At 54.1% G+C, this 57,671-nt stretch carries 55 protein-coding genes (2 of these 55 running past the window's edge); 17 read left to right on the forward strand and 38 right to left on the reverse strand.

The genetic code is table 11. The annotated features are described in order from the left end of the window. From ACHZBS_RS00570 to ACHZBS_RS00595, 6 genes are all read right to left on the reverse strand, one after another. On the reverse strand, positions 1–2,694 hold the 5' portion of the coding sequence (locus ACHZBS_RS00570; protein ID WP_319404593.1) for an Hpt domain-containing protein. Its footprint begins 879 nt before the window's first position; 2,694 of the gene's 3,573 nt are visible here — the first part of the coding sequence; its start codon is at positions 2,692–2,694; the stop codon falls past the left edge of the window. Between the two features lie 65 nt (positions 2,695–2,759). Further along, a complete protein-coding gene (locus tag ACHZBS_RS00575) occupies positions 2,760–3,113 on the reverse strand; it encodes a response regulator (protein WP_319404594.1) in 354 nt (117 codons plus the stop codon). A gap of 58 nt (positions 3,114–3,171) precedes the next feature. Further along, positions 3,172–3,699, reverse strand: coding sequence for a chemotaxis protein CheW (locus tag ACHZBS_RS00580; RefSeq protein WP_319404595.1), 528 nt, complete (start codon positions 3,697–3,699; stop codon positions 3,172–3,174). A gap of 15 nt (positions 3,700–3,714) precedes the next feature. After that, positions 3,715–4,956, reverse strand: coding sequence for a chemotaxis protein CheB (locus tag ACHZBS_RS00585; protein ID WP_319404596.1), 1,242 nt, complete (start codon positions 4,954–4,956; stop codon positions 3,715–3,717). A 176-nt stretch (positions 4,957–5,132) separates the two neighbouring features. Continuing rightward, on the reverse strand, positions 5,133–7,595 hold the full coding sequence (locus ACHZBS_RS00590) for a methyl-accepting chemotaxis protein (RefSeq protein ID WP_319404597.1): 2,463 nt from the start codon (positions 7,593–7,595) through the stop codon (positions 5,133–5,135). Between the two features lie 120 nt (positions 7,596–7,715). Further along, complete coding sequence (locus ACHZBS_RS00595) at positions 7,716–8,603, reverse strand: phosphate/phosphite/phosphonate ABC transporter substrate-binding protein (protein WP_319404598.1); 888 nt, start codon at positions 8,601–8,603, stop codon at positions 7,716–7,718. 817 nt (positions 8,604–9,420) lie between these two features. Between ACHZBS_RS00595 and ACHZBS_RS00600 the strand changes: the two genes are divergently transcribed. Together ACHZBS_RS00600 and ACHZBS_RS00605 are read left to right on the forward strand one after the other, a co-directional pair. Continuing rightward, entirely contained in the window at positions 9,421–10,182 is a 762-nt protein-coding gene (locus ACHZBS_RS00600; RefSeq protein ID WP_319404599.1) for a N(G),N(G)-dimethylarginine dimethylaminohydrolase, read from the forward strand. Between the two features lie 4 nt (positions 10,183–10,186). Next, positions 10,187–10,480, forward strand: coding sequence for a hypothetical protein (locus ACHZBS_RS00605; protein ID WP_319404600.1), 294 nt, complete (start codon positions 10,187–10,189; stop codon positions 10,478–10,480). A gap of 156 nt (positions 10,481–10,636) precedes the next feature. Here ACHZBS_RS00605 and ACHZBS_RS00610 read toward each other — a convergent pair whose 3' ends face one another. Both ACHZBS_RS00610 and crcB read right to left on the reverse strand, forming a co-directional pair. After that, on the reverse strand, positions 10,637–10,987 hold the full coding sequence (locus ACHZBS_RS00610) for a DUF190 domain-containing protein (RefSeq protein WP_319404601.1): 351 nt from the start codon (positions 10,985–10,987) through the stop codon (positions 10,637–10,639). Positions 10,988–11,033: 46 nt separating this feature from the next. Further along, a complete protein-coding gene (gene crcB, locus ACHZBS_RS00615; protein ID WP_319404602.1) occupies positions 11,034–11,411 on the reverse strand; it encodes a fluoride efflux transporter CrcB in 378 nt (125 codons plus the stop codon). 228 nt (positions 11,412–11,639) lie between these two features. Between crcB and ACHZBS_RS00620 the strand changes: the two genes are divergently transcribed. The 4 genes from ACHZBS_RS00620 (at position 11,640) to ACHZBS_RS00635 (ending at position 15,682) form a co-directional block, all read left to right on the forward strand. Beyond that, positions 11,640–12,110, forward strand: coding sequence for an Lrp/AsnC family transcriptional regulator (locus ACHZBS_RS00620; RefSeq protein WP_319404603.1), 471 nt, complete (start codon positions 11,640–11,642; stop codon positions 12,108–12,110). A gap of 39 nt (positions 12,111–12,149) precedes the next feature. Continuing rightward, positions 12,150–13,376 carry an LL-diaminopimelate aminotransferase gene (locus ACHZBS_RS00625; RefSeq protein ID WP_319404604.1) on the forward strand — a complete coding sequence of 409 codons (1,227 nt, stop codon included), beginning with the start codon at positions 12,150–12,152 and terminating at the stop codon, positions 13,374–13,376. An 11-nt stretch (positions 13,377–13,387) separates the two neighbouring features. Beyond that, the gene (locus ACHZBS_RS00630) at positions 13,388–14,677 is read left to right on the forward strand and encodes a diaminopimelate decarboxylase (RefSeq protein WP_319404605.1); all 1,290 of its coding nucleotides are present in this window, start codon (positions 13,388–13,390) and stop codon (positions 14,675–14,677) included. Between the two features lie 396 nt (positions 14,678–15,073). After that, positions 15,074–15,682, forward strand: coding sequence for a hypothetical protein (locus tag ACHZBS_RS00635; RefSeq protein WP_319404606.1), 609 nt, complete (start codon positions 15,074–15,076; stop codon positions 15,680–15,682). 104 nt (positions 15,683–15,786) lie between these two features. Here the strand turns inward: ACHZBS_RS00635 and ACHZBS_RS00640 are convergent, their stop codons facing one another. Beyond that, complete coding sequence (locus tag ACHZBS_RS00640) at positions 15,787–16,731, reverse strand: SDR family oxidoreductase (protein WP_319404607.1); 945 nt, start codon at positions 16,729–16,731, stop codon at positions 15,787–15,789. A 104-nt stretch (positions 16,732–16,835) separates the two neighbouring features. Here ACHZBS_RS00640 and ACHZBS_RS00645 point away from each other — a divergent pair, with 104 nt between their 5' ends. Continuing rightward, positions 16,836–17,030 (forward strand): uracil-DNA glycosylase, encoded by a 195-nt coding sequence (locus ACHZBS_RS00645; RefSeq protein ID WP_319404608.1) that lies wholly within the window; start codon positions 16,836–16,838, stop codon positions 17,028–17,030. Positions 17,031–17,036: 6 nt separating this feature from the next. Here ACHZBS_RS00645 and ACHZBS_RS00650 read toward each other — a convergent pair whose 3' ends face one another. Beyond that, the gene (locus tag ACHZBS_RS00650) at positions 17,037–17,957 is read right to left on the reverse strand and encodes an AEC family transporter (protein ID WP_319404609.1); all 921 of its coding nucleotides are present in this window, start codon (positions 17,955–17,957) and stop codon (positions 17,037–17,039) included. Positions 17,958–18,175: 218 nt separating this feature from the next. Between ACHZBS_RS00650 and ACHZBS_RS00655 the strand changes: the two genes are divergently transcribed. From ACHZBS_RS00655 to ACHZBS_RS00665, 3 genes are all read left to right on the forward strand, one after another. After that, a complete protein-coding gene (locus ACHZBS_RS00655; RefSeq protein WP_319404610.1) occupies positions 18,176–18,412 on the forward strand; it encodes a MoaD/ThiS family protein in 237 nt (78 codons plus the stop codon). Between the two features lie 3 nt (positions 18,413–18,415). Next, the gene (locus ACHZBS_RS00660) at positions 18,416–19,276 is read left to right on the forward strand and encodes a HesA/MoeB/ThiF family protein (protein ID WP_319404611.1); all 861 of its coding nucleotides are present in this window, start codon (positions 18,416–18,418) and stop codon (positions 19,274–19,276) included. Positions 19,277–19,638: 362 nt separating this feature from the next. Beyond that, positions 19,639–21,792: a methyl-accepting chemotaxis protein gene (locus ACHZBS_RS00665; RefSeq protein WP_319404612.1), complete on the forward strand. Its 2,154-nt coding sequence runs from the start codon at positions 19,639–19,641 to the stop codon at positions 21,790–21,792. A gap of 308 nt (positions 21,793–22,100) precedes the next feature. On the opposite strand, the gene ACHZBS_RS00670 is transcribed toward ACHZBS_RS00665, so the two are convergent. The 3 genes from ACHZBS_RS00670 to ACHZBS_RS00680 all read right to left on the reverse strand — a co-directional run bounded on the left by ACHZBS_RS00670 (position 22,101) and on the right by ACHZBS_RS00680 (position 25,919). Beyond that, a complete protein-coding gene (locus tag ACHZBS_RS00670) occupies positions 22,101–22,421 on the reverse strand; it encodes a HigA family addiction module antitoxin (protein ID WP_319404613.1) in 321 nt (106 codons plus the stop codon). Positions 22,422–22,440: 19 nt separating this feature from the next. Beyond that, positions 22,441–22,734: a type II toxin-antitoxin system RelE/ParE family toxin gene (locus ACHZBS_RS00675; protein ID WP_319404614.1), complete on the reverse strand. Its 294-nt coding sequence runs from the start codon at positions 22,732–22,734 to the stop codon at positions 22,441–22,443. Positions 22,735–23,105: 371 nt separating this feature from the next. Continuing rightward, positions 23,106–25,919, reverse strand: coding sequence for a bacteriohemerythrin (locus ACHZBS_RS00680; protein WP_319404615.1), 2,814 nt, complete (start codon positions 25,917–25,919; stop codon positions 23,106–23,108). Positions 25,920–26,291: 372 nt separating this feature from the next. Here ACHZBS_RS00680 and ACHZBS_RS00685 point away from each other — a divergent pair, with 372 nt between their 5' ends. Continuing rightward, entirely contained in the window at positions 26,292–26,477 is a 186-nt protein-coding gene (locus tag ACHZBS_RS00685) for a DUF2080 family transposase-associated protein (protein ID WP_319404616.1), read from the forward strand. Between the two features lie 35 nt (positions 26,478–26,512). Then, positions 26,513–26,947 carry a GNAT family N-acetyltransferase gene (locus tag ACHZBS_RS00690; protein ID WP_319404617.1) on the forward strand — a complete coding sequence of 145 codons (435 nt, stop codon included), beginning with the start codon at positions 26,513–26,515 and terminating at the stop codon, positions 26,945–26,947. A 66-nt stretch (positions 26,948–27,013) separates the two neighbouring features. On the opposite strand, the gene ACHZBS_RS00695 is transcribed toward ACHZBS_RS00690, so the two are convergent. The 7 genes from ACHZBS_RS00695 to ACHZBS_RS00725 form a co-directional block, all read right to left on the reverse strand. Further along, positions 27,014–27,466 carry a GNAT family N-acetyltransferase gene (locus ACHZBS_RS00695; RefSeq protein WP_319404618.1) on the reverse strand — a complete coding sequence of 151 codons (453 nt, stop codon included), beginning with the start codon at positions 27,464–27,466 and terminating at the stop codon, positions 27,014–27,016. Between the two features lie 102 nt (positions 27,467–27,568). Next, the gene (locus ACHZBS_RS00700; RefSeq protein ID WP_319404619.1) at positions 27,569–28,369 is read right to left on the reverse strand and encodes a hydrogenase iron-sulfur subunit; all 801 of its coding nucleotides are present in this window, start codon (positions 28,367–28,369) and stop codon (positions 27,569–27,571) included. Between the two features lie 39 nt (positions 28,370–28,408). Beyond that, a complete protein-coding gene (locus ACHZBS_RS00705; protein WP_394707957.1) occupies positions 28,409–31,504 on the reverse strand; it encodes an FAD-dependent oxidoreductase in 3,096 nt (1,031 codons plus the stop codon). A gap of 33 nt (positions 31,505–31,537) precedes the next feature. Then, positions 31,538–32,689: a (Fe-S)-binding protein gene (locus ACHZBS_RS00710; RefSeq protein ID WP_319404620.1), complete on the reverse strand. Its 1,152-nt coding sequence runs from the start codon at positions 32,687–32,689 to the stop codon at positions 31,538–31,540. 19 nt (positions 32,690–32,708) lie between these two features. Continuing rightward, a complete protein-coding gene (locus ACHZBS_RS00715; RefSeq protein WP_319404621.1) occupies positions 32,709–33,251 on the reverse strand; it encodes a (4Fe-4S)-binding protein in 543 nt (180 codons plus the stop codon). Then, complete coding sequence (locus ACHZBS_RS00720; RefSeq protein WP_319404622.1) at positions 33,248–35,263, reverse strand: aldehyde ferredoxin oxidoreductase N-terminal domain-containing protein; 2,016 nt, start codon at positions 35,261–35,263, stop codon at positions 33,248–33,250. Before ACHZBS_RS00720 ends, ACHZBS_RS00715 begins: the two co-directional genes overlap by 4 nt. A gap of 100 nt (positions 35,264–35,363) precedes the next feature. Continuing rightward, complete coding sequence (locus tag ACHZBS_RS00725) at positions 35,364–35,609, reverse strand: DUF2080 family transposase-associated protein (protein WP_319404623.1); 246 nt, start codon at positions 35,607–35,609, stop codon at positions 35,364–35,366. Positions 35,610–36,268: 659 nt separating this feature from the next. Here ACHZBS_RS00725 and ACHZBS_RS00730 point away from each other — a divergent pair. Next, entirely contained in the window at positions 36,269–38,107 is a 1,839-nt protein-coding gene (locus ACHZBS_RS00730) for a L,D-transpeptidase family protein (RefSeq protein ID WP_319404624.1), read from the forward strand. Here the strand turns inward: ACHZBS_RS00730 and ACHZBS_RS00735 are convergent. From ACHZBS_RS00735 to ACHZBS_RS00755, 5 genes are all read right to left on the reverse strand, one after another. Then, positions 38,021–39,010, reverse strand: coding sequence for an ABC transporter ATP-binding protein (locus ACHZBS_RS00735; RefSeq protein WP_394708028.1), 990 nt, complete (start codon positions 39,008–39,010; stop codon positions 38,021–38,023). The genes ACHZBS_RS00730 and ACHZBS_RS00735 overlap by 87 nt on opposite strands. 65 nt (positions 39,011–39,075) lie before the next feature. Further along, on the reverse strand, positions 39,076–40,059 hold the full coding sequence (locus tag ACHZBS_RS00740) for an ABC transporter ATP-binding protein (protein ID WP_319404626.1): 984 nt from the start codon (positions 40,057–40,059) through the stop codon (positions 39,076–39,078). An 18-nt stretch (positions 40,060–40,077) separates the two neighbouring features. Beyond that, entirely contained in the window at positions 40,078–42,024 is a 1,947-nt protein-coding gene (locus ACHZBS_RS00745; RefSeq protein WP_319404627.1) for an extracellular solute-binding protein, read from the reverse strand. Then, the gene (locus ACHZBS_RS00750; RefSeq protein ID WP_319404628.1) at positions 42,024–43,067 is read right to left on the reverse strand and encodes an ABC transporter permease subunit; all 1,044 of its coding nucleotides are present in this window, start codon (positions 43,065–43,067) and stop codon (positions 42,024–42,026) included. Before ACHZBS_RS00750 ends, ACHZBS_RS00745 begins: the two co-directional genes overlap by 1 nt. A 10-nt stretch (positions 43,068–43,077) precedes the next feature. Then, positions 43,078–44,103, reverse strand: coding sequence for an ABC transporter permease subunit (locus ACHZBS_RS00755; protein WP_319404629.1), 1,026 nt, complete (start codon positions 44,101–44,103; stop codon positions 43,078–43,080). 290 nt (positions 44,104–44,393) lie between these two features. On the opposite strand from ACHZBS_RS00755, the gene ACHZBS_RS00760 reads away from it, so the two are divergent. Beyond that, entirely contained in the window at positions 44,394–45,593 is a 1,200-nt protein-coding gene (locus tag ACHZBS_RS00760; RefSeq protein WP_319404630.1) for a Xaa-Pro peptidase family protein, read from the forward strand. Positions 45,594–45,709: 116 nt separating this feature from the next. Here the strand turns inward: ACHZBS_RS00760 and rpsI are convergent, their stop codons facing one another. Both rpsI and rplM read right to left on the reverse strand, forming a co-directional pair. Further along, a complete protein-coding gene (gene rpsI, locus ACHZBS_RS00765) occupies positions 45,710–46,105 on the reverse strand; it encodes a 30S ribosomal protein S9 (protein WP_319404631.1) in 396 nt (131 codons plus the stop codon). 47 nt (positions 46,106–46,152) lie between these two features. Further along, positions 46,153–46,587 (reverse strand): 50S ribosomal protein L13, encoded by a 435-nt coding sequence (gene rplM, locus ACHZBS_RS00770; RefSeq protein ID WP_319404632.1) that lies wholly within the window; start codon positions 46,585–46,587, stop codon positions 46,153–46,155. 165 nt (positions 46,588–46,752) lie between these two features. Here rplM and ACHZBS_RS00775 point away from each other — a divergent pair, with 165 nt between their 5' ends. Further along, positions 46,753–47,376 (forward strand): class IV adenylate cyclase, encoded by a 624-nt coding sequence (locus tag ACHZBS_RS00775; RefSeq protein ID WP_319404633.1) that lies wholly within the window; start codon positions 46,753–46,755, stop codon positions 47,374–47,376. Between the two features lie 18 nt (positions 47,377–47,394). Here the strand turns inward: ACHZBS_RS00775 and ACHZBS_RS00780 are convergent, their stop codons facing one another. From ACHZBS_RS00780 to tolQ, 11 genes are all read right to left on the reverse strand, one after another. Beyond that, positions 47,395–47,739, reverse strand: coding sequence for a polymer-forming cytoskeletal protein (locus tag ACHZBS_RS00780; protein WP_319404634.1), 345 nt, complete (start codon positions 47,737–47,739; stop codon positions 47,395–47,397). 66 nt (positions 47,740–47,805) lie between these two features. Then, positions 47,806–48,996, reverse strand: coding sequence for a hypothetical protein (locus ACHZBS_RS00785; RefSeq protein ID WP_319404635.1), 1,191 nt, complete (start codon positions 48,994–48,996; stop codon positions 47,806–47,808). Between the two features lie 113 nt (positions 48,997–49,109). Beyond that, positions 49,110–50,150, reverse strand: a complete 1,041-nt coding sequence (gene ruvB, locus ACHZBS_RS00790; protein ID WP_319404636.1) for a Holliday junction branch migration DNA helicase RuvB — start codon at positions 50,148–50,150, stop codon at positions 49,110–49,112. A 66-nt stretch (positions 50,151–50,216) separates the two neighbouring features. Continuing rightward, on the reverse strand, positions 50,217–50,834 hold the full coding sequence (gene ruvA, locus ACHZBS_RS00795; RefSeq protein WP_319404637.1) for a Holliday junction branch migration protein RuvA: 618 nt from the start codon (positions 50,832–50,834) through the stop codon (positions 50,217–50,219). Between the two features lie 81 nt (positions 50,835–50,915). Beyond that, on the reverse strand, positions 50,916–51,398 hold the full coding sequence (locus ACHZBS_RS00800) for a crossover junction endodeoxyribonuclease RuvC (protein WP_319404638.1): 483 nt from the start codon (positions 51,396–51,398) through the stop codon (positions 50,916–50,918). A gap of 93 nt (positions 51,399–51,491) precedes the next feature. Then, positions 51,492–52,388, reverse strand: coding sequence for a tol-pal system protein YbgF (gene ybgF, locus ACHZBS_RS00805; RefSeq protein WP_319404639.1), 897 nt, complete (start codon positions 52,386–52,388; stop codon positions 51,492–51,494). Between the two features lie 252 nt (positions 52,389–52,640). Beyond that, on the reverse strand, positions 52,641–53,240 hold the full coding sequence (gene pal / locus ACHZBS_RS00810; RefSeq protein WP_319404640.1) for a peptidoglycan-associated lipoprotein Pal: 600 nt from the start codon (positions 53,238–53,240) through the stop codon (positions 52,641–52,643). A gap of 31 nt (positions 53,241–53,271) precedes the next feature. Then, positions 53,272–54,594, reverse strand: coding sequence for a Tol-Pal system beta propeller repeat protein TolB (gene tolB, locus ACHZBS_RS00815; RefSeq protein ID WP_319404641.1), 1,323 nt, complete (start codon positions 54,592–54,594; stop codon positions 53,272–53,274). A 74-nt stretch (positions 54,595–54,668) separates the two neighbouring features. Then, a complete protein-coding gene (locus tag ACHZBS_RS00820) occupies positions 54,669–55,574 on the reverse strand; it encodes a TonB C-terminal domain-containing protein (RefSeq protein WP_319404642.1) in 906 nt (301 codons plus the stop codon). Then, positions 55,574–56,014, reverse strand: a complete 441-nt coding sequence (gene tolR / locus ACHZBS_RS00825) for a protein TolR (RefSeq protein WP_319404643.1) — start codon at positions 56,012–56,014, stop codon at positions 55,574–55,576. Before tolR ends, ACHZBS_RS00820 begins: the two co-directional genes overlap by 1 nt. A gap of 11 nt (positions 56,015–56,025) precedes the next feature. After that, positions 56,026–56,739 carry a protein TolQ gene (gene tolQ, locus ACHZBS_RS00830; RefSeq protein WP_319404644.1) on the reverse strand — a complete coding sequence of 238 codons (714 nt, stop codon included), beginning with the start codon at positions 56,737–56,739 and terminating at the stop codon, positions 56,026–56,028. Between the two features lie 294 nt (positions 56,740–57,033). On the opposite strand from tolQ, the gene ACHZBS_RS00835 reads away from it, so the two are divergent. Further along, the gene (locus ACHZBS_RS00835; protein WP_319404645.1) at positions 57,034–57,603 is read left to right on the forward strand and encodes an HD domain-containing protein; all 570 of its coding nucleotides are present in this window, start codon (positions 57,034–57,036) and stop codon (positions 57,601–57,603) included. A 52-nt stretch (positions 57,604–57,655) separates the two neighbouring features. Further along, positions 57,656–57,671, forward strand: partial view of a succinate dehydrogenase cytochrome b subunit gene (locus tag ACHZBS_RS00840; RefSeq protein ID WP_319404646.1) — the start only. The gene runs 626 nt beyond the window's last position; 16 of the gene's 642 nt are visible here — the first part of the coding sequence; the start codon lies at positions 57,656–57,658; the stop codon falls past the right edge of the window.

Genomic DNA, 57,671 nt, shown 5'->3' on the forward strand with positions numbered 1-57,671 from the left:
CAGCTGTTCGATAACCATCCGATCCAGCTCGGTTTCCTCACCACGAAATTGAAGCTGGATCTTTTTGTCCGACTCCCTGAGCAGGTCATGGACTAGTCGCGGATAACGGTTGAAGAGCCTCGATATCGGCAACATCCGAACCTTCATGACCTGTTCCTGGAGCTCACTGGATACTCGCCCCAACACCGCCGTGGCATCGTTGAGCCGTGCGCTGAAGCCGGAAACCAACCGCTGATCGGCTTTGTCCATGGGAAATCGATGGTTGAGGTAGTGGGTCAATTCGCGCATTTCAGAAAACAGTTGAGCAAATGAAGAGCGGTTGACCACCAGTTCTCCCACCTGGTTCATCAAGTCGTCAACCTTGTCCGCATCCACGCGGATACTCTTCCTGATGGTGCTCCGAGCGCTGAAGACTTCGGGTTCCGGCTCGTCAGCAGTTGTCGGCTGAGGTGCGGTCGGGGTCGAAAAATCAATGACCCGTGCTGGTGTTTCGGGATCTATTACCGGCATTTGGGGTTCCGGCATGGATATTGTTGTGGCCTCGGGCCACAAATCACCATCACCCTCACCTTCACTACCGGCAGGCAACCAGACCGGGGATTCGCCGGCATCGTTTCGATCTACACCAAAGTCGTCAAGGATGGCCAACGCCTCGTCCCGGTCGCCTTTCATCTCAGAGGACGATAGCTTGAAATCAGCTCCATCCGCTTCCGATGAAAACTGCATGGCAATGGGATCCCCGTCGGTCTGTGCATCACCTGAGTCATCGGCATCGCAGTTTCGCATGGATGAGAAGGTTTCATCAAGTGTTTTTGAAAGCAGGGATTCCCGCTCATCCTCGGCGATCGCAGGCAGGCCAGCCAGGAGGTCGGCAATATCCGAAGAAGGGGACGAGCCCGGTTCTGACATTTGATCTGCTGGAACGCAGCCAGCAGGGGCGGCCGCCAAAACAGTCAGGTCAATAGCTGCAATCGATTCGGCATGAGGGAAAAGGTCCTGAATCCGGTTGACGCCGGAGACGACAGCCGATTGCAGCAAGGCATCAATGTCGTCCGCCTCGGCGGTTTCCGTTCGGGAAGCAAACGCCTCCAGTACGGCCAGCATGTCGTCATATACCGCCGACAGAGCATCGTAGCCCATATAATTGGCCGTTGCCGCCAGTCGGTCCACCTGATCGGTCAACTCCCCGACAGCTTCAACGACAGCCTCTCCCCGGGCCATCCGCACGGCGGTTTCCATCAACTGGCCGATCCCCGCGGCCAGCTGTTCCATGAAAATGTCGAACAATTCCGTATCCGCCTCGCCGTCATAAACCGTTGCCGATGCCGCTTCCCCGCCGGCCGGTGCCGGACCCGAGGCAACGGCATCCACCCGCTCCAGCAGATCGTCGATTTCCGCGGACTCCTGGCCCGAATCCTCGACCTGTGCTATCAGATCGCCGATCCGATCCCTGGCGTCGATCAGCAGGTCCACCGCCACCTTGTCAGCCCGCAGGCTGCCGTCACGAAAAAGATCCAGAAGATTCTCCAGACGATGGGTCAATCGGGCAATCCGCTCGAAACCCAAGTACTCCGACGCCCCCTTGATCGTATGCATCGACCGAAAGATGGTATTCAACAGCTCCCGGTCTGCCGGATCAGTCTCCAGGCGCAGCAGGCTGCTCTCCAACTCCTCCAAATGTTCCCGGGTCTCATCCGCAAAATCCTCAAGCAGAGAATTGTCTGCCTCCTGCAGGATTGGTCTTCCCGGTAATGCCTCTTCCGGTTCCAGATCCAGGTCATTTTCCATTTCCAGCGAAAGATGCGCGTCCGCTTCCATGGCTTCGGTCAACGCTCCATCCGGATGGTTTTCTTCATCGAGCCTCAGGTCATTATTTTCGTGTGACGCCGGTTCACCATCCGGTATTTCAACGGCAATCCGGGTGTCGATCGTTTTTAGCGATCGGGCATGAGGGAAAAGGTCCTGAATCCGGTTGACGCCGGAGACGACAGCCGATTGCAGCAAGGCATCAATGTCGTCCGCCCCGGCGGTTTCCGTTCGGGAAGCAAACGCCTCCAGTACGGCCAGCATGTCGTCATATACCGCCGACAAAGCATCGTAGCCCATATAATTGGCCGTTGCCGCCAGTCGGTCCACCTGATCGGTCAACTCCCCGACAGCTTCAACGACAGCCTCTCCCCGGGCCATCCGCACGGCGGTTTCCATCAACTGGCCGATCCCCGCGGCCAGCTGTTCCATGAAAATGTCGAACAATTCCGTATCCGCCTCGCCGTCATAAACCGTTGCCGATGCCGCTTCCCCGCCGGCCGGTGCCGGACCCGAGGCAACGGCATCCACCCGCTCCAGCAGATCGTCGATTTCCGCGGACTCCTGGCCCGAATCCTCGACCTGTGCTATCAGATCGCCGATCCGATCCCTGGCGTCGATCAGCAGGTCCACCGCCACCTTGTCAGCCCGCAGGCTGCCGTCACGAAAAAGATCCAGAAGATTCTCCAGACGATGGGTCAATCGGGCAATCCGCTCGAAACCCAAGTACTCCGACGCCCCCTTGATCGTATGCATCGACCGAAAGATGGTATTCAACAGCTCCCGGTCTGCCGGATCAGTCTCCAGGCGCAGCAGGCTGCTCTCCAACTCCTCCAAATGTTCCCGGGTCTCATCCGCAAAATCCTCAAGCAGAGAATTGTCTGTCATGAAATGCTCCTTCTCTCCATCGGTGGATCATCGTGCATTATTCACATATTCCAGCACAGAGAGGCTTACAGCCGATCGATCAACTCCAGAATCTCGGCGGTTTTATGCTTATTGACGTACCCTTTTGCCCCTATTTGAACGGCCTCTTTACTGAACTTGTCTTCATCCAGGTTGGACAGCATGATGATTCTGGCACCGGCGTCAAATTCCAGGATCGCTTTGGCAGCCGCGATTCCATCCATGCCGCGCATGGTGATATCCATGGTGACCAGTTCCGGATTCAATTTCTGGTACAGAACGACTGCATCATCGCCGCTCTTGGCTTCACCGACGACGGTGTGGCCGGCTCCGATCAGGGTCTGTTTGATCATTTTTCGCATAATGGACGAATCGTCCACCACCAGAATCGTCTTTCCCATCCACCATTTTCCTTTTCACATGATACGGAATGAAACGCGTTCATGCCGCCGGACCGGATTAAATGCTTGCCGGCACTTTTGATCGTTTCATGGATTTTAATTTCTTGATTTCGTCAACCATAAGAATTCGGCTGAATTCGAGAAGAATTAAAAGCCGCTGATCCAACTTGCAAACGCCCTGGATGTACTGACTTTTCAAACCGGCCACCACGATGTCGGGCGGCGGTTTGATGCTGTTTTCGGGGACATTCAACACCTTGGTGACCCGATCCACGACAAACCCGGTAACACGACCTTCAACAGTGAGAATAATTATCCAAACGTCCGGGTCGAGATGGACCGGCTGGACAAGCTTCAATCGTTTTCGAAGATCAATCACCGGAATGATACTGCCCCTTAGGTTGATCACCCCTTCAAGAAAGTCGGGGGCATCCGGAATCGGAGTAATGGGCGTATCCCTGATAATCTCCTGAACGGTGAGAATATCCACGCCGAACAGCTCTTCCCCAATGAAAAAGCCCACAAGCTGCTTGGTTGCTATTGTTTCTGTTGACTCTAGATTGGTTTGCGCAAACGGTTCATTCATCAGCGCTCTCTCCTTTTAGTAGCTGGTGTCCAGACAGTGCGTCTGGATTGCTTCGGCCATGGTGACCCCGGGAAGCACCACAGACAGATCATACTGCTTAGCGGTCATGGCAGTGGTGTCATTGCACAGACAGGTTCTCGGGTCCTGAATGATGGCGTGTCCGCCCCCTTTGAGAATTGCGCCAATACCCGCGACGCCATCTTCGCCGATGCCGGAAAGAAGGATTCCCGACGCACGCGCTTTCAGGGTGTCCGACAGGGACGTCATTAGCGTGTCGCAAGCGTGCCCTGGGGTGTCACCATTTTTTTTCGGTTGCAATTGTATCGACAGCTTCCCCGATTCATTTTTAACCGTTACCTGCTCTAAAGCCGACGCCAGGTAGCAGGTGCCGGATTGCAGCGGGTCTCCATCGACAGCGCGACGCACGGCTATCCGACTGTGTCGGTCCAGGTAGCTGGCAAAAGCGTCGACATGAGGTGCCGACGCATAGAGTACGGATAAGAAAGCTGCCGGCAGTTGCGGCTTGATTTCAGGTATCAATCCAAGCAGCGATCCATATCCTCCGTATGAGCTTCCAATGGCAAAAACCCGCTGGCATTCCTGCATGCCGATGTCTTTTTTATCTTGAGCTACTTGGGCCGGACGCAGGTAGCGGATGGTGTCGATTCCAGCCCGGGCGGCATTTTTCACCCGGCTGATAATCAGTTCGTGCTGGCTTTTCAGGTCTTCTTTTAGCAGGCTGGACGGTTTCTGCAGAAAGTCAACGGCCCCGTAACGCAACGATTCAAAGGTTTCCAATGAACCCTGGCCGGTGAGTGTGCTGAACATGACCACCGGTGTGGGGCATTTAATCATGATATGCTTGATGGTGGTCAGGCCATCCATTACCGGCATGTTCACATCAAGCGTCACCACATCGGGTTTGAGTTCGGGGATCAGTTCCAGCGCCTTCAGACCGTGTTCCGCTTCTCCCACCACCTGCAATTGGTCGTCAGTGGAAAACATCTCCTTGATAATCTTGCGAAGCAGGGTCGAGTCGTCCACGATCATGACAGAAATCGGTTTTCCCGACAGTTCCTGCGACCCGCATTCAAACGCCATTTTGGCAAACGCATTGAGCCCGCCTTCTCCCATGGACGGTTTTGAAACCATCAGCAGTTCGCAGCACTCGGTGCATTTAAATGTATGCAAATGTTCGCCAAGGTTTTCCGAACTCAGATCGTTCCTGGCGCCGCATTCTTCACAGAATATGATCATCTCTTCATTCTTCTCCAACATTGGCTCAAAAGGCCGCAGGGTGTTTTGCTTTTGTGTGCGTCAGCTCCCCGATCCGGCAGTTATAAGGGATACGGTTTGCGCGTCTCCGTATCGTTCTTGTCGATGGCCAACCGCATCCCTTTTGCATCGATACCGCACCGGAATCTGCCCAATAGTTATACCTTTTCCTCGTCGATCCGGAACATGGCAATCTGTCGGGTCAGGCTCGATGACAGCTGTCTTAATTCTTCGGTGATGCCCACAACTTCGGTGGCACCAGCCACCGTCTGGGTAGCTCGGGTCGCCGATGCCGTGGCGATTTCGATAAGGCTCTTGGACCGCTGGGACTGAAGATCGGTAAGGCCTCTCATTTCCTCGCTTCGTTCCACCACGCTGCGCATCTCCGTCCCCACATCTTCAGCGCTCTTTTCAGCCTTCTTCACCAGTTCCGAAATCGCCTTTGATTTGGTGGTCAGGGCTTCCAGAGCAGCCTGGGCGGCCTCACGGCGCTTACCCTGCCGGCCGGCCATACCACCGATTTCCACGGCAAGGGCATTGAGACCTTCCATCAGGGCAGTCACGTCCCGCGTCTGCTGGTTCAAGGTCTGGGTCATCTCGGAAATATTGTCGATTGCCTCCCGGTTGATCTCACCGCCTTTGGCGATTTTTTCCAGGGACTGTTCAGATCGTTCGGTCAGGCGGGTTCCTTCCTGAACGCGGTTGGTTGACTCTTTAATGAGTTGGCCGATCTCTTTGGCTGCTTCCGATGATCGTTGGGCCAGCTTACCGACTTCATCGGCAACCACGGCAAAACCCTTTCCATGAACACCGGCACGGGCGGCTTCGATGGCTGCATTGAGCGCCAGGAGGTTGGTCTGTTCGGCGATATCGGTGATCACCGAGATAATATCGGATATTTTCTCGGAGGACTCGGCAATGGCCTGCATACCCAAAACGGTCTCCTTAACGGATCGAGCACCTTCCTGGGCCGCAGTCAAAACCTCCTGTCCGTGTTCGGTGGCCCGACTGGAAGCACGCGTCATCTCTGTCACAATGCTATCAATCTGCTTAACGGAATCGGTGACCTTGCTCACCTGCTCGCCCTGCTTGCCGGCGATGGCCACAACCATCGAACCGGTTTCACCCATAACCGTCACACGTTCACTCGCAATATTGGCCTCTTGGATCTGCTCACCGGAAGCCTGCCCCATCTGGCGCATATTCTCAATAAGATTCTCCACCCGACGGTAGGACAGGTTGGCTGCGTCACGCTGAGAGTGGGAGAACTGAGCCACTTCACCGGCGGTGGCGCCCATCTGGTTCACCGTCTCTTGGATAACGCCCATCTGGCGCTCTTCCTCGGTGGCACGCTCCTTGTTTGCCGTTGCCCGTTTGGACACCTCGCCGGAGAATGAATCCACCTCCGTGGCCGCGATATCGGCGACCTTCAGTGACTCTCTCAGCGCCCCGGTCATGTTGTTGAACGCCTTGGCCATCAACCCGACCTCGTCACCTGTCTTGACCGGTGCTTGAAGCGTGAGGTCACGATCGGTGGCCACCTTGTTGACCACGCCGGCAATCTCGACGACCGGACGGGATATTCCGCCGGAAACCAGGTAGACGACCCCCAGCAGCAGCAGCATCGCCACATTTCCAATAATCAGTGTGGTATAGAACAACTTTTGAGGTTGCTCAAGCACCTTGTCGATCGGGATGTTGACGGCAAGGCTCCATTTCTTCTTCGCCGATCCAACGGCAATGGGGGCCAAAACATAGTAGGTTTTCTTGCCGGTGGTCTTGGACACCTTGTACTGGCTGGTTTCTCGACCGGCCTTTACGGCCTGGATGACGTTCGGATCAAACTCAAAAAACTCCATGTGCTTGCCCACATTGGCCTGCTTGGTGGGGTGGGCCGCAAAGATGCCGTTGTTGGCAATGAGAAATCCATAGCCGGTCTCAAAGAGCTTGATCTGCTTCACTACGGGTGTGAAAGCGGCTAACGGAATATCAATACCGACCACACCAACGGTTTTTTCTTTGAACCGGACCGGAACCGTAACGATCGTTTTAAGCTGTGTCGTTTCGCTCACCGTGTAGGGCATGGGGTCGAACACCACCTCCTGCCCGGAATTCAAGGATTCAAAATAGTAGGCCCCCTTTTCCGGATCCGTGTAATCAGCCAGCGGTTCAATATCGATCTCGCCGGGCAGCCGGTTCCAGTATGGAACATACCGGCCGGTTTCATCGTGGCCGAAAGCATCGATGAAGTCAGAGTCCTTTCCATCCAGGGCGTTGGGCTCCCAGCAGGTCCAGACGGCCAGAAAATCGGGGTTTTCCTCCAGAACCCGTTTGAGAATACCGTCCATCATGTCGCGTGGCGGCACGCCCTGCTGTTTCATGCCTTCAAAGGAGCGGGCAAGGGCTTTGGCAACATCCATGGGTCGCCCCAAGTCGGCCCTCACCTGGTTGGCGTAGCGATAGGCGATTTCACGGGCCTTGTCCAAAGCTTCTGTTTCGGCATTGTTCCTGGCATTGAATCCAATGTAGGTGATGGTCACCGTAAAGGCGAGCCAAGCCACCGAACAAATGGAAACCAGCAATTTTGTTCTCAGTTTAAGGTTACGGAATTTTTGCAACATGGTTTTGGCCTCCTCGAAGGATTAACAAAAATAATAAGCCGGTAACGGCGAAGTTCTATTGAATCACAACCCGATCTTTCGTAAAAGCGTGTTCATAGCGACAGAGTATACCAGTGAAACCTATTTTGCGTTTTCAATAATTCTCAGGCATTCGGTCACAGCTGCATAATTTCCCGGATAGGTCCATTTATAGACTTTGGCTGCATCCAACGCCTCGTGTTTATTTGGCAAAAGCATCAGCACTTTTGTCACCTTCCGGCGAAGATCTCGATCCGCCGGTTGGCAGGCGACAAAGGGCCACTCCGGGTAAAGCCTTGTGGAGTGCACAAAGGCAAAGGAGTCCTCTATCTTATTAATTATTTTGAAGTCGTCCATTTGGATTTTTCCCTCTGCCTGCATTCTCTCAAGTGTGTCGGATCGGACGGTACCCACATCGGCATCACCTTTTTTTACCGCCATCACCACATTGTCGTGAGTTCCCCCTTCCAGAAAAGCGGAACAGTCGGTCTTCGGGTTGATCCCTCTATCCAGCAGCAGGCGCCACGCCATCTGCCCGCCTCCAAAGGATGAATATTTCACGCACATCAATCGCTTCCCCCGGATATCTTTAATCGAATTTATCCGGCTGTCCCGACGAACGAAAAGCACACCCCCGAATTCTTGCAGCGCAACATCCTGCCTGCGGTTGACCATGGTCGTCAGAGCTTTTAGATTGTATTTTTCCTCCATCGAAGAAAAAAAACCTGAGTTGGCGATCAAGAAATGGATCTGATTGTTTTTCAGCGCCGGTTCGATATCAACAAATTTAAGGGGAACGATTATAAATTTTTCAGATAACTTCTCAGATAGAATAGCAGCCGTGGGATTCCATTGTTGATAAGCTTTTTCGGTTCCCCGTTTGGCGAGGACACCGATCTTTATTTCCGACTGGGCATAGGCCATGGCTGATCCGCACAGCCCGATAATTAGGGTCAACACGACAAGCAGCTTCCAATGCGCTATCTTCATGCTACCATCTCCTTCTTACTGACATGTTATAATTCCATATCGATACGGGATCATCAGCGAGTAAAACTCACTATCACCAATCAAAAAACCCGTTAAGCCGAATTGCATCAATGATCGCTCTTTAACCATTCCAATCTACCGACTCCTTTTTTCAATTCTGATGGGGTGTTCCCATCCAATAGCAACTCCTTTTAGTGTATCGACCGCTCGGCAATAAACTTTAGCAGGCATTATAATCCCCGGCGGTCGGTAGAACGTTTTTAAGAATTGGATCAGCGCATGTATGGACGCCACCTCCGTCTGCCTTCTTGCAAGTGTGATGCCATCGAACCTGCATCAAATGAGAAACAGTTTGCCCCCATAAATCACTTAATCGTAAATTTATTTGTCGTCGCAAGCGACGGGTTTTACCCGACGCTACGCAATAAATTGGCTTGCGCGGGACAAAAATTGTCATCCATTAATGTCCACCGGGATGGCATAACGCTTCACCACAGCCAATGGGGCCGAGGGACTCGAAAGTCAGTTCTGATTTTTTGTTGGATTGGACCGGAAGATTAATGAGGTCGTCATCAACAATGACGATAACGGTGGGATTCAAAATCACAGCGGCTGTTTTTAATTTTAAATATTTATTATTTTTTTAAAAATTACAGTTTTTTATGAATATTTTTATTTCTTTAATATTTTATTAGCGCGACCGAGCATGAAAGGCGGTTTATTTTGCCTCACAACCCTGCTATGAGTGTCCGGACAAAAACCTCACAGGCAACTTGCCTATCGGTCATTTGAAAAAAACATCGGTTAAGGAACACTCATGTCGTTTACGCATGCCATTACCAGGCGGCCTGGCAAAGAAATGGCCGCCGGCATTACCACATCCACCCTGGGTTCCCCGGACTACGCAAAAGCGCTGGACCAGTTTAATGCCTACGTCAAGGCATTGAACCAGTGCGGGCTTTCGGTAACCGTGCTCGATCCGCTGGACGGGTATCCCGATGCCCATTTTGTAGAAGATGCGGCCGTGGTGACTCCGGATTTAGCGGTGATCACCAATCCGGGCGCCGCATCGCGTAAGGGGGAAGTACCGTCAATCGCGGCCGCCCTGCAGCCTTTTCGCAAAATCGTGTGGGTCAAGCCGCCGGGAACCATTGATGGCGGTGATGTGCTGATGATCGGTCGCCATTTTTTTATCGGCCTTTCAGACCGGACCAACGAACAAGGTGCCCGACAATTGGGCGACGCCGTATCCGGATTTGGCTGCACCTGGACACCGGTACCCGTTGCCGCCGGGCTGCATTTTAAATCCAGTGTCAATGCGGTAAGCACTGACACCCTGCTGACCACCCAATCTTTTGTCGATCATCCTTCCCTGGCCGGCTTTCATCGGATCGTGGTTTCACCGCAGGAAGAATATGCAGGCAACACCCTGTTGGTTAACAGCCATCTGATCATGCCCGCGGGATTTCCCGACACTCGGAAAAAACTAGAGACGCTGGGCAGGCCGATCATCGAACTGGACACCAGCGAATTCAGAAAAATGGACGGGGGCCTGACCTGCCTGTCTTTGAGGTTCTGATCCGATGTCGGAAGACACCGGCCGATCCGACGATAGCCGTCAGACCGGGGGGCAACCCGGCCGTTGGTGGTGGCTCGGGCAATTGCTGCTCACCGGCATCGCCTGTTTTTTTGTTTTTTTCGGAATTTCCCTGCTGGCGGCATCCTACAGGCTCGGGGACCCGTTTTCCTTCATTATGACCTTTTTTGCGGCCAGCCTGATCATTCTGATCAGTGTGGCGATGGTCTTGGGGTTCGTAGTTCGGATGAGGCGGGTACTGCTGATCGACCGCCCCATGACCGATCATGAGGGGAAATAGACCGCATATCAAAGATAAGGATCCGGTTTCGGGGCGAGGATTGCGGCGGCGAAAAAGCGGTCCCGGTCGATGCTGAGCCGGATGGGTCGTTTTATAGCGGCGCCATGGGCACTTACACTATTATTTGATATATACGAATAATCAGCGGTCCGATCTTCAAGCGTCTTTTTTCCCCCCGGCCCGGTACAACCGCACGTGGGCTTTCTCCACCGTGACGATTCCTTCGGTAATGGTATGATCGATGGTCTGAAGAAAGGATTCGATCTTCTCTTTGGTGTCGATAATCTCCACCACCACCGGCAGGTCTTCGGACAACCGCAAAATTTTGGTGGTATGAATCAGGCTGTTGGCCCCAAAGCCCTGGATCCCCCGCAGCACCGTGGCTCCGGCCATGCCCTGGGAACGGGCCTGCTGAACGATCCATTCATAAAGGGGCATACGCTTATATTTATTTGTTTCCCCGATAAATATCCGCAGCAGCTGTCCTGCTTCTTTGAATACAGTCATCCCCTCCCCCTGTTCATGAATGGCTTCGACCTTTCCAGCAAAGCGTTTAAAGCAGCCTGGATAACATATGACCGGCCAGAACCGCCGCCAGTCCCAGGATCAGGCTGACTCCCACATTCCCGAAGGAAGCCAGCCATTGCCCCTCTTTGGCCAGGTTGAAGGTTTCCAGGCCAAATGTGGAAAAAGTAGTAAAACTTCCAAGGATGCCCACAAAAAAGAACGCCCGCCATTCCGGAGAAAAAAGCTGACGGTTCTCCATGAGGCCGCCGCCGATACCGATCATCAGACAACCGGCAACATTGACCGCCATGGTCCCCACGGGGAAAGAGGCAGTTTTGGCCAGCGTGTGTACTCCGCCGGCCACGAGGTATCGGAGGATGGCGCCGAGGCACCCGCCCAAGCCGATAATGGCAATTTTCAGCATCACAGACTCCTGCGGCAGACATGAAAGGGACGAATTTCACAGCCAGGGATTCGCTTGAACAGCCGGGTAAAAATCTTTTCCCTGAATAGATAAAAAGAGGGAAGACTTCAATCTTTTTCTCCGGCAACCGGAAATGATGGAATTATACTCTCCCAGGATTTTCAGAATTATATTCTTGACAACATTTAATTATAAGAATATTTTAACTAAAAAAAGGATTTTATACGAATGATTGACGATGTAAGTCTTAAAATACTTAAGATCCTTCAAAAAAAAGCACGAATTCCCAACGTGGAGGTGGCCCGCCAGGTGAGCATGGCACCTTCGGCAGTTCTGGAGCGCATCCGCAAACTGGAAAAAACGGGCCTCATCGATGGTTATGAAGTCCGCCTGAACCCCGAACGTTTTGGAAAAAGCCAGGTGGCCTTCATCAAGGTCCGCACCAGCGGGAAAGGAGATGAGCATGGTCTGGTGGAAACCCTGGCAGCCATTGCCCAGGTTCAGGAAATCCATTATGTGGCCGGCGCGGACAGTTATCTCCTAAAAGTCCGTGAAACCGACACAAAGGCGCTGGGACGTCTGGTGAGAGAGCGGATTGCACCATTGAAGGGAGTGGTCTCCACCAGCACCACCATTGTCATGAACACATTTAAAGAAACGGCCAGGATCCCCATCGACGATCAGGATTTGATTCGGTGATCCATCCACACGTATCGCAAAAACCCAACGAGGTCCTTCATGATTCGCATCAATGACAATTACCTGAAACTGAAGGCGTCCTATCTGTTTTCCGACATCGCCAAACGAGTAACCGCCCATCAGCAGCGTCAGCCTGAACCGGCCGTCATCCGACTGGGAATCGGCGATGTGACCCGCGCCTTGCCCGAAGCCTGTATCGCCGCCTTTCACAAGGCCGTTGATGAAATGGCCGCCGACGTCAGTTTCCGCGGATACGGCCCCGAACAGGGCTATGGTTTCTTGAGGGAAGCCATCGCCGCCAACGACTTTAAAGCCCGCGGGGCTGATATCCACGCCGATGAGATCTTCGTCAGCGACGGCGCCAAATGCGACACCGGCAACATCCAGGAAATCTTTGACAACGCTGCCCGAATCGCCATTCCCGACCCGGTCTACCCGGTTTATCTGGACACCAATGTGATGGCCGGCCGAACGGGGCCTTACCGCAACGGGCGCTACGACGGTATCGTCTATCTGGACGGCCACGCAGAAAATGGGTTCATCCCCGATCTGCCCCGTGAACCGGTGGACCTGATCTATCTGTGCTTTCCCAACAACCCCACCGGTGCCACCATTACGGCGGATCGACTCAAGACATGGGTGGACTACGCGGCAGCCAACAAAGCCATCATCCTCTACGATGCCGCTTACGAGGCCTTTATCCGGGACGACTCCCTGCCCCACTCCATCTACGAAATCGAGGGGGCTCGGGAGGTGGCCATCGAATTTAGAAGTTTTTCCAAGACGGCCGGTTTCACCGGCACCCGATGCGCCTATACGGTAGTACCCACCTCCCTGATGGCATTTACCGCCTCCGGCGACGTCCAATCGGTTCACAACCTGTGGAGCCGGCGCCACAGCACCAAATTCAACGGGGTTTCCTACCCGGTCCAGCGAGCCGCGGAAGCGGTTTACAGCGATGCCGGGAAAAGTCAGGTGGCCGACCTGGCAAGCTATTACATGGCCAATGCCGATCTGATCCGAAAAGAAATGCAAGCATTAGGCTACCCATGCATCGGCGGCGAAAATTCACCCTACATCTGGGTATCGACGGGAAAAGAGTCCTGGGCCTTTTTCGACATGCTGCTGGAAAAAGCGGGGGTGGTTTGTACGCCGGGTGCCGGTTTCGGCACCTGTGGTGAAGGCTACATCCGGATCAGTGCTTTCAACAGCCATGAAAATGTGACCACCGCTATGACCCGTATCCGTTGTGCCCTGAAATCCTAAGGAACTGTCCCATGCCCATGTCCAACGCATTCGAGAATCGACTGTATCCCCTGTTGGAAAGCATTGTCGCCCATTTCGGCACACCCTTTCACATCTACGATGAAGTCGGTATCCGGGAAACCGGCGACCGGCTTAAAAATTGTTTTTTCGGGATTCCCGGCTTCAGGGAGTACTATGCGGTAAAGGCCCTGCCCAACCCCGCCATACTTGCCATCATGAGTGACATGGGCTTCGGTTTCGACTGCAGTTCGATCGCCGAACTGGTTCTGAGCCGCCGGGTAGGCGGCAGCGGCGAAGACCTGATGTTCACCTCCAACAACACGACCCGTCAGGAGTTTGCCGCGGCCATGGCAGACGGCGGCAGCATTATCAATCTGGATGACATCTCGCTGGTCGACAAGCTTCCCGCCATACCGGATCTGATCTGTTTCCGCTATAACCCCGGCGAACGGCGGTCGGGAAATGCCATCATCGGCACACCGGTGGAAGCCAAATACGGGGTCAGCCACGAGCAGTTGATCCACGCATACCAAACCGCGCGGAACCTTGGAGTCAGGCGATTCGGGTTGCATACGATGCTGGCTTCGAACGAACGGGACTACACCTACATGGTGCAGACGACAGACATGCTCCTTGAGCAGGTTGAACGGATCAGCTCGGCGCTGGACATCCGGTTTGAGTTCATCAACATCGGTGGCGGCCTGGGAATCCCTTACCGGCCTGCCGATTCCCCCCTGGATTTGAATGCCATGGCAGGGGCCATCACCGCCGCGTTCAACGCCTTTTCCCGGCGAAACGGATACATGCCGAGGCTTTACATGGAAAGTGGCCGCTTTATGACCGGCCCCCACGGGGCACTGGTGGCCACCGCCATCAACCGCAAGGAAATCTACCGCACTTATGTGGGGGTGGACGCCAGCATGTCAGCCCTCATGCGTCCGGGCATGTACAATGCCTATCACCACATTACCGTACCCGGCAAGATTGCCGAACCAACGCAGATTGTCGATGTGGTGGGATCCCTTTGCGAAAATAACGACAAATTTGCCATCCAACGGCCGTTGCCGCCGATCGCTGAAGGGGACCGCGTGGTGATTCACGATACCGGGGCCCATGGCCACGCCATGGGTTTTAACTACAACGGAAAGCTGCGGCCCAAAGAATTGTTGCTGAAATTGGACGGCACCATTGAGCTGATCCGGCGGGAAGAACGCTTGGAAGATTATTTTGCCTCCCTTTCGTTCACTCCGGAGACCCTGTCCGCCGCCCCGTTAAAGATAACCAGTCACCTGGCCAATTGACGGCGATCTTTTTATGAACCAGGAATTGAGGTTGCCACACGGCACCCGGTTTTTTCTTTTTTTCCGTTCCACGTGCATATGTGAAACCCGTCTCACCCTATAACCGGCAGTCATCGGAAATTTCAGGATCAGGCTAAAGTCGCTCACCGGGCCGGCCGATAAGTCTGGATAGAAACACGCCCGATCTTTACTTAACCGTGTTTTCCATATACTGTCCTGCAATGGTAAGGCCTGTGTCGCCCCGCTTTCGGTAAAATGAGTGGGGGCAATTCCAATTTGCATTCAATATGATATTTATATGCGGGCGCAATCGTGTTTTTAACCGTTCCGCTAAAACTTCGTTGACTAATTTTAACAGGGCTGGTTTATATCTGACAGCATAACAAAGGAGAACCCATGGATGACTTTTTGCACAATCTGAGAAGTGGGAAGCTGAAGCAGCCGGACCGGGGCAGGCGTGATTACACGGACTACAAAGGTCCCCAGCGTCGCGCGGGAAACGAGCGCCGGAAACCGGATTACTACGCCAAAGTGACCAGTGAGAATTTTGCTTTGGTCAAGGACAGCCTGGACGTTCTGGCAGACCAGCAGAAGCGCATTGCCGAAGCGATGGCGGCCAGGAAGAAGACAGATGCCCGCATCGCCGATGCGCTGGAAACCATCGCCGCCATGATGGGGCGCCACTTAGGATACGAAAACGATCTGCCCCGCCACAGTGAAGCGATGGAGGGGGAACCGTATGGGGATGCAGGGGACATCCTCGTCCCGGATCAGGTCGTAGACCAATTTGCGGACATCGGCACAGGCAATCAAAAGATCAGCGATGAAGACAAACCCAAACTGTTGAATATCATTGCTGCCATGCGGGACGAAGGCGACAGTTGGGAAAAAATCGCCCGCCATATGGACGACCAGAACATTCCTACCGTGTCAGGCAAAGGGAAATGGCGCGGGCCGGCCATAAAAAAGTTCTGGAATGCCAACGCCGAAGCCACCGGCTCCTGAACCCCGTTTACACTCACCACGTTCTCTTTTCAACGGATTGCATCCAATTGGACAAAATCCTGAACGTTGGCGCCCCTATGGGTGTCAATCGTCCGACGCGTCTGTCATGAAGGGGCCCGATACCAGGCCAGCGTATCGATCAACCCCTGGCGAAGCACAACCCGGGGCTTGAAACCCAGGGATTGTCGAATCCGACCGATATCGGAGATAGACTCCCGGATATCACCTGCTCTAGGCGGACCGAAAACCGGATCGATCTTTACGTTGGATAGTTCGCCAATCAGTTCCCACAGGTCACGAATGCGGATAGACGTACCGGTGCCCACGTTAAGTACCTGCCCGGCAGCCGGCGCTTCGGTGGCGGCCAGCACATTGGCACGAACCACATCCTTGACATAAATAAAATCCCGGGACTGGCCGCCGTCACCATATATTGTAGGCGCTTCGCCTGCTGAGGCCTTTTTCAAAAAAATGGAAATCACTCCGGAATAAGGAGACGACGGATCCTGTCGGGGGCCGAACACATTGAAATATCTAAGGCAAACGGTTTCCAACCCATACAGCCCCCCGAAAACCGAGGCATAAAACTCTCCGGTGAGCTTTTGCACCGCATAGGGGCTCAGAGGCATAGGGGCCATATCTTCGGTTTTGGGCATACGGGGATCGTCACCGTAAACCGCGCTGGAACTGGCCATCACCACTCGCCGTACGCCGTTTCGCCGGGAGGCATCCAGTACCCGGACCGTTCCCAGGTCGTTGATTTCGCAAGCGTGGGAAGGATCCTGGACCGACTGGGAGACCGACACCACCGCCGCCTGGTGAAACACCACCTCACACCCCTTGACCACCTTGTTCAGCAATCCCTCGTCCCGGATATCTCCCTCGACGAAATCGATCCGATCTCCTAAATGGTCGATATTGTGGCGGTGGCCGGTGGACAGGTTGTCCAGCACCGTCACCCGGCATCCCCCGGCCACCAGTTCATCGACCAGGTGAGAGCCAATGAACCCCGCACCACCGGTCACCAGTGCATGACTAATTCTTTCCATTTAAAGCGATCCTTTCATTGGTACCCGTTTACCGGGAAAAAGGGGCTTGCCATGCTCACGGCCCGTGGGCTAAAAAACAACCATTCACTCGAGAACCCATTGCCATGAAACCACAAAAGCCCATCGTCTGCCGGAAATGCATATTTTATTACATCACCTGGGACACCCGCCGGCCCCACGGATGCCGGGCCATGAATTTTAAAAGTCGCCGTCCGCCCAGTCTCGTCGTCCGTCAGAGCTCGGGGCAGGACTGCCTGCACTATACCCTCAAAGATGAGACAGGCGACAGAGATCTGTGACCCGGGTCACCCTAAACTCAACCAGAAAGAAAAAGTGACTGCGGAGAACAGGGTCGTCGCTGAGATGGCGGCCACTGCAAACTCCGAATCCGCACCCATCTCCCGGGCCATGACATAGGCAATGGTCGCCGTAGGGGAAGCCAGCAGGATTACAGCCGGCAGATAGTCCTCGAGATTCTGTCCGGCAATGCGAAACAATGCAACCCCTAAAGCCGGGAGTATCAGCAATTTCAGCAAGCAGGCCCCCAATATGGCAGCCAGGCGTGACTGCATCAATTGCAGGGAGAGCGAGCCACCGATGATGAGCAGGGCCATGGGCAGCGCCAGACCGCTCAGGATCTGCAGACTGCGATCGATCACCAGAGGCAGGGTAATGCCGGCTATGGAAAACAAAAGGCCAACGGTCGCCGAAACGATCACAGGATTGGCTGCGATCTTGCCAGCCACCGCGCTGAGGCGGTTTCCCGCGGCATCGCTCTGCCGGTGGGATTGGAGCACCGCCACCGCCAGAAAATTTTGGATGATCATAACAAAGGCGGCGATAATGCTGGCCCGGGCCAGTCCGTCGGCACCCAGGTGATAGAAAGCCACCGCCAGACCGATATACCCCAGATTCCCGTGGAAGGAGCACTGAATAAAGGCCCCCTGGACTGAAGGGGGCAGCATCAACAATCGACTGCCTGCCCAGCAGATAAAAAACAGCACCACCAGGGCGACAAGAGTAAGCCAGATGACCGTCGGGTTGAACTGACGGGTCAAGGAGGCGTTGGCAATCGCCCTGAAAATCATTGCCGGGATGGCCAGATAGTAAACCAGCCGATTCGCCGGCCCCAGGAACTCGGGGGGCAAAAATCCTTTGGACCTGGCAATGGTGCCAAGAATCACGAGACTGAAAATCGGAATGATCGTGGTTACAATGTGGCCCATAAAAACGAATCTTTTCATGCGGCTGACATGAAAGCGGAAAACCGCAACCGTCGCTGCGTGCGTCTAAAGTTGGGCGATGATGCCACAGGACGATTCCAAAAGCAACGGGCGCCGCACTATCGATGTCCACTTTGCTTGACTTGACGAAGCCTTTGTATTGTCTTAAATTTTGTGAGGTTATATTTTTTACCAATCACTCACCATGGAAAAGTGATCCCATGACGCCATCGCATATTCAACTTAAGCTGTTCGCCTCCCTGGCCCCCCTGTCTCCTGGAAATTCCGACCGGGTTCCCATCGAGTCTGGCATTTCCGTCAGAGAATTATTGGACCTCCTGAACATCCCCATCGTCAAAGCCCATTTGATCTTCATCAATGGAATCAAACGACCCCTTGATACCCGATTGAACGGCGGAGAGCGTGTGGGCATCTTTCCGCCGGTGGCGGGCGGTTAATCCATGGAAAATACGCTTACTCACCGTCTCGACACCCTGGCCGTGGACGCGTCTCTCGCCGATGACACCCCTTGCCGGACGATTGACGCAGCAGAAGTGATCCGCCTGGCAGACGAATCCGGCTGCACCGGACGGACGGTGGAACTGGCGGCGTTAAGGCAGCACATCCTTCCGGATCGTTACCTTCGCAACAGAAAAACCCTTTCCGAAGCCGATCAGATCCGTCTGCTCGAATCGACTGTCTGTATCGTGGGATTGGGAGGCTTAGGGGGCATGGTAGCGGAAACATTGGCCCGCATGGGCATCGGGCGGTTTCGCCTGGTCGACGGCGACGTCTTTGAAGCCCACAACCTCAACCGCCAGCTGCTCAGCAGCACTGACCGCATCGGCATGCCGAAAGCGAATGCAGCGGTCATGCGCATAAAAACGATCAACCCCGGCCTCGAGACCGTTGCCACCACCGCCTATCTGACTCCCGAAAATGCAGACAGCGTGGTGGATTCATGCGACCTCGTGGTGGACTGCCTGGACAACATCCAATCCCGGTTCACTCTCGAGGCGGCAGCCAAACGGGCCGGCATCCCCATGGTTTCCGCTGCCGTCGCCGGGATCTCCGGACACGTGACCACCATCTTCCCCGGGGACCAGGGGCTCGAAAACATCTACGGACCCGAAGATCAGATGAAACTGGCCAAGGGGGCGGAAACCCAACTGGGCTGTCTGGCACCGGGTGTCAATCTCATCGCTTCACTCGAATGCGCCGAGGTGCTCAAGGTGCTGCTTGAAAAAGACAACACCCTTAAAGACAGATTACTGGTGGTCGATCTGGCCGACTACACGTTTGAAACCCTCCAGCTCGCCTGAAAAAAGCCCCATCGAAAGGCATCTTTGCCATGAATCGCAATTGTTCCATTTTTTGATCCTTTATTCCCCTGTCCGTTTCTCATCCAACATCCGCTATTACATTCCAGCCGATCGCACCGATTCGTCTAAAACCAATTATTTTTTGATAAATGCAATTCATTGTTTAAGTTTTGTTTTTTCCAGCCGAGAAAGCAACCAGGAACAACCAAAATGAACGAATGGATCTTTTCTGAAAATTGAAAGGGTCAAAAAAAAGGGACTGTAGGAAGTGTTCGCCATATTTACGGGTGTAATTCCTTTTCTCCTGAGATCCTTCTGAAACGTCCGGATAGTCAATGAATTGGTAATGAAGGAGGCCGCCAATGGGTATCAGCAAAAAAATCATCCTCGTCTCTCTATCGGGAATCATTCTGCTGGGAATCGTCGCCTTGATTCTCTCTGTAAACTCGCTCCAGAAACGGGGCGCCGCAGAGGTGGCCTTTGCCCGGTCCACAATGATGGACGAAAAGAAAGGCAAGCTCCAGGACCTGATCAAGAGTACCTATGCCGTCATCCAGGCTCACTATGACTATGCAAACGACCCCGAAAAGGTCGCCGTCACCTACCGCGGACAACTCAAGAGCATCGTGGATGTCGCTTACAAAACCGTCGAACAGGTTTACTCCCGCAACGACCTCAATGATGCCGAGAAAATGCGCTTGGCCGCCGACCTGGTCGGCGCCATGCGCTACAACGAAACCGACTACCTGTGGATCAACGACATGGGGCCGACGATGGTCATGCATCCGATCAAACCGGCTCTGAACGGCAAGGATCTTTCCGATTTCAAGGACCCCGACGGCAAAAAACTCTTCGTCGAATTTGTCAATGTCTGCCGCCAGGCTGGCGAAGGCACGGTGGACTATCTCTGGCCCAAACCCGGCCATGACAAACCCGTTGCCAAACTCTCCTACGTCAAACTGTTCAAGCCATGGAACTGGGTCATCGGTACGGGTGTCTACCTGGAAGCAGCCGAACAGCGCTTCATGGAAGATGCAAAAAAAGCCATCGCCCAATTGCGCTATGGTCCCAAGGGTCAGGACTATTTCTGGATCAACGACATGGGGCCGACGATGATCATGCACCCCGTCAAGCCGGAGCTGGACGGACAGGACCTTTCCGGCAGCAAAGATCCCAACGGGAAGATGCTGTTCGTCGAAATGGTCAATGTCTGCAAGGAAAAGGGGGAGGGATTCGTCGACTACATGTGGCCCATGCCCGGTCACGAAAACCCGGTTCCCAAGCTCTCCTACGTCAAGCTATTCGAACCCTGGGGCTGGATCGTCGGCACGGGCATTTATCTTGACGATGTCGACCTGGCCGTCAAATCCAAGGAAGCGGAGATCAAGGCGGCTGTTTCATCCCAGAGGAACGGCCTGATCGGGACTATCCTGGCGCTTCTCGCGGTGACCGCTACCGGAGTCGTCTTCATCAGTAGACGGATCACGCATCCCATCGTAACAGCCAGCGAAATGCTCAAGGATATCGCCCAGGGCGAGGGAGATCTCACCCGTCGACTGGAAGTAGCAAGCAGCGATGAAGTGGGCGAAATGGCCAAATGGTTCAATGTGTTCGTCGAAAATGTGCAGCGCATCATTGGATCGGTGGCCGACAATGCGCGAAAGGTGAATGACGCCTCCGCCGAATTGAATGCCATCTCGGACCAGATGTCCGCAGGAGCCGGGCAGACGTCGGACAAAGCCAATACGGTGGCCGCCGCCTCCGAAGAGATGAGCACCAACATGAACAGCGTAGCCGCCGCCATGGAAGAGGCCGCCACCAATGTAGGCATGGTGGCCTCGGCCGCCGAAGAGATGACCGCCACCATCAAAGAGATTGCCCAGAACACGGAAAAGGCCCGCGGGATCACCGGTGACGCCGTCAGTCAGGCCGGCAATGCCTCCTCACAGGTGGCCGAACTGGGAACGGCCGCCCAGGAAATCGGCAAGGTCGTTGAAACCATCACCGAAATTTCCGAACAGGTAAACCTGCTGGCCTTGAACGCCACCATCGAGGCGGCTCGGGCCGGCGAAGCGGGCAAAGGTTTTGCCGTGGTGGCCAATGAGATCAAGGAACTGGCCCGTCAAACGGCAGCCGCCACCGGCGAAATCAAATCCAGGGTTGAAGGTATCCAGAATTCAACGGATGGCACCGTCACGGAAATCGGCAACATCACCCGGGTGGTCAATGAAGTCAACGAGATCGTCTCCACCATCGCGACTGCCGTGGAAGAGCAAAGCGTCACCACCAACGAAATCGCCGGCAATGTCGCCCAGGCAGCTCAGGGCATCGACGAGGTCAATGAAAACGTCGCTCAAAGTTCAACAGTCTCATCTGAAATTTCCCGGGACATTGCAGAAGTCACCCAGGCCGCCGGCGAAATTTCCAACAGCAGCGCCCAGATCAGCATGAGCGCAGAATCGCTCAATCAGCTGGCCAAGCAGCTCAATGAAATGGTGGGTCGGTTCAAGGTGTAACTTCCTAAAAATATTAAGATAACAATCAATACCAGGCCGGACTGTCGTTCCGGCCTGTTGTTTTTGGTTAGACAAATCCATCCAAGGGCCTGCTGACGCCTACCGAAAAGCCCCAAAGAGGTCTCAGGACGCCTCAGTATTGATCACATTAAGGCGTGTTTTGAGTCGCGTTTACACGGTTTCTAAATGTAATCTTTCACCCGGTTTGAAACCATGTAAACGAGCCCTTTTAACCTCATTTAACGTTACGGCATTGCGGCGAGCGAAGCGAAGTCCGCCAACAGCCGCATGTTGGGCTTGCCTTATCTTTAATGAACAGCTGTGCTCTTAGGAGCGACAGGATTGATTAAATTCAGTTGATCGGCTTCGGCTTGTTGCGCAAAATAAAGATCCCACCTTAGTTGTAGATTCAGCCAAAAGTCAGGAGAAACTCCAAAATACTTAGATAACCTTAATGCGGTGCTTGGGGTGACCCCACGACGCCCGTTAACGATTTCATTAATTCTCTGATATGGAACATTTATGGAATTTGCTAATTGGCGCTGTGTGAGACCCATTGGCTTCAAAAATTCTTCAGAAAGCATTTCACCGGGATGGGTTGGTGCTCTATGTGTTGGTATCCTAATCATAATGATCTCCTAATTTTTTTTAATGATAATCCGTAACTTCAATCTCACCCGGTCCCGATTCGATCCATTTGAAACAGATCCTATATTGGTCATTAATTCGGATACTGTGTTGATCTTTACGATTTCCCTTTAATGCCTCCAAGTGATTGCCAGGTGGTACACGAAGTTCGTTAAGAGAGGCAACAGAATCGAGTTGATCGAGTTTGCGAGACACAATATTCCATAAATTTCTGGGAATTAGCTTTAAGGCAGCCTTTGTGGCTACGCCGTTAAACAAATCCTCAGTTGTTTGGTTCTTGAATGACTGTATCATGGAATCACAATAACACGGTTATCATGCTATTTCAAGCCTTGGTGTATGTATTAAGTCCCAACGTGCGCTTCACACGCCGGGTGGCGGTCTGTGACGGCATTTTAAAAGAGCAATATATTTTGCTTCACATGAGCGAGTTTAAAATCGGGCCGCTGTAGCCCGGTCTGTTGTGGAAGCGGTTGTTATTTTGCTTAATAATAAGGCGGATCGCAATAAAAAAGGGTCCCGGGTTTGTCATACCTTTTACTAACGTCGTCCCAAAGCAGATGCTCGATGCTGACTCCAACCAGGCGCAGGTAGACCGCAGAAAGCCCCTCCTCCAGGCGGACGAGGTTGATTCGTGGGCTGTGCATTGGATAACCGATGGTTGGTTATAATCGCTGTCCTTTTAGCGCCGGCACGTACTGACGGTCAACACCCTTGATGTGGTTGACCAGCCAGTCGCTCAGAAAATTCATCACATCCATGGTCACCGTGGCGCTGCCCGATTCGAACTGGTTTTTAAAATCCATGACCTGCCCCACCAGCTTTTCATGGAGATGTTTATGGCCCGCCAGTTCTGCAAAACCCGCCTTGGCCATCAACTGTTCCTCTTCCTTGAAATGCCGCACGGTGTACTCGGCCAACGCTTCCAGGATGGGTCCCATCACCTTTTTCCCGGCACGCATGCGCATGGCGCCGTGAAGGTTATTGATCAGATCGACCAACCGGTGATGCTGCCGGTCGATGGTATCGATCCCGAACTGGATGCTGGCATCCCAAACGACCAGATCCGACGCGTCGGCCGAAATGGCTGCACCGGCATCATCGGACCGTTCCACCTTGAATTCACCGATCATGACCTTCAGATCTTCAGCCAGGCGGGTGAGGTCCCCGGCATTGGTGTTCACCGTTGAGCTGTTATCGGCAAGAATACCGGCAATTCGATTGACCTTGGCGATATCCGAGGCAATTTCCCTCGAAAAGGCGCTGCTCTGGGCCACATTCCGATTGACATCCATGATGCCGGCAGAAGCCTGCGTCACGTTCTCGACGATCTCTGCCGCAGCGGTGGTCTGCGCTTCCACTGCCGACGCAATGGTGGACACGATGTCGTCGACTTCGCCGATCACATCGGCGACGCGGCTGATATCCGACACCGTTTCGGCGGTGGAGGATTGGATGCCTTCGATTTCCAGTTTGATATCCTTGGTGGCCTCGGCCGTCTGCCGGGCCAGGTCCTTGATCTCGTTGGCCACCACGGCAAATCCCTTGCCGGCTTCTCCGGCGCGGGCCGCCTCGATGGTGGCGTTGAGCGCCAGCAGGTTGGTCTGATCGGAAATGTCCGTGATGACCTGGGTCACCTTGCCGATTTGGGCAGCGGCATGACCCAGGGTGTCCACCTTTGACGATGCCTGCCGGGCTTCCGCCACTGCCCGGCAGGTAACGGTCCGTGCCTTCTCGGAACTCTTGCCGATGTCTGAAACCGTCTGATTCATGTTGTCCATCGCCGACGCCACCAAACCGACATTGGTCGATGCCTGTTCACTGGCGGCGGCAACCGAGTTCATGTTCTGGCTCATTTCATCGGCAGCCCTGGCAACGGCAGCGGACTTGTCGCCCATGTCGCGGACGCCGGCGTCCATCTGCCGGGAAATGACCTGCAGCTGGTTGGCCGAGGCACTCACCGTTTCAAAATATTCTGAGATGTTCCTGACAATATCATGCAGTTTGGAAATAAAGGCGTTGAACCATCCGGCCATCTGGCCGATCTCATCCCTGCTGTCTACGGCAAGCCGTCGGGTGAGGTCGCCTTCACCATGGGCGATGTCCTTGAGCATATCGGCCGTCCGCCGCACCGGGCGCACGACGACAACGGCGCAGGCAACGGCGCAGAGAATGCCCACGGCGATGGCCACCAGCGTTCCGACCAGCATGAAGAGATTGGACCTGGCAATCTGGTTGTCCACCTTGGCTTGCTGCTCCGCCCTGGCCGCCGTGCACACCTGCCCCACCTCCCGGGCAGCGCTGGCCATCCGGCTTTCAGCCTGGCGCTGGCTGTTCATCAGATCCACGGTCTCATTGAAGGCAGCCTCATATTCAGCCGCAGCGGCAATGATCGGCGCAATCTGCCCGTGAATGTCTTCGTTTTCAACCTGCGCTTTCAGCGATTCTCCGGCAGCATAAATCCCTTTCATTTTTTCGGTCACGTCAGAAGCGATTGCGGTATCCCGTTCGGCAACGATCTCTTTTTCCAGCAGTCGTGCGTTCATCAGCAGGTTGGCCATGGCATTGACGCTATGGGTTACGGCCAGTTTTTCATCGATCAGAATCTGGGTGTCTTCACGAAAAAAATCCAGCTGCTGCCGCAGTTCGAACTGAAGGGACGTGATGGACCACGTGTAATCTTTCACCGATTTGATCATGCGGTTGAGATCTTCATACTGCAGGGTCCGCAGGTAGCCCAGCACAGCGTCGATGTAAATCTTCTGCAACTCCAGAATTCGATCGGCAAGTTTTACATTTTCGGGTGTTTTGAGCTCGGATCGGAGTTGAACCACCTCCCCTTCGAGCTTCTGGTTGGCACCTTTCCACTGTGCCATGGTGCTCAGCTCGTTGTTGTTCATGAGAGAGACCCGGCTTACCCTGGCTTCCAGCGCTGTATTGTATACTTGCGCGGCAGCATCGACCCATGCCGTTTTCCGGGCGATGACCGTCTGGCTGTTCTGGCGGATGGTTTCCAGTTGGGTTTGTTCCTGGTTCCGAATCCGTGAGGTCAGGTCAAGGGCGGATCGGGCCTTTTCGCTCATTCGGGTGGCCTTTTCCGATTGTGCAACGACCAATACGACAAATGCGTCAAACGCCTGTTCATAGTCGGCCATACGTGATCGAATCGCAGACAGCCGCGTTCGGAAGGCCTCATCCGGATAAGCGGACTCGGCCCGGGCGATTTCGTCCTTCATCTCCTCCAGGGCCAAGCGAACATTTTTAACCCCTTCAGCGTGGCGGCTGATAATGAACCCCTGTTCGTATAGCCGCGCACGGGTCAGGTGGGCGCCAATGGCACTTACCGAATCCGAGACCCGCGTGTGTTCAACAACGCCCGAAAGGCCCCGGTAGCCCACAATCGCCAGAGCAACCAGCAGAATCAGGATCAATGCAAATCCGATAACAAACTTTTTTATCAGGCTTAATTGATTCAGCAAAACGATCTCCTTAAAAAAGACAGACTCACGGTCTGGCTTAACGCATGCAAAATAGAGTCAATCATACGGTACTTCTGATTCTTTTCAGATCGACCGTTCTATGGAATTCTTTAATGCTAAACCGGGATTGAAATCGAAAAGAATGGCGCTGCCGATTACGGTCCCATGATCCGGCAGTTCGGCCCCGACAGTTTTCATCGCGTGCCCATACGCCGTCATCGGGGCCAGGGCAACCCCCTTCACGACAGCTGAAAAACAGCGACATTTTAGCTAAACCGGCTTGACCCCTTCCGGCCCGAATGTTAAGAGAAACCATCCGGATACCTTCGAAATAACCGAAATCCAGTAATTTGAAAGGGACGGGCACTCATCGTGGCAGACGATAAAAAAAACCAGATGGCCGAAGCGCCGCCCAGCCTACCGCCCACAAAAGTAAAGTTCGAAATATACGGGGAAGAGATGATCGAAAAGCTGGTAAAATCCAGTGGGAACAGCGGCCGGGTATATTTGCCGCCGGACTGGGTGGGCCGTCATGTGAAGATCATCCGAGTCGATTAACCCAATCACGCAATTGAAACAAAAGGACCGTTTACGTGGAAAATATTCGGATCAGAGAACTTGAAGCATCAGATACGGATGACATCGCCGACATCTACGCATCCATTGTCCGCAAGCCGGTGGATCCTGACTTTAAAGCCTTGATCGAAAAGCATGCCCGGACCGAAAACGATATCTGCTATGTGGCCGAGCTGGACGGCCGCGTCATCGGATTCATGATCAGCTATATCCTCACATTTGGTTTCGGCATCGAAAAGAGCGCCTGGATCGCCACCCTTGGCGTGGATCCGGAATTCATGGGCCAGGGAATCGGCGACCGGCTGGCCCGTGAGATTTTCAAGCTCTACAAGCGCATGGGAATCAGCCGCGTTTACACCTCTGTCCGCTGGGACTCGACCGATTTACTCTCATTTTTCAAGACCCTGGGATTCGACCGCAGCAAATTCATCAATCTGAAAAAGGAACTCTAGCCGCTCGGTGCGTGGCCATCCGGTGTCTTTAACACCGATCGTCAAAATTGTATTCCCCCAGCCGGATCAAATGCTTCGTTCCAGGTTGATGGTTTTGGAGGGGTTAAAGTGGTTCGCGCTGAAGAATTGGATCAGTTTGGAATCATTCCAGTCGACCAGGGTATTTACTTTTCGAACGCCGAGTTTCCTTAAATGATCCATGAATTCATTTATTAACTGTTCACCGATACCCTTATGCTGGCAACCAGGATCCACGCCGATGGTGTCCAGGCTTGCCTCTTCCTTGAAAATGCCATATTCCCCCACATAGAGCACCCCCATGACAAACCCCACCACCGTTCCAACCGCATCCTCTGCCACCAGCGACGTAGGGAGATAGTCCTGCGATTTAAAAAGTTTTTCAAATTTCATTTCATAATATTCCGGGCGTGATGTCTTGAGGACTTTCTCGTCAATCCCGACCACCGCGTCAAAATCGTCAGCCTTCATGAGTCTGATTTTAATGGTGCTCTCGTTCATGGGGCCTCATTTCTCTTTCGGGTCCTATTTGATGATTCAACAAAAATGTTGAAACGGTTACCGCTGTTGATCAAAGGATCGTTGCTAAAAAACAAATTTTTCTTATTCAGAAAGGTGGGGCGGAACAGGCTCGCCGGTAATCTTTTCCACCGCGCCAAAGCGAGGGGGGCAGGCCTCAAAACAAGTTCCGCATTTGATGCATTTGTCCTGGTCAATGACATGGACCTGTTTTTTACCGCCGACAATCGCCTCCACCGGACATTTCCGGAGGCAAATCATACAGGCCTGGCACTTTTGCGGATCAATATGGTACGAAACGACTTCGCGAAACAGCCGATCGACCTCGTCGCCGGTGAAATATCCGTCATACGCTGCTTCGGTTTCAAGACGTGCCGCCAGTTTCTCCCGCTTGACGATCTTGATGTAAGGGATCAGCCGGGTAACGGCTTCAAGTTTGGACGCCAGTTCATCTTTTCCCATGCCTTCGGCTTTTCCAAGCGGTCCTATGGCCTTCACCTTCTGAACAAAATCGTCTACGACGTCGGTAAAACGGATCCCTTCGCCGCCGGACATAAACGAGATACTCAAACGTTCGGGGTTTATCCCGATATGTGCCAATATTTTTTTACATAAAAGCACCAGGTTCAGTGCATGGTAATTACCATGGGTGATGTAATTGCATTCGTTCAATCGGCAGCCGCCAACAAACACCCCATCGACGCCATTGGAGAAGGCCCGGAGGATAAATCCCAGGTCGACTCTGCCGGAACACATGACCCGAACAAGCCTGATATCGGTTGCATATTGTAGTCTGGAAACTCCAGCCAGGTCAGCAGCGCCGTATGCTCACCAATGGCATACAAAACCGATTATTCTGGGTTTGAATAGGGGTCCGGTACTCATTCGTCGTCATCTCCTCTGCCGGCAGTCCCGGCGTAGTTGTCAATGCGCTTCTGCAGGTTCTTCAACCGCCGCATCAATTTGGCTCAAGAGCGCTTCATCGGTGAAATGCTTCAGAATAATCGCCCCTGTCGGGCACACGGCGTTACAAAGGCCATCACCTTTGCAGATCACCGGATTGACCACAGCCTTTTTGCCTTGCCGTGTCTCACGAAACTCGATGGCACCGTAGGTACATACCGAGATACAGGCCCCACAGCCCATACACTTCTTCTCAGTCACCTCGCAAACCGAGCCAGAAACGGTGACGATGTCATGGGAAAGCAGGGTCAGCACCCGACCTGCCGCGCCATAGGCCTGGTTGATCGCTTCCGGGATATGCTTGGGATAGTGCGCCATTCCGCAAAGAAAAACGCCGTCTGCAGCAAACTCGACCGGTCTTAACTTGACATGGGCTTCCTGGAAGAAGCCATCCGGACCCACAGGCACTTTGAAGAATCGGGATATTTCCTGGGCGCCGACCGAGGGAATGACCGCGGCCGCCAGTGCCAGCAAATCGGCGTCAATAGCAATCTCCCGGCCCAAAATAGGATCGGTCACGATAACTCTTAAAACGTCACGGCCATCGGCTTTCACGGCTTCGACCCGGGGTTTGTCATCCGGCTCCCATCGGATGAAACGGACGCCATTGTTCGACGCTTCCCGGTAATAATCCTCATTGAAGCCATAGGTCCGCATGTCCCTGAAGAGAATGCTGACGTCCATATCGGGGTTGATCGCTTTCAGTTTCAAGGCGTTTTTTACCGCATGGCTGCAACAGACCCGGGAGCAGTAATTTCTGTCTTCATTCCTGCAGCCGACGCACTGGATCATCGCGATGCCGGTCGCCTGAATCACCTTTTCGTCGGCTCGGGCGATCCGCTCTCCCAGCTCAAGGTGGGTCACGACCCGATCATCTTCTCCATAAAGGTATTCGGCGGGCCGGTATTCATCCGCACCGACTGCAATGACGGCTGCCCCATGCGTTATCGGTGTACGCCCTCTCTCGGACGCCACCGTGGTTACGAAATTCCCGACATACCCGGTCGCTTCAATGATGGTTGCATCGGTATATACATGGATTAAGGGGTGCTGATACACCTTGCGCACAAGGCTGCGCAAATAGGCCTGAATATCCTGCCCGTCCAGCGTAAAATGGATTCTTCTGGCCATTCCGCCCAGGTCCGCATCCTTTTCCAGAAGATAGACCTCATGTCCCTGGTCGGCGATGGACAGTGCACAGGTCATGCCCGCCACTCCGCCGCCGACCACCAGGGCCGCCTTGTTGACCGGCAGGTCGAACTCCTGCAGGGGCTCCAAAGCCACCGTCCGGGCGACCGACATCCGGGTGATGTCCTTCGCCTTGCGGGTGGCCGCCTCCTTTTCCTTAGAATGGCACCAGGAGCAGTGTTCCCTGATATTGGCCATGTCATAGAAGTATTGATTAATTCCCCCTTCCCGAAGGGTCTCCCGGAACAGCGGCTCGAGGGTCCTGGGGCTGCATGCAGCGACAACCACACGATTGAGCCCCTTTTCCTTGATCATGTCGGTTATTTCTTTGGCCGAATTGGTGGCGCACGAAAACAGCTGTTCCTGCGCGTGGACGACATGGGGCAAGGTCAGGGCATATTCAACGGTGGAAGGCACATCCACGACCCTTCCGATATTGGTGCCGCAGTGACACACAAAGACGCCGATGCGTGGCTCCTCCGTGGAGACATCCCTTTCGGGGGGGTATTTCTTTGCCCGGGTGAGTTTCCCGCGTCTGTGGTCAAGGCGTTCGCCGCATTGGGCGCCGGCTGCGCTGGCAGTATAAACCGACTCGGGAATATCCATCGGCCCCTGAAAAGCACCGCTGACAAAAATCCCCGGCCGAGTGGTTTCCATGGGATTGGAAGGACGCGTTTTACAGAATCCGTGGGCGGTAAGCTCGATGCCGAACTTCTTTTCCAGCTCTTTGGCATCAGCAGGCGGGTTCAGTCCGACCGATAATACCACCAGGTCGAATTCTTCCTCTTTTACGCCATCATCGGTAGTCGCATATTTTACGATTACATTCCCGCTTTCCGGATCCTCCCTTACGATTGAGGCGAAGCTTCTTATAAACCGGATCCCGGGAAGTTTCTCGGCCCTTTGGAAGAAAGGTTCGAAGCCTTTGCCATAGGAACGAATATCGTTGTGGAATATCGTGCAGGCTGCCGCTTCGTCATGATCTTTGGTCAAGATCACCTGTTTCTGGGTGTAGGTGCAGCATACGGATGAACAATAACTGTTGTTGCCCGGGGTAACGCGCCTGGAACCGGCGCATTGAATCCAGGCGATGTTGTGGGGGTGACGCTTGTCGGAAGCACGCCGGATCTCACCTTCGTATGGCCCGGTGGCACATAGCAGCCGTTCATAGTCCATACTGGTTACCACGTTCTGCATCTTTCCGTAGCCGTACTCGCCCCTGATTTTGGGGTCAAACACTTCAAATCCGGGAGACAGAAGGATCGCCGCGACGTTCAGGTTAACCTTCTGCGGGGTTTGATGGAGATCAATGGCGTCATTTTTACAGACGCCTTCACAAATGCGACATTTCTTCTCTTTAAGGTAAAGGCAGCTGTTGTCAATATAGGCAATCAGCGGAATGGCCTGCGCGAAGTATATATGAACGGCTTTGTTGCTCGATATATCCTGGTTGAATTGATCGGGATACTCGACCGGGCAGTATTCCACGCAGGTCGTACAACCCGTGCATTTGCCCTCGACAACGTATCTGGGCTTCTTGATCAGGGTTACCGAAAAGTCTCCCGCCTCCCCTTCTATACTGTCGACTTCAGTATAGCTCAGGACCTCGATATTTGGATGCCGGCCGACCTCGACCAGTTTGGGAGAAAGTATTCACATGGAGCAGTCATTAGTGGGATAGGTCTTGTCAAGCTGGGCCATATGGCCGCCAATGGCAGGCGATTTTTCCACCAGGTAGACCTTGAACCCCGCCGTGGCCAGATCAAGCGAGGCTTGAATGCCGCTGATCCCACCGCCGACCACCATGACGTCTCCAAAATTACTACCTTCCAGATGACTGCAAAGCTGATCAATCTGTTCTTTTTCCACGTTTTTAATTCCTTATCGGATTTTTTCCTCTGCCTAAATCACTTCCCGGACAATCTCGGTAATGTCCTTGATCTCCAGGGTCACATCATTCTTCAGGGCCAATCGGCTGTCCTCGAAATTGGCGATGCAATAGGGGCAGGAGGTGACCAGCACCTCAGCGCCGACCGCGATGGCCTGCTCTACCCTGATGTCGGAAAAGCGTTCACCCTTGGGGGTTTCCATCCAGATCCGGCCCCCTCCCCCGCCGCAACAGAGACTGTTTGACCGCGAGTCAGGCATCTCAACCAATTCCAGGCCGGGTATCCGGGTCAAGGCCTGCCGGGGTTCGTCATATAAGCCGTTATGCCGACCCAGGTAACAGGGGTCATGATAAGTCACTTTTTTTCCATATTCCTTGGTGACTTCGAGCCGGCCTGAATTGATCAGCTCGCACAGATACTGGGAGATATGAACCACCTCAAAGTTCACCATGAATTCGGGATATTCATTTTTAAAGGTGTGGTAGCAATGGGGCGAAGACACCAGGATTTTCTTCACACCATGGTCGACAAACGTTTTGATGTTTTCCCGGGCCAGTCGTTTAAACAGTTCCTCGTTGCCCGTCTTGCGGATGCTTTCGCCGCAGCAGTTCTCCTGGGCACCCAGGATGCCATAATCGATTCCCGCCTTATTAAGGATCTTGGCAGTGGCGACAGCCACCTTTTTCAAGCGGGGGTCATAGCTGAAATAGCAGCCGGGAAAATATAAAAGATCCATCTCTTCGGTGAATGGTTTTACAGAAAGGCCCTTCGCCCAATCGGCCCTGGTCTTTCGTTCTTCACCCAGGGGATTGCCTGCACCGGTAAGGCTTGCGCTTACGGTGCGCAGCGGCTTGACGGCATTGGGGAAAATTCCATATTCCGTGGCCAGCCTGCGCAGGGAGACCACGGATTCGATCTGTCTGACGTCCCTGGGGCACTGCTGCGGGCAACTGCCGCAGGTGGTGCAACGCCAGATATCCTCACTTTCAATATCCGTCATACCGAAGGTGGCCTCGCGGACGATCTTGCGCATGCTAAAGGAAATAACCCGATTCCACGGGCAGACCGCATCGCACAAGCCGCATTGAAAACATAATTTAAATGCGTCTCCACCTTTTGCGTTGATTTCGTCGACGATCTCTTTGTAATCGGCTACCGTCTCCACTGGTTTGTTTTATCCTCTTCTATCCCTTTTTGGCCAGCGACATCCTGGCAACGGTATCTAAAATTTTCTGCAATCCATGTTTGTTGGCCAGCGACGCCAAACCGATCTCCAACTCCTCACGCTCCTCCACGTCTTCAACGTCCTCTTCCCTTTCCTCTAAAATCAGGGCATCGTTGATGCACCACTTGACGCACAAGGGTTCGTCTTCCCCTTCACACATGTCGCATTTCAGGGGCAGGCCGGAATCGGGTTCCTTGAAAATATCCCGGGACGGACAAGACGACCTGCAGAAGGCGCACTCGTCGTATTCCTTTCCGTCAATCACATATTTGTCCCTGCCCATACATTCTGCCGGCGCATACTCACCCGCATATACCGGAACATATATATCTTTCAGGGGATGACGAATCACCCGGATACGCGATCGCTCCGGATTGTTGCTGCTGTATTTCGGCGCCGCGTGAAAGGCGGAGCAAATGACCTCACAGGCCCGGCAGCCATTGCATTTGTCAGCATCAATTTTTATGGTTTTAATGATCTTCTTTTTCTTCTCACCCGTCACGGCTGCACCTCCTTGTCTTTCTCCGTTAGGGTCGTTTTGGACGGTGGATCTCCGGTTTCTGAATAAACCCCTCTTTTTTCGAATTCTTCAAATACGTAATCCAACCCCAATTCATGCAAAGACGCCTGGGTGGGAATGCCCTGGTCATTCCAGCCCTTGAATCGGTAATAGGTATCCAGGAGCTTTTCTTCAAGCTCGGGAAATCGTTTCTTCCAATGGTTCTCCGGCGGCTTCTCGTCTTTTCTGCGCATGCCTCTTCGTATGTTGTTGGCCCTGACTAAGGTCCGGTAGCGCTTGGCGGCCTGCGTGAGCGTGGCTTCATCCATATCGATCCCGGCGCCGGATGCGATAAATTTGGGGTAGTTGTGTATATGATACGGAGGTTTCAGAGGAAATGAGGACAAACCGGCGCACATCCCGAGGGCATCATCGATGTAATGCATCCGCTCCTGCCAGTCGACAATATCGCAGCACATCTCGGGCGTCGGGTAATAAGGGATCGATTTTTCTCCGCGGGGTTCCCAGTCCAGAAAATATTGTTTGAACTTTTCATCCGGAACATGGAACCAATCCTTTACAAACGCCTCTCTCTGCTCAAGCTTTGGAAAAGGTGCCTGGGGGAACTGCCCTTCTATCTGGGTAATGTTCATTTTCTCCCCGGTCGCATACATGAGGAAGTAAATCGGATTCAGCATGGACAGCTTGAGCGGCAGCTGCTCATGCTTTTTAATGTTGTTGTGGGCATAAGCGTCTGCACCCTTGCCGATCTGTCTGGCCGCCCAGTAGGTCCCATTGGCCAGAACATCGCCGATCCCTTCACGCCGTACGATTTTGTCGAGCAGCCAGTAAAATCTCCCTTCATTATCGGAGGGCATGCCGGGGAAATCATCGTCAGTCAATATGCCGTTTTCGTAAAGCTCGAGGGCAAAAGCCATCACCTGCGGGGCCGAGAACCCATCCACGCCGTACTCGGTGGCGCTTTGGGCGATACCCAGACCGAATTCCAGATCGGAAAAGGCCGCCATGGTATAGGTCAGCTTTGAGAAGCATTTCATCATGTAGGTGGGCAGTCCCGGAGGAGAAATGGTTGCCCCGCATGTCATCGGGCAGTTATAGCAACTGATCAGCCGTGTACGCATCGTGTCCAGCGTCTTGGTCCAAGCGTTAGCGACGTCTTCGTCCCAAAAATCTTTTCTGCGGACACGGGAATTTCCCCACATGAAATTTTCGGTGTGCCACTTTTCATCATGGACTTTCATCTCCTGCGGTGAGCCTAATCCGGCTAAAATGGGCATGACCCCCGGAATCGGATTTTCATTGCGGAATTTGATATACTGCATGACGTCGTTGCACAGCCCCATGAATTCGGCCGGTCGGGCGACATTGACGTCCTTGGTCCCACGAACCACAATCGCCTTTACGCCTTTGTCTCCCATCACGGCCCCGATGCCGCCCCGGCTGGCACTGGACCGTCCCTGCTCGATGGAGGCAAAATAGACCCTGTTTTCACCGGCAAGGCCAATCGCCGCCACCTGCGCTTTGGGTTCCTTCAGCTCCTGTCGGATAAGCTCTGCCGTTTCAACAGCGCCTTTTCCCTTCAGATGCACGGCATCCCGTATTTCGACCTGGTCATCCTTGATCCACAAATAAACCAAATCAGGGGACTTGCCGCGAAGAATGACTTTATCGTACCCGGCATATTTCAATTCGGGCGCCCAAAATCCCCCCATCATTGAAAATGCCATCAACTCGGTCTGCGGAGAAATGGTGGAAACAATGGTTCGGTTGCAACCGATGGCGGGTGTACCGCATAACAGGCCGGTGGCGAATATCAGCAGATTGTCAGGAGAAAAGGGCTCAACCTCGGGAGGAACCCGATCCCATAAAATCTTGGCGTTAGTACCCAGCCCCCCCAGATAAAGCTCGGTGTCTCTTGGGTCGGTCTCCACCCGTTCAATGTTGCCCCGGGTCAGATCGACTTCCAGATTATAACCTGTTTCTGCGTACCGCATTTCTTTTCCCCTTCTATCTTATCTGAATCCCTTGCATGCTTTCGAATCAATCGAGGGTTGCCCCTCTATTGGAATAATCAATTTCAAGATTATCTCCCTGTCAATTCACGCGAATAATTTTGACGAGCCTGCCCACCCAATCTCCTGGAAGGTATACCCGACCCGTTTTTCCGCTCGTTTTGACTTCCTTTTCGATCATCTCTTCCCCGAGGACCCTGAACTCGGTCTTGGGGGACGTGGCAGGGTTTTCCGGTCCCCCGCCGATCGTTTTAGGAATCTTTCCATTATTCTGGGCAACCATATTTTCCCTCTTCGGGGTATTCCGTATATTTCTCTGGGGCCGCATCCACCGGAATTCAAAGTTCGCACCGGCCGAAGGTACTATGACGGCGAATGGCTCGTCGGAAAGACCGAATAAGCATATGCTTTCCCCGACGATCCGGGCCGGTTCGGCGGGCAGGCTATAAAATGGTTACATAATAGCTATAAAATAGTTATGAAGTTGCCCGGAATTTGTCAAGAAAAAACTCATCGGTCTATTGCCGCGGCGTTCAAGGATCGATGGCGCACTTTTTAGATCTCGGCCCGGAATCCTTTAGAATGCCGGGTCGAACCCCGATCACGCCGATCTTTAGTGCCCCTGTTCCTGATTTTTTTTCTTAATAATTAGGAAAAATAATTCTCAATTTTACGATGGGTCCGGATATAAAAAACAAGGCTGCCCCTTTCTAAGATATTTAAATATTTACATATATAATATTTTTCAACCCAATCGGCAAACTGGTCCGGATTTTGATCTACTTGGCAATGAGGCAATCCGGTAAACAATGATGCTGCGGACCGGAATGGATCGGCCATTCGACCCGCAAGTTGCCGGAAAACCGTCATCGCCGGAAAATAGCGGCTGATGCCCGGCCGCGACCCGATTCATTGTGTCCCGGATGTAAATGAATTCGGCGTCAGTGAAAAGATAACAGTTACCCGTACCTGACCGATGGACAACCGATGAAGCCCCCGCTTTACCTGACGATACTGTTAACAGTGACCGCTATCTTTCTATCACCTATGAGCGTGGCGGGGGAAGCGCCGGAACAACAGGGAAGCAGTGAACTGAAATCGGAGTTGGCATCGGCAGCCCGCGGGAATGACACCCCTACGAACATGGCCGGAGCCAATCCCTTGATCCCCGTGGCACGATTTTATCAAACGGTCGGCCACTATCCGGTCTGGGTCGATGCCTACGGTCTGCGCCCGCAGGGAGAGTCCCTGTTTGCCGCCATTGGGAAATCCGACGATGACGGCCTTGAGTCGGACCACTATCTTCTGCCAGTCTTGCAGGAAGCGTTAAGAGATTCGGTGGCCTTTTCAGATACGATCCCGCCTAACGGCCCGAAACGATATCTCCAGTTTGATGTGGCGCTGACCAATGGGGTGCTGCGCTATGCGCAACACCTGTCGCAGGGAAGGGTGACGCCGGAGTCGCTTTCCCCGCAGTGGCTTGCCCGCCGAAGAGTATCGACCAGAGACCTCCCTGCCGAACTGGCCCAGGCCTTAAATGAAGACCGGTTGAAGGCCTATTTTGAATCGCTTCACCCCAACGGGCAGGCCTACCGAGGATTGAGAAAGGCCTTGCAGCAATATTTGAAGATCAAGCAGTCCGGCGGCTGGCCGGCCATCGCGCCGGGTCCCACATTGCAGAGAGGAGACAGGGGTTTCCGTGTCGAGGCGTTAACGCACCGTCTGAAAATAACGGACGATTGGTCCTCGGACATGCCGGAGTATCCTACCGAATACGATGAAATCGTCGAAGCGGCAGTAAAACGGTTCCAGCGGCGTCACGGCTTACGGGCAGATGGTCGCGTCGGCAAACGCACCCGGACCGAACTGAACATCTCCGTCAAACAAAGAATCACCCAGTTGCAGCTCAACATGGAGCGCTGGCGCTGGTTTCCGGACAGCCTCGGCGACCGCTATCTGATGGTCAACATCCCCGCATTTGAATTAAGCGTCGTTGAAGCCGACACACGAATCGACAGCATACGCGCCATTATTGGCAGGAAACGCCGACAGACACCCATCCTGTCCGGCCGGATGACCTACCTAGAATTGAACCCCTTTTGGAACATCCCCCGAAAAATTGCCCGCAGGGATATTCTGCCAAAGGCAGTCAGCGATCCGACGTACCTGGCCAGGCAGGGCATCAGAGTCTTTGACAGCTGGGACGACCAGGCCCGGGAGCTTGATCCGACAGGCATCACCTGGGAAAACCTGTCTGCCAGCTATTTCCCCTACCGTCTGAGGCAGGATCCCTCGGAGGTGAATGCACTGGGGCGGGTCAAGTTCATGTTTCCCAACCCTCTGAGCGTCTACATCCACGACACCCCCGTCAAATCCCTCTTCAACCGGCAGCAGCGAAGTTTTTCCTCCGGATGTGTCCGGCTGGAAACGCCGCTGGTTCTGGCGCAATACCTGTTAAGCGAACAGGGGTGGGATCGCACCCGGCTGGAAGCCGCCATTGCGAATGGGCAGCGGCAAACCGTGGTTCTTGACAACCCTATCCCGGTGCACCTCGTTTATTTTACCGCCTGGGTGGATGCGGATGGGAAAGTGAATTTCAGGGAGGATATTTATGAGCGGGATCGACAGCTGGAGTTCGCCCTGAGAACCCGCGAGTCAAATCTTGTGTTTTGCAGCAACAACAATGCTCAGAAGGGGGATCTGCTGGCGCGTTGCACCACGCCGAGAATAAACGTCCTCTCAATCGCTGACGATTCGGGGCGTGTCGACGCAGCCACCATCGAGCCGACCGGCGAAGTGACAGGCAACCCAATGACCGGACTCTGATGAGCCAAATGGCACCAGGGCCGGTGTTTCTTTCCGGCAGCGGCTGCAGGCGTATGGGCAGCGGGGATGGAAATGGCATCCGGGCGGCGGGTTGATGGGGGACGGCACGTCGCCGGACAGCATCGGCGGCGACGTTTTTTTCTTCTCCGGGTCCGGATCGGGGATCGCAGCGATCAGCGCCTGGGTATAAGGGTGAAGGGGTTTCCGATAAAGCTCCCCCGAAGCGGCGTATTCCACGATCCGGCCCAGGTACATCACCGCAATCCTGTCTGACACATGCTTGACCACGGCTAGGTCGTGGGCGATAAACAGGTAACTGAGTCCCAGATCCTTTTGCAGCGCCAGCAGCAGGTTGAGAATCTGGGACTGAATCGAGACATCCAGGGCCGATACCGGCTCGTCGCAGACCACCAGCTTGGGGTTGAGGGCGATGGCACGGGCGATGCCGATGCGCTGGCGCTGGCCGCCGGAAAATTCGTGGGGAAAACGGCTGGCTGCGTCGGCTGCCAACCCCACCCGCTCAAGCAGGCCGGCCACCGCGCGCATTCGGCTTGTGGGGCTTCCAACCCGGTGGATGATGAATGGTTCGGCGACAATATCGCCCACGGTATGGCGGGAATTGAGGGATTCGAAAGGGTCCTGGAAAATCATTTGAAGCTGCCGGCGGGCCGTCCGAAGGGTTTTCGAATCGGCTTTCAGCAGATCCGTTCCGTCAAAGATCACCCGCCCTTGCGTGGGCTGGTAGAGCCTGAGGATGCACCGGCCCACGGTGGTCTTGCCGCAGCCGGATTCGCCCACCAGCCCCAGCGTTTCACCGCACCCCACGGTCAGGGAGACGCCGTCTACGGCGTGAACATATCCTATCCGTTTGCGCAGCACGCCGCCGCGAACGGGAAAATACATCTTCAGGTTGTCCACCCGAAGCAGATCGTCGTTTTCAGGAACCGTCACCGGCATAGACTCCACGATTAACCTTCAAGTAAAAAACAACGGGCCCAGTGATCGTCATCCACAGCCACCGGGCCGGGCGTCTCTTTACCGCATCGATCCATCACATGGGGACAACGATTCTGAAACCGGCACCCGGGGGGCAATTGATGCAGGCTGGGCACGGTGCCCCGGATAATGGGCAGGACGCTTTTGTTCTCCGATGACAACCTGGGCATGGAAGCCAGCAGACCCTGCGTATAAGGATGCAGGGGCTTTTTGAAAAGGGCCGCCGCCGGTGCGGATTCGACAATCCATCCGGCGTACATCACCGCCACTTCCTGGCAGATCTGGGCGATGACCCCCAAGGCATGCGTGATGAAAAGGACGGCCATGCCCGTCTCCTTCTGCAGGTCGAGAATCAATTCCAGGATCTGCGCCTGAATGGTGACATCCAGCGCCGTGGTGGGTTCATCAGCGATGAGTACATCCGGTTTTCCGGCCAGAGCCATGGCAATCATCACCCGCTGACGCATGCCCCCTGAAATCTGGTGAGGATACTCGTCCATCCGGGCCCTGGCCTCGGGAATGCCCACCCGGGACAGCAGGGCCACGGCCGCCTGATACCGTTGAACGGCGTCCAAATCCGGGCGATGCAAGTCGAAGACCTCCACCAGTTGTTGACCGATGCGATGAACCGGGTTCAGTGCCGTCATGGGTTCCTGGAAAATCATCCCGATCCGCCGTCCCCGGATCCGATGCATCTCATCCGGGGCCAATTGCACCAGATCCACACCGTTGAGCCGGATGGCACCACTTTCGATGACCCCGGCGGGTCGCGGCAGCAGCCTCATGATCGACAGTGCCGTAACGCTTTTACCGCAGCCGGATTCTCCCACCAGCCCTAAAATGGTGCCGGCTTTCAGCGAAAAACTCACTTGATCCACCGCCCGCACCCGTCCGGCGTCGGTGTCAAAGGTCGCCACCAGGTGGTCAACGGTTAAAATGGGCTGTCCATTGTTCATCTTCGCCATCCATTCCGGTCAGGGCTTATAGGTCCGGTCCACCACGGTGACCGGTTCAAATGAACGACCATCGGCCATGGCCTCCCGGGTCTGATCGAAAAGCGTTTGATCGAACCAGAACAGCCCCCCGCTGCCACTGCTGAAAGCATCGAACAGGCTCCCCGAGGTACGCGTGGCAGGCGGCCGGGGAAGGCGCCACCATCGCCAGTAGACCTCTCGGAAATAAGGGACCATGAACGTGGGAACAAAGGCACCGATCTCATGGACCCTGACCTGGATCCGTTTGGCCAGATCGATGCGTTCCGCCTCCTCCAGAGAGTTGCGGTAGGCATCGATCAGACGATCCATTTCCGGGTCATCGGTGTTGGTGATATTATTGGTCTGTCCCTTGTGCGCGTTGGCCGAGTGCCAGAACTCCCAGAAATGGGGCCGCAGCCCCGTGCTCCACCCGAGCCAGGCCACGTCATGCCGCTTTTCCAGAATTTTCTTGAAGGCCGTGGATGGATCCAGTTTGAGCAGTTGCAGTTCGATGCCCGCTTTTTTGGCCTCTTCCTTGAGCACCACCAGGCGCTGCGTGTGGTCGTCACGGTAGTAGACCACCTCCACGCTGTAGCGTCGGCCGTTTTTGGCCCAGATACCGTCGGGTCCCCGCAGCCAGCCGGACTGGGTCATGTACGCCTCCACCTTGCCGATATCGTAGCGCCGCGCCTTGATGGTCGAATTGGTGTACGGGCCGTAGCCGACATAGGCGCTTTCCAGGCGGAAGTAATCATTGCGCAATACGTCGGTGATCACCTTCTCCACGTTCATGGCATGGGCAAAGGCATACCGCAGGTTGATATCCTTGAAAATCTCCCGGTCCAGGTTCATCCACAGTCCCATGGCCGATTGGGGGGTGTCGTTGAAAAACCACATTTTATGCACATACCCCTTTTCCACCACGGGCGTCCGGGTCTTGATATGCCAGTATTGAGGAACTGTCGCCGGGTAGACATCCAACTTGCCTTTTTTGAAATACTCCCATTGAAGATTGGGGTCCCGGATCACCTTGAACAGCACCGTGTCCACATTGAAGCGGTGCTTGAAATAGGGCAGGTCATCGCCCCACCAGTTTTTCTTGCGCGCAAAGCGCACATAGCGCCCCTTTTTAAAGCGATCGATCTGATAGGGGCCGGTGTTCGGGACAATCGACCAGTTGGTCTTACGGATAAAATCCTCCGTCAAGGGTTCAAAGAAGTGGCGCGGCGTGGGTCCGATGCTGATCTTCAGGTGCAGATCCGGCTGGGCCTTGGTGCTGACCACCGCCAGGGTGTAGTCGTCATAGACGATAACACGGTCGATCTCGCTCGTATAATAATCGTTGTACCAGGGGGCCACGATATAGGGCGAACGCATGAAATCCAGGGTATAGGCAAAGTCGTCGGCGGTGACCGGCACCCCGTCGGACCAGCGGGCTTTCGGGTTGAGCTTGAAATACATGGTCTTCTTGTCACTGCCGTAAGCCCAGTGGGTGGCCAGTTCCGGAACGATGTTCAGCGTGTTCGGATGGATGCCGGTGAGCCCCAGCTGGTTGTTCAGAATGGCGCTCCGGAAGCTGGTGTTGGAATCGGGTCCCACCACCCGGAAGGTCAACGGGAATGACTCCAGGGCCTGGTGCAGGGTACCTCCCCGGCGCGCATCCGGAGAGGCAAATGGTGGATCGGTGTCGTTGGTGAGCCACATGATGCCGTCGGGCAGTGGTTCACGCGGAACTTTTGGTGCCGGACGGGTCGTGCTTCCCTTTTCAGCAGTTGAGACAGTCCCGTCCGACGGCTGTCTATCCGGGGAACAACCGCCGAACAGAAGAAGCAGGCCCGCGGTCAGGCAAAGCCAAAGAACCGTTCGCCGGCTGATACCGGTGGCCGGTTTGCCTAAAGGGCTACGCCGATGGGCCGGAGCAGGCTGGTTGAGGCCGGTTGTCGCCATCACTCATATACCGTATGCATTTTTGGATCAAAGGCCTCCCGAACCGCTTCCCCCACAAAGGTGACCGCCACCAGGGTTACTACCATAGCCGCAATTACCGAGAACCCCAGCCACCAGGCACTGAAGTTGGCCCAGGCCTGCTGGAGCAGTTCGCCCCAGCTCGGCGTCGGTGGCGGCAGTCCGAATCCCAGATAGTCCAGAGAGGTGAGGGCCACGATTCCTCCCGAGATGGAAAAAGGGATGTAGGTAACGATGATCGAGACGGTATTGGGCAGGATGTGCCGGAAGATGATCCGCAGGTCCGAAGCCCCCAGGGCCTTGGCGGCCAGCACATAATCGCGCGCCTTTTCCTTGTAGGTCACCGTTCGAATCGTCCAGGTCACGCCCATCCAGCCGAATATGACCATAATGGCGATAAGCCACCAGAAGTTGGGCACCACAATGGACGAAATAATAATCACGACATATAAAAAAGGCACCGTTGACCAGATTTCGATAATGCGCTGCAAAAGAATGTCGAACCAACCGCCGAAATAGCCCATGGCGCAGCCGATGCTGATACCCACCGCATAAGTGGTCACCAGCAGGCCCAATGAAAATAAAATGGCGATACGAAAGCCATATACCAGGCGGGCCAGCACGTCCCGGCCGGAGGTGTCAGTTCCCAGATAATGGCGGCGCTGGAACGTCGGTGGTTCCGGTGGCAGGATGTCGGGCTGCAGGTCGTTCTCAAAGGCGCTGTAGGGCACCGGTGGCAGCAGGACCCAGTTTCCGGTCTTCTGCCTCTGGAAATGGTCGGCCAGATCCCGATAGTTCGTTTCGTAGTCGTATGCCAGCCCGAAGGTTTTGCCCGGGATGATGTCCCCATATGTGGGGAAATACCAATGGTCCTGATAACAGACGATCAGGGCACGATTGCTGACCAGCAGTTCAGCCCCCAGGCACCCCAGGATCATAGCCACCAGCAGCACAAAGGCGTAGTATCCGCGTTTGATGGCGTGAAACCGCTTGAGCTTTTTTATCGTCAGGGGGCTGATGGACATATTCGTTTCACTATTCGAATTTTACCCGCGGATCCACGGCGGCCACGCACATGTCGGACAGAATATTGCCCACGAGAAACAATATGCTGGAGATTGCCAGTACACCCATCACCACCGGGTAGTCGCGTTCAACCACCGATTCATAGCCCAACAAGCCCATGCCGTCGATGTTGAACACTTTTTCCACCAGAAAAGAACCGGACAGAATCACGCTGATATTGTTGCCGAATGTGGTGGCAATGGGGATCAGGCTGTTTCTCAGTGCATGGCCGAATACGGCCCGTCGAAAGGTGAGTCCCTTGGCCATGGCCGTTCTCACATAGTCGGCCGCCAGGTTGTCCATAAGCGTGTTTTTCATAAGAAACGTCATAAAGCTGAAGGCCCCGATCAGATAGGCTGTCAAGGGCAGCAGGGAGTGCCAGGCCAAGTCCAGCGCCTTTTCCCAGACGGACATGGCATCGAAGTTCTCACCCACCAGTTCACCCAGCGGGAACACTTCCCAATGGGAGGCGAACACTAGGATCATCAGGATCCCCGCCACCCAACCGGGAATGGCATAACCCACAAAAACGAGGACCGAAGAGGCGTCGTCAAACATGCTCTTATGGCGGATGGCCTTGGCGATACCCAGGGGAATACAGACTCCATAGGTAGCGATCAGGGTCAACAGGCCAAAATACAGGGAAATGGGAATCCGTTCCCGGATCATCTCCCACACCGGATCATAGTAGCGGGTGGAGATGCCCAGGTCGCCGCGGACCAGCTTGCCCAGCCAGCTGACATAGCTGACAAGCACCGGTTTGTCGAACCCATAGTACTTTTTCAGCAGCTCAATCTGATCGTCGGACAGCGGCTGGCGCTGCACCGTTTCGGAAACGGCCGCTGACCCGCCTTCAAGGGCCTGCTGCTGGGCCTGGGCGATGATCCGTTCGATGGGGCCGCCGGGAACAAACCGGGTAATCACAAAAATCAGTATGGTGATACCGAGGAATGTAGGAACGATCAGCAGAAATCGGCGGATGAAATAAGCGGTCATGGCAATGTTCTTTAGGGTCGTCGTCCATTTTTATCAGGAACGAAGCATCATGACAGGGTCACATGAACTGGAATAATTATCTTACATCAACACCGCTTCATTATCAAGAATCGAGGTCCTGTATCCGATGAGAAAATATGCCGGACCGCTGCAAGGTGGAGAAAGATGATTTATGCCATTCTACCTGAGCGCTTGACTTTATTCTGGGTTACACCCTATTTTTAGGGGTATTTTCCGTTTGCTCCGCTTGCGCATGCCTTCCCGAATGTCAAGAAAGGATGTCTCAGCCCATGATCGATCAGGGATTTTCCACACCGAAAACTGAAATCGATGACCGCATCGAAAAACTCCAGCGTCGGCTGCTGCAGGAGGGCATCGACGGCGCTTTGATTCTGCAGAACACGGATCTTTTTTATTTCTCGGGGACTATCCAGCAATCGCACCTCTACATACCTAGCCGGGGCGCACCGCTGTTGATGGTTCGCAAAAGTTTGCAACGGGCCACAGCGGAGTCTCCCCTTTCAACCATCCTCTCTTTGAACAGCCCCAAACAGCTGATCGCCCGGATTCGGGAAAATGGTCTGAAACCGCCGACGGTCATGGGTATGGAACTGGATGTGCTGCCGACCAACCTCTATTTTACCTATAAACGGCTGTTTCCAGAGGTGGACATTCGGGATATTTCCATACCGATCCGCATGGTTCGGACAGTCAAGTCCGCTTACGAACTCAATTTGATTCGGCAGGCGGCGGCCTTTTCCGACCAGGTGGCTGAAACGGTCCCCAATCTGTTGAGAACGGGAATGACGGAAATCGAGTTGGCCGGCATGGTGGAAGCGCAGGCCCGCCGGCTAGGCCACCAGGGCATCGTACGCATGCGCCTGTGGGGGGCGGAAATGTTCTATGGACACCTCATGTCCGGTCCCACCGCCGCGGTGCCCAGCTACCTAGCTTCTCCCACCGGCGGTGCATCGGTCAGTGCGGCGGTGGCCCAGGGGCCGAGTTTCAGGAAAATCCGGCGGAACGAACCGATTTTATTTGATTATGTGTTTGCCTGGAACGGTTACATCAGCGACCATACCCGGATCTATTCCATCGGGCGCCCACCGCAGAGGTTGGTGGAAGCCCATGCCCACATGCTGGATCTGCAGGAACAGATTAAATCCATGGCTACACCCGGCACCGTCGCCGGCGATCTCTATACGGCGGCGATAGAGATTGCTGCACGAAAAGGGGTGGGTGAAAATTTCATGGGTGCCGGCGCCGACCGTATACGGTTTATCGGTCACGGCGTAGGTCTGGAACTGGATGAATTTCCTTTTCTGGCCGATGGCCAGAGAACTGAATTGAAAGAAAACATGGTGATCGCACTGGAGCCGAAACTGATCTTTCCGGGCAAAGGGGTCGTCGGGATCGAAAACACCCACGTGGTCACCCCAAATGGTCTCGAGCAGTTGACCCATGCCGAGCAGCAGATTGTATCGGTTTAACCGGATGTTTAAAAGAAATAGTTGGCTTGACCATTGGGGGGTCGTTCAATTCGTCCCAACGCAAAAAGGGAGCAGAATACATTCCGCTCCCTTTTGAAAATATAGAATTGGGAATATTAGCGTTTTGAGAACTGGAACCGGGCCCGGGCACCCTTCTGCCCATATTTTTTTCTCTCTTTTTCTCTCGGGTCCCGCTTGATGAAGCCGGCCCGTTTCAGAGACGGTCTTAATTCCGGGTCGAAAAGGATCAGGGCCTTGGTGATGCCATGGCGCACCGCGCCCGCCTGCCCGGAGATACCGCCTCCGTGAACTTTAATAGTAATGTCGAAGGCATCCAGATTATTGGTCAGGGCCAGCGGCTGCCGCAGGATGGTCTGTGCCGTGCTTACCGCAAAATACTCATCCACAGGTCGATCGTTAACAGTAATGACACCGGTGCCGGGCTTGATCCATGTCCTTGCGATGGCACTCTTTCTTTTTCCGGTAGCGTAATTTGTTTTTTCTGTTGCCATGAAGTTCCCCAGTAATGGACTTTATTCTTTGGTTTCCCCTAACCTAATCAAATACTCATCGTTTCCGGCTGCTGGGCCTCGTGGGGATGCTGGTCCCCGGCGTAAACCTTGAGTTTCTTAAACAGTCTGCGCCCCAAACTGTTTTTGGGCAGCATCCCTTTAACGGCGAAACGGACCACATCTTCAGGTCGTTTCTCAATCAGTTTTTTGGCGGTAATGGTCTTCAACCCGCCGATGTAGCCACTGTGACGGTAGTAGTTTTTCTGCTCCATTTTTCTGCCGGTCAGCACGATCTTTTCGGCATTGATCACGACCACCGAATCACCCAGATCCGCATGGGGGGTATAGAGCGGATTGTTTTTGCCGCGAAGTGCAGCGGCAACCTGGGATGCCAGCCGGCCAAGGATGGCACCATCGGCATCAACCACCCACCATTTGTTCTGATTATCAGAGTCTTTTGCGCTGTAGGTATATTTTTTCACCGTTTTTACTCCTGTTCGTTTCTTAGAATCAGGGACTATTAATAGATAATCCCACCGGTGTCAAGGAAAAAGTAGGCTGGGCAAGGGATTGAATATGCCATTTTCATTCGCCTGGGCATCTATTGTTTTGACAACAGTTTCTATTTCTGTAATTTATCGATTACCATGGAACATCTTGAAATCGAATTGAAATTTCACATTTCAAATTTTGCCGCCCTTCGGCGCCGCCTCCAGGAACTCGGCGCAGCATGCATCTGCCAACGCACTTTCGAGCACAATGCCCGCTACGAAACGGAAGATGGCCGGCTGCAGAAAAATAAATGCCTGCTTCGATTGAGGAAAGATCAAGGCACCACGCTCACCTTCAAGTCTCCGCCGCCAGAGGTCGACACCCGCTTTAAGATCTATCGGGAACTGGAGGTGAGCGTCAACGATTTCGACACTATGAACGCCATCTTGAATGCCCTGGGCTACTTTCGCTGCCAGGTCTACGAAAAATGGCGGGAAACATGGCAGTTGAAAGACACTACCCTATGCATGGACACCCTGCCCTTTGCCGGATTTCTGGAGATCGAAGGTTCACCGGGACCGATTATGCGGATTATCCGCGACCTGAGATTGCGCTGGGAGCATCGAATCCTTTCCAGCTATCTGGGCATTTTCGAGACCCTGCGCAAAAAGGAAAGCCTGCCGTTTTCCGACGTCACCTTCGACAATTTTAAAAGCGTCGGCATCCCTTTTGACCGATACGCCCACCTGTTCGAATCAGAAAATCCCGGCGGCCGATAACTTCGCAGACAGACCCAATTACTTTTTTCCCTGAACCGGCCCTTTGCAAGTCACCCGTGCATCCAGCCGGCCTCCGGCCTCTACGACCAGGTCCCCGCAAAAAATCTCACCGGTGCATTTTCCCGTGGCAAGAATCACCAACTGCCCCGATGTTTCCACACGGCCTTCAAAGCTGCCGCCGACGGTCATGGTTTCAGCTTTGGTATCTGCCGCGATGTGACCCTCTTCGCTGATGACTACGCTTTCGCCGGTAAGGGTCCCTTTGACCGACCCCTTGACCACCAGATTGCCCCTGCCCACCAGGGAGCCGTCTACGGTCATGCCCTTGTCGATGATGGAAAACTTATTGCCATTATCCTTCACATCCGCTCTCCTGATAACTGGGTCGCTTGCATGTTAAACGGGTCTGAAAAATCACGCTTTCCCAGTTTAAAACCGGGAACGGGCGTCTTCTCTCTTGACCGGTTCAACGCCTTCGGTCAGCGATGGATCATCCCCCGGTACTCCTGCCGGAACCGGCGGCGACGCGGCCCCGGTATCGCTTTCCGGGGGAGGTACCATCGGCAGATTTCCAACCCACTTACCTGAATCCTCATCAGGCGCCTGTTGCTTGACCGGCATAATGGATGGCGGCGATGCCTCCGGTACCGCCGGAGCAATGGTTGCCTTGGACGCGTTGGCAGGTTGGGCCGCGGGGGTGAGAACCGGTTCCGGGGCCGGCTTGGGAACAGGAAGGTCGATGGGGAAATCTTTTTCCAGAGTTTTTTTCCCGTCGGTATCAAACACATAAACGGTGGCAGTTTTGAAGGACGACGGGTCCGTCTGTCCCATGGCCTTTATCTCCATGTCTCTAAATCGGGAGATTTTGAATGCCTGCCCCCGCTCCCCGTCAGGCTTACCGTTCAGGAGGGTAACCCCCGGCATGGCCAGCCATGTCCCGGGTGCCATCTGGTCGTTTTTAAGCACCACCACACACCGGCCCGCAACCGGCGAAGACCGGGGGCCGGTATTTTTTACGCGGAATCGTGCCAGGAGGATCTTTTTTCCAGCGTCGTGTTTGATTTCCAGGTCCTCAATGGCAACTGCCGGTTGCTCAGGTTCTGCGGTTGCTTCAGCCGGGGCTGCTTTAGGGAGGGCCTCCTCGGCTGCACTGTCCGTCGGTGTGGCTGCCGAAGGGATGGATGGCTGAATTTCGGCCGTCGGACTGGCCGGGGCTACAGATCCCCTTTCTTTTTGGCCGTCATCGACTTTTGGTGCGGTAGCCGGTTTGGCATCAACTGTTTTCACTGGTGTTTGTTGGGCAATCCGCTCCTGTCGCCGCGGTATCTGCAAGCCGGCTTTTTCCATGCGTGCTTCGGCCAACACCAGTTCTGCAGTTATCAATTCATGTTCGCTTTTGTAGTGGACCACCTGCCGGTTGGCATCCGCGAGCTGCGCCAGTGTCCGCCGATGCCTGACTTTTTCCGCAGTCAGCTGCCAACCCAGACCGGCGCATGCCAGACCCAGAACCACCATCAGTATCGCCAGCGTCACGGCGATTCCCTTGATTCTCTTGAAAGGTATGATTCGCCCGTCGTCAGCCACCAGTAAAAGCTGCCAGCGCTTTTCGGGTTTTGCCATGGGTCAGGCTTTCCTCACGTGTCCTATGGCACGGTGTGTGCCGTTTCTTGTTTATGGTTCAGGTCAAACGATCCCGAACTTTCTCCTTTTTTCCAGCGTCCAGAATCCTTGAATTAAAAGAGTTTCTGTTGGACGGGCACGCCCAAATGGCGGTAGGCCGCATCTGAGGTCCGTCGACCCGATGAGGTACGTATCACCATTCCGATCTTCAACAGGTAAGGCTCCACCACATCCACCAAGGTATCGGTCTCTTCCTGAAGGGTCGCGGAGATGGCTTCGATACCCACGGGTCCACCGCCGTAATAATCGATGATGGTTTTCAGGTAGCGGTGGTCCAGCCGGGTGAGTCCTCGACTATCCACCCCCTCCAGCGTCAAAGCCGCTTCCACGGTGGGTTTGGAAATGGCACCGTCGCCGCGGACCTGGGCATAATCCCTAACCCGCTTGAGCAGCCGGTTGACGATTCGCGGCGTGCCCCGGGAGCGTTTGGCCAGTTCCAGAGCACCGGGCTCGTCGATGGCCACATCCAGCAGGGCTGCCGACCGGGTAGTGATGCGCACCAGGTCATCGAGCCCGTAAAAATCGAGACTTCGGAAAATACCGAAGCGATCCCGCAACGGTGCGGAGAGCAGACCGACCCGCGTGGTGGCCCCAACCAGCGTAAAGCATTTCAACCGGTAGCGGTGACTGCGGGCGTGAATGCCCTTGTCGAAGACAAAGTCAACGGCAAAGTCTTCCATGGCCGGGTAGAGAAATTCTTCCACCGTCTTGGGCGTCCGGTGAATTTCATCCACAAAGAGTACGTCCCCTTCTCCTAAATGGGTGAGAATCCCGATCAGGTCTCCCCCCTTTTCCAGAGCCGGCCCCGATGTCACGGTCAGCGTCCCGCCCATTTCATTGGCAATGATGTGGGCCAGGGTGGTCTTTCCCAGGCCGGGCGGACCATGAAACAGAACGTGCTCCAGGGGTTCAGCCCTGAGCTTGGCCGCTTCAATGGCGATCTTCAGGGTCTCTACCACCTCGGCTTGACCCACGTATTCATGCAGACGTTCGGGACGCAGGGATAAAATATCCGGATCCCTGTCATCCGCCTGAAGGGCGCCATCGACAACGGCGGTGTCATCTGAATGGTGCGTTAGGATTCGATCGGGCATCAATGGGTCCGTGGTTTGGTGTCAATCATCGTCCATCAACCATTTTAATTGAGCGGGCCCGGCTGTTTATCGCCGCTGCCCCCGGTAGATTTCATCAAACAACAGCTCCGCCGTGGTAATGGCGTTGTTTCGCTTCATGGCATCAGCAACCAACTGCCGGGCATCAGTAGTTTTATAGCCCAGCTGCGACACCAGCACATCCATCACCATTTGGATGAAATCCTCATCCGCCAGAACGGGAACGCCGTCCTTTTCATGTCTTATCAGGGCGAATTTGTTCATCTTGCCCTGCAGCGAGGCAACGATTTTATGGGCCGTGCGATCACCGATCCCGCTCAGCTGCTTCAGCGTCTTGACATCACCGCTTTCGATGGCATGGGCGATATCCCCCACCGAGATGTTCAATGCCTTGACGGCCTTCAGCGGACCGATGGCCTCCACAGAAATAAAGTACTGAAAAAATTCCTTTTCCGCCTCCAGGTTGAATCCGATAAGCACCGGTTTGGGTTGTCTTTCAGTCTGGTAGTAATAAATATACAGGGAAACCTCGTCACCGACGGCCTTTTTGGACAGGGTTTCCATCACCACCACCGGGACAAGAACTTCGTATCCCACCTGGTTCACCAGGAGTAGAATCCGGTCCTTATCCTTTTTCATCAATCGGCCTTCAAGGTATCCGATCATCTCTTCTCAACTCGACGAGGTTGCATCACGGACGGCCATGGACATTCGGTGATCCCTTTCGATGCAACCTTCGCCCGGCCATTATATCGGGTAATGGCGGAACAGGCCAATCAAAGCCAACCCCAATGCATCCGATGCATGAAAGGGACGGATAGGCATCGGGGCGCAAAGGGTGCTTCGCACCGACCGTTCCAACTGCAACTTTGAGGCCTTTCCGTTGCCGGTAAGAATCTGCTTGGCCTGCCGCACCGGCACTTCAATCAAGGGCACACCGGACTGGGTGCCTGCCAGCAACACAACACCGCATACCTTACCTAAAACGATACCCGACTTGGGATATTTTTCAAGGGAAAAGACGTCCTCCAGCACCATGAGGTCCGGTTTCTCATCTGCAAGCACCCGGCTGATCTTCGTATAGATATGCTCCAGTCGGCAGGCCGTGGGCTCCTCCTTGGATGTGGAGATAGTGCCGTAGGCATAGCCGTGAACCTTCAGGCCGATACCGCGGACAATGCCGATCCCGGTATCAGCCAGGCCGGGATCAATGCCGATCACTTTGATCATGGTCGATTATCGCATCCTGCAATGGGCCGGCATGCACCTCCCGGACAGCTAATAATCTCATGAAAGATCAGATGTCCGCCGGCGAAATAAGGATCAGAGGGATTCCAATTTCTGCTTGGCGATGCTGGCTTCATTGGTGCCCGGATGCTTGGCGACCAATTCTTTTAGAACCAGGCGGGCGTTGTTGGTTTCTCCGATATTCAAAAAGGATAACCCTTGCTTCAGCAACGCAGCGGGCACCTTGTTGCCGGAAGGGTATTTCTCTATCACTTTCTGGTATTCAAGAATGGCTTTCTCATACCACTTTTCCCGGTAATAGGTTTCACCAATCCAGAACTGGGAGTTGTCCGCCTCCTGGGACTTGGGAAATTCGGTAATCAGCTGTTCAAAGCCTTTCCGGGCCGCTTCAAGGTTCCCATCGTCGAATGCTCGCTTTGCCTCAAGGTAAAGGGCCTGGTCCGATGCCGGCGTGGCAGCGACAGCTGAGGAGACGGGTGGTTTTGCCACTTTTTGCGCCTGGGCGGCCTCTAGGTTCAGGTATTGGTCGATAATATCGATGCGCTTCTGGACGGCGGCTGTATCGGCTGCCAGCCGGTCCATTCGCTCCCGGTTCTTCAACTGATTGTCTTCAAACCCCTCGAGTTTCTGCTTAAGCAGATATTCCATCTCTTCGAGCCGGCCGGAAAGCATCTGGGACGATTCCTGAACAGCCTGTACCTGGGCAACCAACCCGGCATACTGCCCACGGAGTTCTATTTCATCATCCCGACGGGTCTGGTCCAGTCCTTCGACCCGGCTGGATATCTTCTCTTTGGCCTGGAGCAAATCCTGGTTGAGTTTTTCAAGTTCGCGATTCTGCTTTTCCAGGTCAAGATTTCGCCGCTCCAGAGCGGAAAGGCGGTGGTCCAGTGTGTAGACATCCTCCTGAAGCGCGCAACCGCAGAGCAAAACTGCCGCGACAAGGCCAATCCATACGGTTTTGTTTTGCATAGTCACCTTCCCATGGTATCGCCGGGCCACGCAAGACCCGCTAAAAGGACGGTGGATGATGCCGTCCCATATAGAATATGCAGCAACGGCTGACTTCCTGGCCGATTGCTGCATATTCGGTGAGTTACATATGGATTTGATTACGTTGCCGCTCCCGTTATCCGTTTCGGTAAACCGAAACGGAACCGGCACATTTTTCCAGTGGGAAGTCGGCAGGATGACGTGGAACGCCAACGGCACATATTTGGAGAATTACTCCAGTGCAAAGGCGTCGCGGCGGTTTTTCGCCCACGCTTCTTCGTTGTGTCCCAAGTCAAGGGGCTTCTCCTCGCCATAGCTGATGGTGGTCAACCGCGCACCGGAAATCCCCAGATTCACGAGAAACGCTTTGGCGCTTTCGGCACGGCGTTCACCCAGCGCCAAGTTGTAGGCGTTGGTACCCCTTTCATCGCAATGTCCTTCGATGACAACTTTGGCATCGGGAAAGTCCCTCAACCACATGGCCTTTTGCTTCAGCAGTTCCTGGGCCTGGGAATCCAAAATGGCGCTGTCGAAAGCGAAATGGACATTTTCGCTGAGGAAACGGTTCTTGGACATCATCATGTCCCGTTGCATGGCTTCAGCCTTAAGCTTCTCTGCGCGTTCGGCAGCCAAACGCTCCTCTTCCAGTTGTTTCTGGCGTTCCATCGCTTTCTGCTTTTCCAGTTCCGCCTGACGGGCAGCATCATCGGTAGCCGACGTATCCGTCGTGGACGGTTCTGTCATAACGGCCTTTTTGGCACATGAAACGGTAAACAACATGGCGGGAATAACAAATAACATGGCTAGAATGATCCACTTTCTTTTCATCATCTACTCCTCCTTTTTCGGGTACACGTACGATTCATGGGTTTAAGATATTCGGAGACCACTTTGGGTTGGACTGCTCACCGGGCAAGGTGAGCAGACGTCTCTGGTCGGTTCCGTAAGCGGTCATCACGTAAAGCCTGCTTTTACCCTCCCGCGTCGAGCTGAAGGCAATAAGGCTGCCGTCAGGCGCCCATGTCGGCGCCTCATTGCTGCCTTGATTCTCCGTGAGCTGAAGGGGCTCGCCACCTTCGGGGTTGATGGTAAAGATATCGATGACGCCATTGTTCATGGCAGAGTAAGCTATTCTGTCTCCTTTGGGAGACCAGTTGGGCTGGGTGTTGTAGCGCCCTTCAAAGGTCAGCCGCTGAACCCGGTTAGAAACGGTGTCGTAAATGTAAAGCTGGGGATTGCCCGATCGATTGGATACAAACACCATGCGTTTGCCATCCGGAGACCACGACGGTTCAACGTCAATCCCCATGCTGCTTGTCAATCTTTTAATCATTTTCCCATTTCCGGTCAACAGATAAATTTCCTGATCACCGGAAAAGGAAAGGCTGGCTGCCAGTTCAAACTTACCGGGAACCCATGCCGGAGCGGCCTGCAGGCCAGGCTTGTCGATTCTTGCAGTCCGGTTTTCCCTCACATTCTGAATACGGATCCGCGGCGATTTGTCCGCATAGGTGGTATACGCAATCCATCGTCCATCCGAAGACCAGTCGGGAAAAAGCGAGATACTGTTATGGTGAGTAAACTGGCTGATGTTGCTGCCGTCAAACTCGCACAGGAATATTTCCTTGTGGCCGGAACCGTTGGAAACAAAGGCAATTTTCGAATCGAAAAAACCGCGGCTCCCGGTAATGGCAAACAGCACTTCGCTGCAGAATCGTCGCGCCACCTGACGATCATCTTCAGGGCTGCCCCGATACCGTTTCCCCACCAGCATTTTTTCTTTTACCGTGTCAAACAGTCGAAGCTCGAATTCAGTATTTCCATCCCGGATCGCCACACCGCCGGTCACCAGAAGTTCGGCGCCGATGGCCGTCCAGTTGTGGTAACGAATACCGGATCCCGCAATATCCATTTTCTGCGGATCTTCAAGGAAGGCCGTCGGGTCGCTGAAGGTAAAATAGCCGGTAAAGTCCAAATAAAACTTCAACAGCTCCGATGCAGATTTGGCTGCCGCCATGGCTGACGGGCTCTGGGCATCAGCTTTAAATATCGGGACGGCAATGGGAGTTTTTCGAAGAAAGGGATTGGAAATATCAATATAGTTGTACTGCTCGGCGGCAACCGGCCAAGGCAGCAGCATACATAGTAGCAAAGGAATAACACACATCAATTGGCGTTGAATCATATGAATAGGGTATCCTTGGTTTTGGTTAACGGCCGTTAGAACCCGACAGGGAAAGACAGCTCGCGTGGCAACGGTTACCGGATGCCCTGGGGGGTGAACCGGATGGCCATGACCACATAGGGTTGAGCGAGCCCATCGGGGTGTCTGTCCACCGGATTGGATTTCACAATGGCCTTGTAGGCCGACTCGTCCAGATAAGTATTGCCGGAGCGGTCCGTAAAAAAAATATCCCGAATTTCGCCATCGGGCATCACCTTGAAAACGATAGCCGCCACCAGGGACTGGTCACCACCGGCCATTTGCTCGTTAAACGCCCAGTTTTTCTGGATCTGGTAAGCAATCTCGATGCGGTACAGATCGATCAACTCGGCCGTTTTCTTTCCGTTCTCATTGAACTTTCCAAGTTTTCCGCCTGCTTTCCCTGCTGACGGGTCAGCGCTTTTCCCGGATGGCGTCGACCGATTGGCCTCAGCCTTGCCCACCTCTTGCCGCAGCCTTTCCAATGCGGATTTCAAGGGTTCCGGCTCAGGCGCGTCCGCCTTCTCGTCCGTTTTGACATCCGCCTGTTTTTCCAGCTGTTCGATGGCGCGTTTAACCACCTGGGTGGATTTAAAGGTCTTTTTTTTCAGCGATGTCTTGGGTTTCGGCGGCGTCGTGTCCGCCACTGTGGCCGCTTTTTTAACCGGCGGAGTAATGCTCGGCTTTTTCACCACCTCGGGCTTTTCAATTTTGGGGGCCTTGTTTTCCACCGCAGGTTTTTCGGAGGCCTCCGTGGCGGGATTTTTTAAGGACACCATGCTGACATTGATCACGGACTGGGTTTGAAATTTTTCGGATCGCAGACTGGGGGTGATCACGAAAAGCAATAGAAAGACCACGTGACTGACCAATGAGAGGGCCACGGGATAAAACAACGGCGTCTGCCCATCGCCCCGGAGGTCCTGGCTGGAAGACACCGGAACGCGGATGTTTTTTTTCATCAGCCTTTTTTACCGGAGGATTTGCCGATGGTCCGATCGTCGAAGGGATCGGTCACCATACCCAGTTTTTCTACACCGGCAGCCTTGATTTCCGCCATCACACTGACAACAACGCCATAGGAGACGTCTTTATCCGCTCGAAAAAAAACCTCCCGATCCGTTTTTGCCGCAAGAATCTTTTCCAGCTTGTCTTTTAGGAAATCCATCCGCACCTGAAAATCGTTGATATAAATGTTGGCATCCCGGTCGATGGTCACGGTGAGATTTTCCTTTTCGGTCACCATGGGTGTTGCGCTCACCTCGGGAAGCGCCACGTCGACCCCTTGAACCATCATGGGTGCCGTCACCATGAATATAATAAGCAGTACCAGCATGACGTCTACAAAGGGGGTCACGTTGATGTCCGACATGAGCCGGTCACTGCCGCTGCCGATTGCCATATCGCCTCCTGTTATCGTAGAATATCCCGGTCGAGGATATTGAGAAAATCAGCCGAAAAACTGTGCAATTCCGTTTCAATCACACGAATCTTCTGCATGAAATGGTTGAACGCGATGACGGCGGGAATGGCTACTGCCAGACCGGCAGCCGTGGCCACCAGGGCTTCTGAAATACCCGGTGCCACCACGGCAAGACTGGCCGATCCTCGCTGCCCAATGCCATGAAAGGAGTTCATGATTCCCCACACCGTGCCGAACAACCCGATAAACGGGGTTGTGTTGCCGGTGGTGGCCAGAAACGGAACCATCTGATTGATGCGGGTCATTTCTGTGTTGATGGCCCGCCGAAGCGCCCGCTTCACGTTGTCTGTGCCAGAAAACCCATGACGCAGGGAGGGGCTGCTCTCATCGGGAATGAGGTCGTCGCCGGGTTTGCCGCTGGGGTTGAGTTTGCGCAGTTCGGCATAGCCGATTCTGAAGATGCGGGCCACCGGGCTGCCGCTCAACTGCTTGGCCTTGGTAAAGGCTCCGGCCAGATCCCGGCTTTTCCAGAAATAATCGATGAAAATATCCGATTCCTTAAACGCCTTGCGGATATACCGGATCTTGATAATGATAATTGACCAGGACATCACGGAAAAGAAAAGCAGCAACAGCAGGACAAATTTCACCATCAGGCTGGCGTTGCTGATGATGTGAATATAATCCATCTGGGTAGGCACCATATCCGTCTCTCCACTGTATAATGAATAAAGCGTGCGAGGGGTTTGCGCTGCCGGTGCGTCCACGGGTAACCGGTACGGTATAATCGTCGATGTGCGCAACCCCTTGAAAAAGGTTTCGTATAACTATACAAGCCACCAGATCGTGTCAAGCAGTTTGACGTTTGAAGTGCCGCGGTTCAAGGCTTTGCGGCAAGCGGTCAGGCCGCTGCCGCGCGATGCATGCAATTGAACCTCCGATGCGGAACGGGCTGCTATCCAGTGACCACAAAAATCAATACACACAAGGGAGAGAGGATGGATCGAATCGCCGAATTCTTGTTTGAAACCATGCTGTTAAAACGGGTCCGCCGCACCGGTTATCAGTTCCTCGGACCGGGAAAAGAATCCGTCGCCGAACACACCTTCGGCGTCATGTGCATCGCCTGGACCCTGGCCCGGCTGACACCGGAAGCGGATGAGGGCCGTTTGCTGGCCATGTGTCTGGTTCACGATCTCCCCGAAGCCAGGATGGGCGACCTGAATTATGTTCAGAAAAAATATGTAACGGCCGATGAAAAAATGGCTGTGGCCCACATGACCCGCGGCCTCCCTTTCGGACCGGACATTCAGGTACTGCTTGACGAGTTTAATGCCCGCGAAAGCGTGGAAGCCCAGCTGGCCCATGACGCGGATCAACTGGCCTTCCTGCTGGATCTGAAATCCCTGTCGGACATGGGTTATGCCGCCCCCGATAAATGGGCCGACCATGTAAAAAACCGACTTCAGACGGCTGCCGGCATCAAACTATCGGAAAGCATAGCGAAAACCGAATGGGATTCATGGTGGTTAAAATTATTTATTGACAGCGATGGGAAAGAAAAATAGTTTAGATCCCTTATTCAAAAATTCTGGCAATCACTTCAAACGGGAGGCAAAGATGAACTGGATTACCG

This window comes from uncultured Desulfosarcina sp. (assembly GCF_963664155.2).
Lineage (GTDB): Bacteria > Desulfobacterota > Desulfobacteria > Desulfobacterales > Desulfosarcinaceae > Desulfosarcina.

What these genes read in the sequence shown, in the direction of transcription:
- ACHZBS_RS00575 (WP_319404594.1), bottom strand. Translation starts at nt 3,113, where the DNA reads ATGGGAAAGACGATTCTGGTGGTGGACGATTCGTCCATTATGCGAAAA.
- ACHZBS_RS00580 (WP_319404595.1), bottom strand. Translation starts at nt 3,699, where the DNA reads ATGAATGAACCGTTTGCGCAAACCAATCTAGAGTCAACAGAAACAATA.
- ACHZBS_RS00585 (WP_319404596.1), bottom strand. Translation starts at nt 4,956, where the DNA reads ATGATCATATTCTGTGAAGAATGCGGCGCCAGGAACGATCTGAGTTCG.
- ACHZBS_RS00590 (WP_319404597.1), bottom strand. Translation starts at nt 7,595, where the DNA reads ATGTTGCAAAAATTCCGTAACCTTAAACTGAGAACAAAATTGCTGGTT.
- ACHZBS_RS00595 (WP_319404598.1), bottom strand. Translation starts at nt 8,603, where the DNA reads ATGAAGATAGCGCATTGGAAGCTGCTTGTCGTGTTGACCCTAATTATC.
- ACHZBS_RS00600 (WP_319404599.1), top strand. Translation starts at nt 9,421, where the DNA reads ATGTCGTTTACGCATGCCATTACCAGGCGGCCTGGCAAAGAAATGGCC.
- ACHZBS_RS00605 (WP_319404600.1), top strand. Translation starts at nt 10,187, where the DNA reads ATGTCGGAAGACACCGGCCGATCCGACGATAGCCGTCAGACCGGGGGG.
- ACHZBS_RS00610 (WP_319404601.1), bottom strand. Translation starts at nt 10,987, where the DNA reads ATGACTGTATTCAAAGAAGCAGGACAGCTGCTGCGGATATTTATCGGG.
- crcB (WP_319404602.1), bottom strand. Translation starts at nt 11,411, where the DNA reads ATGCTGAAAATTGCCATTATCGGCTTGGGCGGGTGCCTCGGCGCCATC.
- ACHZBS_RS00620 (WP_319404603.1), top strand. Translation starts at nt 11,640, where the DNA reads ATGATTGACGATGTAAGTCTTAAAATACTTAAGATCCTTCAAAAAAAA.
- ACHZBS_RS00625 (WP_319404604.1), top strand. Translation starts at nt 12,150, where the DNA reads ATGATTCGCATCAATGACAATTACCTGAAACTGAAGGCGTCCTATCTG.
- ACHZBS_RS00630 (WP_319404605.1), top strand. Translation starts at nt 13,388, where the DNA reads ATGCCCATGTCCAACGCATTCGAGAATCGACTGTATCCCCTGTTGGAA.
- ACHZBS_RS00635 (WP_319404606.1), top strand. Translation starts at nt 15,074, where the DNA reads ATGGATGACTTTTTGCACAATCTGAGAAGTGGGAAGCTGAAGCAGCCG.
- ACHZBS_RS00640 (WP_319404607.1), bottom strand. Translation starts at nt 16,731, where the DNA reads ATGGAAAGAATTAGTCATGCACTGGTGACCGGTGGTGCGGGGTTCATT.
- ACHZBS_RS00645 (WP_319404608.1), top strand. Translation starts at nt 16,836, where the DNA reads ATGAAACCACAAAAGCCCATCGTCTGCCGGAAATGCATATTTTATTAC.
- ACHZBS_RS00650 (WP_319404609.1), bottom strand. Translation starts at nt 17,957, where the DNA reads ATGGGCCACATTGTAACCACGATCATTCCGATTTTCAGTCTCGTGATT.
- ACHZBS_RS00655 (WP_319404610.1), top strand. Translation starts at nt 18,176, where the DNA reads ATGACGCCATCGCATATTCAACTTAAGCTGTTCGCCTCCCTGGCCCCC.
- ACHZBS_RS00660 (WP_319404611.1), top strand. Translation starts at nt 18,416, where the DNA reads ATGGAAAATACGCTTACTCACCGTCTCGACACCCTGGCCGTGGACGCG.
- ACHZBS_RS00665 (WP_319404612.1), top strand. Translation starts at nt 19,639, where the DNA reads ATGGGTATCAGCAAAAAAATCATCCTCGTCTCTCTATCGGGAATCATT.
- ACHZBS_RS00670 (WP_319404613.1), bottom strand. Translation starts at nt 22,421, where the DNA reads ATGATTAGGATACCAACACATAGAGCACCAACCCATCCCGGTGAAATG.
- ACHZBS_RS00675 (WP_319404614.1), bottom strand. Translation starts at nt 22,734, where the DNA reads ATGATACAGTCATTCAAGAACCAAACAACTGAGGATTTGTTTAACGGC.
- ACHZBS_RS00695 (WP_319404618.1), bottom strand. Translation starts at nt 27,466, where the DNA reads ATGAACGAGAGCACCATTAAAATCAGACTCATGAAGGCTGACGATTTT.
- ACHZBS_RS00720 (WP_319404622.1), bottom strand. Translation starts at nt 35,263, where the DNA reads ATGCGGTACGCAGAAACAGGTTATAATCTGGAAGTCGATCTGACCCGG.
- ACHZBS_RS00725 (WP_319404623.1), bottom strand. Translation starts at nt 35,609, where the DNA reads ATGCGGCCCCAGAGAAATATACGGAATACCCCGAAGAGGGAAAATATG.
- ACHZBS_RS00730 (WP_319404624.1), top strand. Translation starts at nt 36,269, where the DNA reads ATGAAGCCCCCGCTTTACCTGACGATACTGTTAACAGTGACCGCTATC.
- ACHZBS_RS00735 (WP_394708028.1), bottom strand. Translation starts at nt 39,010, where the DNA reads ATGTATTTTCCCGTTCGCGGCGGCGTGCTGCGCAAACGGATAGGATAT.
- ACHZBS_RS00740 (WP_319404626.1), bottom strand. Translation starts at nt 40,059, where the DNA reads ATGAACAATGGACAGCCCATTTTAACCGTTGACCACCTGGTGGCGACC.
- ACHZBS_RS00745 (WP_319404627.1), bottom strand. Translation starts at nt 42,024, where the DNA reads ATGGCGACAACCGGCCTCAACCAGCCTGCTCCGGCCCATCGGCGTAGC.
- ACHZBS_RS00750 (WP_319404628.1), bottom strand. Translation starts at nt 43,067, where the DNA reads ATGTCCATCAGCCCCCTGACGATAAAAAAGCTCAAGCGGTTTCACGCC.
- ACHZBS_RS00755 (WP_319404629.1), bottom strand. Translation starts at nt 44,103, where the DNA reads ATGACCGCTTATTTCATCCGCCGATTTCTGCTGATCGTTCCTACATTC.
- ACHZBS_RS00760 (WP_319404630.1), top strand. Translation starts at nt 44,394, where the DNA reads ATGATCGATCAGGGATTTTCCACACCGAAAACTGAAATCGATGACCGC.
- rpsI (WP_319404631.1), bottom strand. Translation starts at nt 46,105, where the DNA reads ATGGCAACAGAAAAAACAAATTACGCTACCGGAAAAAGAAAGAGTGCC.
- ACHZBS_RS00775 (WP_319404633.1), top strand. Translation starts at nt 46,753, where the DNA reads ATGGAACATCTTGAAATCGAATTGAAATTTCACATTTCAAATTTTGCC.
- ACHZBS_RS00785 (WP_319404635.1), bottom strand. Translation starts at nt 48,996, where the DNA reads ATGGCAAAACCCGAAAAGCGCTGGCAGCTTTTACTGGTGGCTGACGAC.
- ruvB (WP_319404636.1), bottom strand. Translation starts at nt 50,150, where the DNA reads ATGCCCGATCGAATCCTAACGCACCATTCAGATGACACCGCCGTTGTC.
- ruvA (WP_319404637.1), bottom strand. Translation starts at nt 50,834, where the DNA reads ATGATCGGATACCTTGAAGGCCGATTGATGAAAAAGGATAAGGACCGG.
- ACHZBS_RS00800 (WP_319404638.1), bottom strand. Translation starts at nt 51,398, where the DNA reads ATGATCAAAGTGATCGGCATTGATCCCGGCCTGGCTGATACCGGGATC.
- ybgF (WP_319404639.1), bottom strand. Translation starts at nt 52,388, where the DNA reads ATGCAAAACAAAACCGTATGGATTGGCCTTGTCGCGGCAGTTTTGCTC.
- pal (WP_319404640.1), bottom strand. Translation starts at nt 53,240, where the DNA reads ATGATGAAAAGAAAGTGGATCATTCTAGCCATGTTATTTGTTATTCCC.
- tolB (WP_319404641.1), bottom strand. Translation starts at nt 54,594, where the DNA reads ATGATTCAACGCCAATTGATGTGTGTTATTCCTTTGCTACTATGTATG.
- ACHZBS_RS00820 (WP_319404642.1), bottom strand. Translation starts at nt 55,574, where the DNA reads ATGAAAAAAAACATCCGCGTTCCGGTGTCTTCCAGCCAGGACCTCCGG.
- tolR (WP_319404643.1), bottom strand. Translation starts at nt 56,014, where the DNA reads ATGGCAATCGGCAGCGGCAGTGACCGGCTCATGTCGGACATCAACGTG.
- tolQ (WP_319404644.1), bottom strand. Translation starts at nt 56,739, where the DNA reads ATGGTGCCTACCCAGATGGATTATATTCACATCATCAGCAACGCCAGC.
- ACHZBS_RS00835 (WP_319404645.1), top strand. Translation starts at nt 57,034, where the DNA reads ATGGATCGAATCGCCGAATTCTTGTTTGAAACCATGCTGTTAAAACGG.